Source organism: Phreatobacter sp., assembly GCF_052440005.1.
GTDB lineage: Bacteria > Pseudomonadota > Alphaproteobacteria > Rhizobiales > Phreatobacteraceae > Phreatobacter.
This window is the reverse complement of record NZ_JBQVQL010000011.1, coordinates 1-54,755: the sequence shown is the minus strand read 5'-3', so window position 1 is coordinate 54,755 and position 54,755 is coordinate 1. Positions and strand designations below refer to the sequence as shown.

Annotated in this window: 55 protein-coding genes and 1 pseudogene (1 of these 56 running past the window's edge); 24 read left to right on the top strand and 32 right to left on the bottom strand. The window is 69.6% G+C overall.

Translation table 11 applies throughout. The annotated features are described in order from the left end of the window. A protein-coding gene (locus ACT6XY_RS04720; RefSeq protein ID WP_444747175.1) for an NUDIX domain-containing protein crosses the window boundary here: on the top strand, nt 1-340 show its end. The gene continues 374 nt to the left of window position 1, outside the view; only the last 340 of its 714 coding nucleotides appear in the window; its start codon lies off the left edge, out of view; its stop codon occupies nt 338-340. Here the strand turns inward: ACT6XY_RS04720 and ACT6XY_RS04715 are convergent. The 4 genes from ACT6XY_RS04715 to ACT6XY_RS04700 all read right to left on the bottom strand — a co-directional run bounded on the left by ACT6XY_RS04715 (nt 337) and on the right by ACT6XY_RS04700 (nt 3,925). Further along, nucleotides 337-1,728 (bottom strand): protein kinase domain-containing protein, encoded by a 1,392-nt coding sequence (locus tag ACT6XY_RS04715; protein WP_444747174.1) that lies wholly within the window; start codon nt 1,726-1,728, stop codon nt 337-339. The genes ACT6XY_RS04720 and ACT6XY_RS04715 overlap by 4 nt on opposite strands. 6 nt (nt 1,729-1,734) lie before the next feature. Next, entirely contained in the window at nt 1,735-2,475 is a 741-nt protein-coding gene (locus tag ACT6XY_RS04710; protein ID WP_444747173.1) for a metallophosphoesterase family protein, read from the bottom strand. 78 nt (nt 2,476-2,553) lie between these two features. Then, nucleotides 2,554-2,898, bottom strand: coding sequence for a hypothetical protein (locus ACT6XY_RS04705; RefSeq protein ID WP_444747172.1), 345 nt, complete (start codon nt 2,896-2,898; stop codon nt 2,554-2,556). Between the two features lie 76 nt (nt 2,899-2,974). Further along, complete coding sequence (locus ACT6XY_RS04700) at nt 2,975-3,925, bottom strand: ring-cleaving dioxygenase (RefSeq protein WP_444747171.1); 951 nt, start codon at nt 3,923-3,925, stop codon at nt 2,975-2,977. 247 nt (nt 3,926-4,172) lie between these two features. Here ACT6XY_RS04700 and ACT6XY_RS04695 point away from each other — a divergent pair, with 247 nt between their 5' ends. The 3 genes from ACT6XY_RS04695 to ACT6XY_RS04685 all read left to right on the top strand — a co-directional run bounded on the left by ACT6XY_RS04695 (nt 4,173) and on the right by ACT6XY_RS04685 (nt 5,911). Continuing rightward, nucleotides 4,173-5,303, top strand: a complete 1,131-nt coding sequence (locus tag ACT6XY_RS04695; protein WP_444747170.1) for a 5-methyltetrahydropteroyltriglutamate--homocysteine S-methyltransferase — start codon at nt 4,173-4,175, stop codon at nt 5,301-5,303. Between the two features lie 75 nt (nt 5,304-5,378). After that, on the top strand, nt 5,379-5,618 hold the full coding sequence (locus ACT6XY_RS04690) for a CopG family ribbon-helix-helix protein (protein ID WP_444747169.1): 240 nt from the start codon (nt 5,379-5,381) through the stop codon (nt 5,616-5,618). Nucleotides 5,619-5,626: 8 nt separating this feature from the next. Continuing rightward, nucleotides 5,627-5,911, top strand: a complete 285-nt coding sequence (locus tag ACT6XY_RS04685) for a type II toxin-antitoxin system RelE/ParE family toxin (protein ID WP_444747168.1) — start codon at nt 5,627-5,629, stop codon at nt 5,909-5,911. A 4-nt stretch (nt 5,912-5,915) separates the two neighbouring features. Here ACT6XY_RS04685 and ACT6XY_RS04680 read toward each other — a convergent pair whose 3' ends face one another. From ACT6XY_RS04680 to ACT6XY_RS04660, 5 genes are all read right to left on the bottom strand, one after another. Next, on the bottom strand, nt 5,916-7,367 hold the full coding sequence (locus ACT6XY_RS04680) for an amidohydrolase family protein (protein WP_444747167.1): 1,452 nt from the start codon (nt 7,365-7,367) through the stop codon (nt 5,916-5,918). A gap of 94 nt (nt 7,368-7,461) precedes the next feature. Further along, a complete protein-coding gene (locus ACT6XY_RS04675; protein WP_444747166.1) occupies nt 7,462-9,057 on the bottom strand; it encodes an ABC transporter substrate-binding protein in 1,596 nt (531 codons plus the stop codon). 72 nt (nt 9,058-9,129) lie between these two features. Continuing rightward, complete coding sequence (locus ACT6XY_RS04670) at nt 9,130-10,023, bottom strand: ABC transporter permease (protein WP_444747165.1); 894 nt, start codon at nt 10,021-10,023, stop codon at nt 9,130-9,132. Next, entirely contained in the window at nt 10,020-10,961 is a 942-nt protein-coding gene (locus tag ACT6XY_RS04665; protein ID WP_444747164.1) for an ABC transporter permease, read from the bottom strand. Before ACT6XY_RS04665 ends, ACT6XY_RS04670 begins: the two co-directional genes overlap by 4 nt. 5 nt (nt 10,962-10,966) lie before the next feature. Beyond that, a complete protein-coding gene (locus ACT6XY_RS04660; protein WP_444747163.1) occupies nt 10,967-12,604 on the bottom strand; it encodes an amidohydrolase in 1,638 nt (545 codons plus the stop codon). Between the two features lie 285 nt (nt 12,605-12,889). Between ACT6XY_RS04660 and ACT6XY_RS04655 the strand changes: the two genes are divergently transcribed. Together ACT6XY_RS04655 and ACT6XY_RS04650 are read left to right on the top strand one after the other, a co-directional pair. Continuing rightward, complete coding sequence (locus ACT6XY_RS04655; RefSeq protein WP_444747162.1) at nt 12,890-14,131, top strand: serine hydrolase domain-containing protein; 1,242 nt, start codon at nt 12,890-12,892, stop codon at nt 14,129-14,131. Between the two features lie 160 nt (nt 14,132-14,291). Next, a complete protein-coding gene (locus ACT6XY_RS04650; RefSeq protein ID WP_444747161.1) occupies nt 14,292-16,511 on the top strand; it encodes a S1 family peptidase in 2,220 nt (739 codons plus the stop codon). 55 nt (nt 16,512-16,566) lie between these two features. Here the strand turns inward: ACT6XY_RS04650 and ACT6XY_RS04645 are convergent, their stop codons facing one another. Together ACT6XY_RS04645 and ACT6XY_RS04640 are read right to left on the bottom strand one after the other, a co-directional pair. Next, complete coding sequence (locus tag ACT6XY_RS04645; protein WP_444747160.1) at nt 16,567-17,493, bottom strand: phosphatase PAP2 family protein; 927 nt, start codon at nt 17,491-17,493, stop codon at nt 16,567-16,569. Nucleotides 17,494-17,501: 8 nt separating this feature from the next. Further along, complete coding sequence (locus ACT6XY_RS04640) at nt 17,502-18,200, bottom strand: CDP-alcohol phosphatidyltransferase family protein (RefSeq protein ID WP_444747159.1); 699 nt, start codon at nt 18,198-18,200, stop codon at nt 17,502-17,504. A 251-nt stretch (nt 18,201-18,451) separates the two neighbouring features. Here ACT6XY_RS04640 and ACT6XY_RS04635 point away from each other — a divergent pair, with 251 nt between their 5' ends. The 4 genes from ACT6XY_RS04635 to ACT6XY_RS04620 all read left to right on the top strand — a co-directional run bounded on the left by ACT6XY_RS04635 (nt 18,452) and on the right by ACT6XY_RS04620 (nt 21,996). Beyond that, nucleotides 18,452-19,147 carry a hypothetical protein gene (locus ACT6XY_RS04635; RefSeq protein ID WP_444747158.1) on the top strand — a complete coding sequence of 232 codons (696 nt, stop codon included), beginning with the start codon at nt 18,452-18,454 and terminating at the stop codon, nt 19,145-19,147. A 290-nt stretch (nt 19,148-19,437) separates the two neighbouring features. Next, a complete protein-coding gene (locus ACT6XY_RS04630; RefSeq protein WP_444747157.1) occupies nt 19,438-20,148 on the top strand; it encodes a carbonic anhydrase in 711 nt (236 codons plus the stop codon). A gap of 112 nt (nt 20,149-20,260) precedes the next feature. Further along, on the top strand, nt 20,261-21,001 hold the full coding sequence (locus tag ACT6XY_RS04625) for a polysaccharide deacetylase family protein (protein WP_444747156.1): 741 nt from the start codon (nt 20,261-20,263) through the stop codon (nt 20,999-21,001). Beyond that, the gene (locus ACT6XY_RS04620) at nt 20,998-21,996 is read left to right on the top strand and encodes a lysylphosphatidylglycerol synthase transmembrane domain-containing protein (RefSeq protein WP_444747155.1); all 999 of its coding nucleotides are present in this window, start codon (nt 20,998-21,000) and stop codon (nt 21,994-21,996) included. The genes ACT6XY_RS04625 and ACT6XY_RS04620 overlap by 4 nt, the downstream gene beginning before the upstream one ends. Here the strand turns inward: ACT6XY_RS04620 and ACT6XY_RS04615 are convergent. Together ACT6XY_RS04615 and ACT6XY_RS04610 are read right to left on the bottom strand one after the other, a co-directional pair. Further along, a complete protein-coding gene (locus ACT6XY_RS04615) occupies nt 21,993-23,102 on the bottom strand; it encodes a glycosyltransferase family 4 protein (protein ID WP_444747154.1) in 1,110 nt (369 codons plus the stop codon). The genes ACT6XY_RS04620 and ACT6XY_RS04615 overlap by 4 nt on opposite strands. A gap of 30 nt (nt 23,103-23,132) precedes the next feature. Further along, nucleotides 23,133-24,098: an NAD-dependent epimerase/dehydratase family protein gene (locus ACT6XY_RS04610; protein ID WP_444747153.1), complete on the bottom strand. Its 966-nt coding sequence runs from the start codon at nt 24,096-24,098 to the stop codon at nt 23,133-23,135. A gap of 88 nt (nt 24,099-24,186) precedes the next feature. Here ACT6XY_RS04610 and ACT6XY_RS04605 point away from each other — a divergent pair, with 88 nt between their 5' ends. Both ACT6XY_RS04605 and lptB read left to right on the top strand, forming a co-directional pair. Next, the gene (locus ACT6XY_RS04605) at nt 24,187-25,266 is read left to right on the top strand and encodes an inositol-3-phosphate synthase (RefSeq protein ID WP_444747152.1); all 1,080 of its coding nucleotides are present in this window, start codon (nt 24,187-24,189) and stop codon (nt 25,264-25,266) included. A gap of 52 nt (nt 25,267-25,318) precedes the next feature. Next, nucleotides 25,319-26,035 (top strand): LPS export ABC transporter ATP-binding protein, encoded by a 717-nt coding sequence (lptB, locus tag ACT6XY_RS04600; protein ID WP_444747151.1) that lies wholly within the window; start codon nt 25,319-25,321, stop codon nt 26,033-26,035. 231 nt (nt 26,036-26,266) lie between these two features. Here lptB and ACT6XY_RS04595 read toward each other — a convergent pair whose 3' ends face one another. Together ACT6XY_RS04595 and ACT6XY_RS04590 are read right to left on the bottom strand one after the other, a co-directional pair. Further along, nucleotides 26,267-26,776, bottom strand: a complete 510-nt coding sequence (locus tag ACT6XY_RS04595; RefSeq protein WP_444747150.1) for a phosphatidylglycerophosphatase A family protein — start codon at nt 26,774-26,776, stop codon at nt 26,267-26,269. Further along, complete coding sequence (locus tag ACT6XY_RS04590; protein ID WP_444747149.1) at nt 26,773-27,834, bottom strand: hypothetical protein; 1,062 nt, start codon at nt 27,832-27,834, stop codon at nt 26,773-26,775. Before ACT6XY_RS04590 ends, ACT6XY_RS04595 begins: the two co-directional genes overlap by 4 nt. A 172-nt stretch (nt 27,835-28,006) precedes the next feature. Here ACT6XY_RS04590 and ACT6XY_RS04585 point away from each other — a divergent pair, with 172 nt between their 5' ends. The 3 genes from ACT6XY_RS04585 to ACT6XY_RS04575 are packed head-to-tail and all read left to right on the top strand — an operon-like array spanning nt 28,007 to nt 31,181. Next, on the top strand, nt 28,007-29,221 hold the full coding sequence (locus ACT6XY_RS04585) for an LptF/LptG family permease (protein WP_444747148.1): 1,215 nt from the start codon (nt 28,007-28,009) through the stop codon (nt 29,219-29,221). After that, a complete protein-coding gene (locus ACT6XY_RS04580) occupies nt 29,218-30,417 on the top strand; it encodes an LptF/LptG family permease (RefSeq protein WP_444747147.1) in 1,200 nt (399 codons plus the stop codon). Before ACT6XY_RS04585 ends, ACT6XY_RS04580 begins: the two co-directional genes overlap by 4 nt. Further along, on the top strand, nt 30,414-31,181 hold the full coding sequence (locus ACT6XY_RS04575) for a glycosyltransferase family 32 protein (RefSeq protein ID WP_444747146.1): 768 nt from the start codon (nt 30,414-30,416) through the stop codon (nt 31,179-31,181). The genes ACT6XY_RS04580 and ACT6XY_RS04575 overlap by 4 nt, the downstream gene beginning before the upstream one ends. 4 nt (nt 31,182-31,185) lie before the next feature. Here the strand turns inward: ACT6XY_RS04575 and ACT6XY_RS04570 are convergent, their stop codons facing one another. Further along, on the bottom strand, nt 31,186-31,794 hold the full coding sequence (locus ACT6XY_RS04570) for a DUF4833 domain-containing protein (protein WP_444747145.1): 609 nt from the start codon (nt 31,792-31,794) through the stop codon (nt 31,186-31,188). A gap of 223 nt (nt 31,795-32,017) precedes the next feature. Here ACT6XY_RS04570 and ACT6XY_RS04565 point away from each other — a divergent pair, with 223 nt between their 5' ends. Genes ACT6XY_RS04565 through ACT6XY_RS04550 form a run of 4 tightly spaced genes read left to right on the top strand, consistent with a single transcriptional unit; the run spans nt 32,018 to nt 34,291 of the window. Next, nucleotides 32,018-32,296 carry an acyl carrier protein gene (locus tag ACT6XY_RS04565; RefSeq protein WP_106747092.1) on the top strand — a complete coding sequence of 93 codons (279 nt, stop codon included), beginning with the start codon at nt 32,018-32,020 and terminating at the stop codon, nt 32,294-32,296. 2 nt (nt 32,297-32,298) lie between these two features. Further along, a complete protein-coding gene (locus ACT6XY_RS04560) occupies nt 32,299-33,513 on the top strand; it encodes a beta-ketoacyl-[acyl-carrier-protein] synthase family protein (protein WP_444747144.1) in 1,215 nt (404 codons plus the stop codon). Beyond that, on the top strand, nt 33,510-33,881 hold the full coding sequence (locus ACT6XY_RS04555; RefSeq protein WP_444747143.1) for a hypothetical protein: 372 nt from the start codon (nt 33,510-33,512) through the stop codon (nt 33,879-33,881). The genes ACT6XY_RS04560 and ACT6XY_RS04555 overlap by 4 nt, the downstream gene beginning before the upstream one ends. Continuing rightward, a complete protein-coding gene (locus tag ACT6XY_RS04550) occupies nt 33,878-34,291 on the top strand; it encodes a MaoC family dehydratase (RefSeq protein ID WP_444747142.1) in 414 nt (137 codons plus the stop codon). The genes ACT6XY_RS04555 and ACT6XY_RS04550 overlap by 4 nt, the downstream gene beginning before the upstream one ends. Before the next feature lie 7 nt (nt 34,292-34,298). On the opposite strand, the gene ACT6XY_RS04545 is transcribed toward ACT6XY_RS04550, so the two are convergent. From ACT6XY_RS04545 to ACT6XY_RS04515, 7 genes are all read right to left on the bottom strand, one after another. After that, nucleotides 34,299-35,510 (bottom strand): aminotransferase class I/II-fold pyridoxal phosphate-dependent enzyme, encoded by a 1,212-nt coding sequence (locus tag ACT6XY_RS04545; protein ID WP_444747141.1) that lies wholly within the window; start codon nt 35,508-35,510, stop codon nt 34,299-34,301. Between the two features lie 261 nt (nt 35,511-35,771). Continuing rightward, nucleotides 35,772-36,590, bottom strand: coding sequence for an SDR family oxidoreductase (locus ACT6XY_RS04540; protein ID WP_444747140.1), 819 nt, complete (start codon nt 36,588-36,590; stop codon nt 35,772-35,774). A 78-nt stretch (nt 36,591-36,668) separates the two neighbouring features. Next, entirely contained in the window at nt 36,669-37,460 is a 792-nt protein-coding gene (locus tag ACT6XY_RS04535; RefSeq protein WP_444747139.1) for an SDR family NAD(P)-dependent oxidoreductase, read from the bottom strand. Between the two features lie 17 nt (nt 37,461-37,477). After that, nucleotides 37,478-38,761: a TRAP transporter large permease gene (locus ACT6XY_RS04530; RefSeq protein WP_444747138.1), complete on the bottom strand. Its 1,284-nt coding sequence runs from the start codon at nt 38,759-38,761 to the stop codon at nt 37,478-37,480. Nucleotides 38,762-38,773: 12 nt separating this feature from the next. Then, nucleotides 38,774-39,289 carry a TRAP transporter small permease gene (locus ACT6XY_RS04525; protein ID WP_444747137.1) on the bottom strand — a complete coding sequence of 172 codons (516 nt, stop codon included), beginning with the start codon at nt 39,287-39,289 and terminating at the stop codon, nt 38,774-38,776. Between the two features lie 75 nt (nt 39,290-39,364). Continuing rightward, the gene (locus ACT6XY_RS04520; protein ID WP_444747136.1) at nt 39,365-40,360 is read right to left on the bottom strand and encodes a TRAP transporter substrate-binding protein; all 996 of its coding nucleotides are present in this window, start codon (nt 40,358-40,360) and stop codon (nt 39,365-39,367) included. 150 nt (nt 40,361-40,510) lie between these two features. Beyond that, nucleotides 40,511-41,869, bottom strand: a complete 1,359-nt coding sequence (locus ACT6XY_RS04515) for an NAD(P)H-dependent oxidoreductase (protein WP_444747135.1) — start codon at nt 41,867-41,869, stop codon at nt 40,511-40,513. A 250-nt stretch (nt 41,870-42,119) separates the two neighbouring features. Here ACT6XY_RS04515 and ACT6XY_RS04510 point away from each other — a divergent pair, with 250 nt between their 5' ends. After that, on the top strand, nt 42,120-43,052 hold the full coding sequence (locus ACT6XY_RS04510; RefSeq protein WP_444747134.1) for a LysR substrate-binding domain-containing protein: 933 nt from the start codon (nt 42,120-42,122) through the stop codon (nt 43,050-43,052). Here ACT6XY_RS04510 and ACT6XY_RS04505 read toward each other — a convergent pair. After that, nucleotides 43,025-43,504, bottom strand: coding sequence for a DUF2938 domain-containing protein (locus tag ACT6XY_RS04505; RefSeq protein ID WP_444747133.1), 480 nt, complete (start codon nt 43,502-43,504; stop codon nt 43,025-43,027). The two genes, ACT6XY_RS04510 and ACT6XY_RS04505, sit on opposite strands and share 28 nt — an antisense overlap. Nucleotides 43,505-43,668: 164 nt before the next feature. Continuing rightward, entirely contained in the window at nt 43,669-44,151 is a 483-nt protein-coding gene (locus tag ACT6XY_RS04500) for a nuclear transport factor 2 family protein (protein WP_444747132.1), read from the bottom strand. A 434-nt stretch (nt 44,152-44,585) separates the two neighbouring features. On the opposite strand from ACT6XY_RS04500, the gene ACT6XY_RS04495 reads away from it, so the two are divergent. The 4 genes from ACT6XY_RS04495 (at nt 44,586) to ACT6XY_RS04480 (ending at nt 49,065) form a co-directional block, all read left to right on the top strand. Continuing rightward, entirely contained in the window at nt 44,586-45,923 is a 1,338-nt protein-coding gene (locus tag ACT6XY_RS04495; protein ID WP_444747131.1) for an ABC transporter substrate-binding protein, read from the top strand. Between the two features lie 136 nt (nt 45,924-46,059). Next, on the top strand, nt 46,060-47,043 hold the full coding sequence (locus ACT6XY_RS04490) for a carbohydrate ABC transporter permease (RefSeq protein WP_444747130.1): 984 nt from the start codon (nt 46,060-46,062) through the stop codon (nt 47,041-47,043). Continuing rightward, nucleotides 47,040-47,954: a carbohydrate ABC transporter permease gene (locus tag ACT6XY_RS04485; RefSeq protein WP_444747129.1), complete on the top strand. Its 915-nt coding sequence runs from the start codon at nt 47,040-47,042 to the stop codon at nt 47,952-47,954. The genes ACT6XY_RS04490 and ACT6XY_RS04485 overlap by 4 nt, the downstream gene beginning before the upstream one ends. A gap of 13 nt (nt 47,955-47,967) precedes the next feature. Beyond that, nucleotides 47,968-49,065 (top strand): ABC transporter ATP-binding protein, encoded by a 1,098-nt coding sequence (locus tag ACT6XY_RS04480; RefSeq protein WP_444747128.1) that lies wholly within the window; start codon nt 47,968-47,970, stop codon nt 49,063-49,065. Here ACT6XY_RS04480 and ACT6XY_RS04475 read toward each other — a convergent pair whose 3' ends face one another. The 7 genes and pseudogenes from ACT6XY_RS04475 to ACT6XY_RS04445 form a co-directional block, all read right to left on the bottom strand. Then, complete coding sequence (locus ACT6XY_RS04475; protein ID WP_444747127.1) at nt 49,066-49,614, bottom strand: hypothetical protein; 549 nt, start codon at nt 49,612-49,614, stop codon at nt 49,066-49,068. An 89-nt stretch (nt 49,615-49,703) separates the two neighbouring features. Then, nucleotides 49,704-50,111: a peptide-methionine (R)-S-oxide reductase MsrB gene (gene msrB, locus ACT6XY_RS04470; protein ID WP_444747193.1), complete on the bottom strand. Its 408-nt coding sequence runs from the start codon at nt 50,109-50,111 to the stop codon at nt 49,704-49,706. A gap of 68 nt (nt 50,112-50,179) precedes the next feature. Then, the gene (locus ACT6XY_RS04465) at nt 50,180-51,031 is read right to left on the bottom strand and encodes a sulfite oxidase heme-binding subunit YedZ (RefSeq protein ID WP_444747126.1); all 852 of its coding nucleotides are present in this window, start codon (nt 51,029-51,031) and stop codon (nt 50,180-50,182) included. A 335-nt stretch (nt 51,032-51,366) separates the two neighbouring features. Next, nucleotides 51,367-51,969 (bottom strand): nuclear transport factor 2 family protein, encoded by a 603-nt coding sequence (locus tag ACT6XY_RS04460; RefSeq protein WP_444747125.1) that lies wholly within the window; start codon nt 51,967-51,969, stop codon nt 51,367-51,369. Nucleotides 51,970-52,062: 93 nt separating this feature from the next. Then, entirely contained in the window at nt 52,063-53,514 is a 1,452-nt protein-coding gene (locus tag ACT6XY_RS04455; protein ID WP_444747192.1) for an aldehyde dehydrogenase, read from the bottom strand. 414 nt (nt 53,515-53,928) lie between these two features. Beyond that, nucleotides 53,929-54,357: pseudogene (locus tag ACT6XY_RS04450) on the bottom strand (ABC transporter ATP-binding protein); the annotation flags it as partial. Further along, on the bottom strand, nt 54,350-54,755 hold a 406-nt coding region (locus ACT6XY_RS04445; protein WP_444747124.1), incomplete at its 5' end, for an ATP-binding cassette domain-containing protein. The gene ACT6XY_RS04445 and the pseudogene ACT6XY_RS04450, both read right to left, overlap by 8 nt.

Below are 54,755 nucleotides of genomic sequence, written 5' to 3'. Positions count from 1 at the left end.
CGACCCCTCCGACGTGGTCGACGGCCGGGTCGACCTCGCGGGCAGCGTCTTGCGCGAACTCGCGGAGGAGACGGGGCTGACGGCGGACGAGGTCACCGTCGATCCGGATTTCTGGCTGCACGAGGACGAGAAGCGCTCCGCCTTCGTCAAGGTGGTGCGTTCGACGCTCCCGGCCGAGGATCTCAGGGCCGACATCCTCGCCCGGCTCGCGCGCCAGACGGAACCGGAACTGGCGGACATCCACATCGTCCGCAGCCGCGAGGACCTGAGGCCCGACGTGATGCCGCCGTTCCAGCTCGCCTATGCGGAATGGTGGCTCGCCGGCGGGGCGGCGATCTAGGCGGCGGCGCGCACGACGGTGACGGTGCAGGGCGCCTCGGCCGTCACCTGCGCCGAGACGCTGCCGAGATAGCGGCGCGTGCCCGACTGGCCGCGGGCGCCCATGATGACCTGGTCGACATGGTTCTCGCGGGCATGGGTGACGATTGCCTCCGCCGGATCGGTGCTTTCCAGCACGTGGAAGCTGACGGCCTCCGCGGCCAGGCCGAGAGGCGCCGCCCAGGCGCGCAGCTGGATCAGGCGGGCGACGTGGAGCGCCCTGCCCTCCCCGTCGGTCGTGTCGTCGATGCCGAGCCGCTTCAGCCTGAGGACGTTGACACAGGCGAGCCGGGCGCCGGGGAGAAGGGTCAGCATGCGCCCCGTCATGGCACGGACCGCGTCGGCGACCGCGCAGTAGTCGGCGGAAAGGTCCACCGCGACGAGGACGATCGGAGCGGTGGCCTCACCGTCGATCGCGGGCGGCGGCGGCCGCTCGGCGCCGGCCGCCCTGAACCAGCGCCCGAGCCGCTCGATCCGGCCGTCGCGCTTCATCCGCGAGGCGGCGGAAGTGAGGCGCACGTCGGCGGGATGGGCGAGGTCGAAGGCGAGTTGAGCCATGGTGGGATAGCGGCCCGCGGGGTCGACGGCGAGGCAGCGCAGGATGATCTCCTGCAGCCAGGCCGGACAGTCCGGGCGGAGGGCGCGCGGCGGCCAGGGATCCCACCACAGGCGCTTGCGCAGGCGGCGCGATCCGCGGGGGTCGCCGAAGGGCTGGCGGCCCGTCGTCATCTCGTAGAGGACGCAGCCGAGGGCGAAGATGTCCGAGCGGGGATCGTCCCGCGCGCGCAGCACCTGCTCGGGGGCCATGTAGGGCGCGGTGCCGATGGGCAGGCGGAACTCCTCGGCCAGGAGGTCGGGCAGGTGGCGATGGCGGGCGAGGCCGAAGTCGACCATGACCGCCGTACCATCCTCGCGGAACAGCACGTTGGCCGGCTTCACGTCGAGATGCAGGACGTCCTGCCGGTGCAGGTCGCAGAGGGCCCGCGCCATCGCGAGGCCGAGCCGGGCGACCTCCGCCGCCGCGAAGGGCGCGCCGGTCATGCGCTCGTAGAGCGAGCCGCCGGTGATGCGCTCCATGACGATGTGGGGCTGGTGGGCGAAGTCGCCCGCGGCGACGAAACGGGGCACGTGCGGGCCGGAGAGGCGCGGCAGGATCATCTGCTCCATCTCGAAGCCGACGATCATGGTGGGGTCGTCGCCGTCGAGGATGAGCGGGATCTTCATGACGAGCGGCGCGTCGTCGCCCTCGCGGGTCACCTCCCAGATCTGCGCCATGCCGCCGAGCTTCAGCGGTGCGACCAGGGTGAAGCCGTCGAGCACAAGGCCCTTCTCGATGCGCGGCGGCCGCATGCCTCATCACCTCCCGTGGGCGAGGCGGCTCGCCAACCGATCCGGCAGCCCCGCGGCGCGAATCTTCGCGGCGGCGGCGGGATGGTCATAAGGAACACGATGGGGTTCCAGCACGCCTTGGCCGAGATCAAGCACGGCGTAGGCCGCAGCGGCGATGCCGTCGCGGGGCTGGCCGACCGAGCCGATCACCGCGTGCCAGCGGCGATGGGCAGCGAGCGGGACGGGGGTGCCGGCGACCGGTGTGAAGCCGACGCAGGTGCGGTTCGGCTGGAGTGAGAACAGCGCCGGAACATGGGTGTGGCCGCACAGGATGAGCCGGGCGTCGGAAGCGCCGAAGCTGAGCTCCGCGTCCCGCGGCGTCATGACATAGGGCCACTGGCCGGGGTTGCGGGCGCCCGCATGGACGAACAGCAGATCGCCCTCGCGGGCCGTGAGCGGCAAGCCTGCGAGGAACCGGCGATGCGCCTCGCCGAGGACGCCCCGGGTCCAGACCATCGCCGCCAGGGCGTCGGCGTTCATGTCGACGTCGTCGCGCGCAACCGCCTCGTCGTGGTTGCCCTGGAGGACCAAGGCGCCGGACGCCGCGAGGTCCATGACGATCTCGGTGCAGGCGACGGGGTCGGCGCCGTAGCCGACGATGTCGCCGAGCACGGCGATGCGGCCGACCTGCTGGCGCGCCACATGGGCCAGCGTCGCCTCGAGCGCCTCGCGGTTGGCGTGGATGTCGGTGAGGAGCGCGATGCGCATGGGCGCCTCCCGGGTCATGCGACCCGTGGGCTCATCCTTCAACTGCGGCGCGGCGGCCGCAAGGTCGCCTTTGGGCGATCAGCCGGGATAGCCGTAGCGCCGCTTGACGGCGGTGAGGCCGGCGCTCGCCTCTCCGGCGCGGCCGGCGGAGCAGGCGCCTTCAGGCCCGCGCAGGTCGGCGATGACGCGGCCGTGCACCTCGCGGGTGACGTGACCGGTGGCGAGGTCGTTGTCCATCACCGCGCGGAAGCGGGCGAGCTCGCCGGCGCAGCCCGAACCCTCCGGCAGGCGGAAGTCGGGCCGCGTCACGTAGCTCGGCGTCGAAGAGGCCACCGGCTGCGGAACCGGCGGCTGCGAAGCCGTGGATTGGCAGGCGGCGAGGCCGAGGGCGGCAAGGGCAAGGAGCAGGCCGGCGCGGATCATGGAGTGCCCCGAAGGTCTCGAATCGATGGGGCGATCCTAGGCGGCGCTGCCGGCCCGCGACAAGCGCGACCCCGCGTCAGCCCAGCGGCTTCAGGCCCCGCTCGATGGCGGCGCGCTTCGGCTCCAGGAAGGGCGGCAGGGCGAGCTTCTCTCCGATGCTGGCGAGGGGCTCGTCGACGTCGAAGCCGGGGCCGTCGGTGGCGATCTCGAAGAGGACGCCGTTCGGCTCGCGAAAATAGAGGCTGCGGAAATAGTAGCGGTCCACCGCCCCGGAGCTCGGGATGCGCAGGCCATTCAGCCGCTCGATCCAGCCGGCATATTCCTTCTCGTCGGGGGTGCGGAAGGCGACGTGGTGGACGGAGCCGGCCCCCTGTCGCGCCTGCGGCAGATGCGGCTCGACCGCGACGTGATACTCCGCCGCCGGGCCGCCATCGCCCATGGCGTAGACATGGACGGGAGAGGCGCTGGGCAGGGTGTAGTCGCGCACCTTGCGCATGCCGAGCACGTGGGTGAGCACGAGGTCGGTGGTCTCCAGCACGGGGACGCTGGCGGTAATGGGGCCGAGGCCGCGGATCTGGTGCCCGGCCGGCACGGGGCTGGCGTCCCAGGGATGGGCATCGCCAGCGCCGCCGTCGTCGATCAGGGCGAGGCGCTGGCCCTCCGGGTCCTCGAAGTCGAGGGTGAGGCGGCCGTCACGGATCACCGGCTGGTCGTGCTTCACGCCCTGCTCGGCGAAGCGGGCGGCCCACCAGCGGATCGTCGCCTCGCCGGAGACGCGCAGCGCCGTGCGGATGATGGCGTTGGTGCCGCGGCGCTCGGGTGCCACCGGCCACTCGAAGAAGGTGATGTCGGAGCCGGGGCTGGCGACGCCGTCGCCGTAGAAGAGGTGATAGGCGGAGGTGTCGTCCTGGTTCACCGTCCGCTTGACGAGGCGCATGCCGAGGACGCGCGTGTAGAAGGCGTGATTGCCGGGGGCGTCGGCCGAGACGGCGGTGAGATGGTGGATGCCGGTGAGAGCGGGGGTCATGGCGCGGTCCTCGCATGACGCGGCGGGGGCCGCGCTTCGTTGCCGCCAGACATCGGCCGTGGCGGGCGTTCCGGCAAGAGGCGACGGCCCGAAGCAGGTGCAAGCTGGACTTGCATCCATGCCCGCCGCGCGCTTTCCGATCGCGCCCCCCGTGGCAGAGGCACGCGTTCCGCTCTATCCTCTCTCCAGAAGACCGCCGCCCCCGCGAGACGGTCCGGGCCGAGGGCCCGCCAGGGAGACGCGACCGATGACCACCATGACCACGCCTGCCCCCGTGCTGCCCGGCAAGACGGGGCCCTATCGCGCCGACCAGGTCGGATCGCTGCTGCGCTCGCAGGCCTTGAAGGGCGCGCGTGCCGACCATGCGGCCGGCAAGCTCGACGCCCTCGGCCTGAGGACGGTGGAGGATGCCGAGATCAAGAAGCTGATCGCCCGGCAGGAGGCGATCGGCCTGCAGGCGATCACCGACGGCGAGTACCGCCGCTCCTGGTGGCACTACGACTTCCTCTGGCAGCTGGACGGTGTCAGCCGGGTGGAGCTCGACCAGGGCATCCAGTTCGCCGGGGTGCAGACCAAGGCGGAGGCGCCGCGCGTCACCGGCCGGATCGACTTCTCGACCCATCCCTTCATCGAACACTTCAAGTTCCTGAAGGCGAACACGACGCGCACGGCGAAGATGACCATCCCTTCGCCCTCCATGCTGCACTATCGCGGGGGGCGGAAGCTCATCAACATGGGCCTCTATCCCGATATGGCCGACTACTACGAGGACCTCGGCCAGGCCTATCGCAAGGCCGTCCACGCCTTCTACGACGCCGGCTGCCGCTACCTGCAGCTCGACGACGTCTCCTTCGCCTATCTCTGCGACCCCGAGCAGAAGAAGATGCTGGCCGAGCGGGGCGACGATCCCGACAAGCAGGGCGGCATCTATGCCGACATGGTGACGGCTGCCATCGGCGGGCGGCCGAAGGACCTCGCCATCACCATGCATCTGTGCCGCGGCAATTTCCGCTCCACCTTCGTCGCCTCGGGCGGCTACGAGCCGATCGCCGACCTGCTGTTCAACGCCATGCCGGTGGACGCCTATTTCATGGAGTGGGACACGGAGCGGGCCGGCGGGTTCGAGCCGCTGCGCTTCCTGCCGAAGGGCAAGGCGGTGGTGCTAGGCCTCGTCACCTCGAAGACCGGCGTGCTGGAGGCGAAGGACGACATCAAGAGGCGCATCGACGAGGCGGCGAAATATGCCCCGCTCGAGCAGCTCTGCCTGTCGCCCCAGTGCGGCTTCGCCTCGACGGAGGAGGGCAACACCCTCGCCGAGGACGAGCAGTGGCGGAAGCTCGAGATGATCGTCGAGGTGGCGCGCGAGGTCTGGGGCTGAGGGGACAGGGCCGGGGCGCGTTGCCCGCCGCACCCGCGGCGGGTATCCTCCCCATCGAGCCATGGAGGCCGTGCGATGAACGCCATCACCATCCGGCTTGATGCGGACCTGACCGAGCGGCTCGACCGTCTCGCCGAGATGCTCGACCGCCCCCTCGCGGACATCGCCGCCGACGCAGTCGCCGAGTACGTCGCGGCCGAGGAAGCTGAGATCGCGAAGATCAAGGAAGGGCTTGAGCAGGCCCGCCGCGGCGAGTTCGCGACCGACGAGGAGGTCGCCGCGGTGGTCGCGAAATATGTGAAGCCAGCGACCTGAGGGATCACATGCGGCTGCGATGGACGCCGCGGGCGCTGCGGGACATCGATGAGATGGGCGCCTATATCGCCGCCGAAGACAGCCATGTTGCCGAGCGGGTCGTTGCGCGTGTCGTGGAAGCAGCGGAACGGCTCGTTGCCCTGCCACAAAGCGGTCGGCCCGGACGCGTGGCCGAGACCCGTGAACTGGTCGTCACGGGCCTCCCCTACATTTTGGTTCACATGATCGGGGAGGAGGAGATCGCCATCCTCTCGATCATGCACACGGCGCGGCTGTGGCCGCGCCGGTTCTGACCCCTCACCCCTTGGCGGACGGGAACATCAGCGGCGAGATCTTCATGTGGTCGCGCTTGGCCCAGTCGAGCGCCTTGACGCCGGCCTCGGCGCGGCGCTGGGCCGCCTCCAGCTTCTCGGAGGCGGCGTCGAGGTCCATGGTCAGGACCTTGCCGCCGTCGACCACCTTCTGCCCGTCGACGAAGACGGTGCGGATGGCGCGCTCGGCCGCCGAGTAGATCATCGAGCGGACGGGGTCGCGCAGCGGCCGCATCGAGGCGTGGGTGACGTCGACCAGCACGATGTCGGCCTTGGCGCCGACGGCGAGGCGGCCGATGTCCTTGCGTCCCAGCGCCTTGGCGCCGCCGAGGGTGGCGGCGTTGAAGACGTCGGTGGAGCGGACGTCATAGACGTCCTCGCCGACCACGCGCGACATGATGGCGACGTGGCGCATCTCCTCGATCATGTTGTGCGGATAGGTGTCGGTGCCGATGGCCATGTTGACGCCGCGGCGGACATATTCGCCGAAGGTCTGCAGGGCGATGCCGCGGCGCTGGAACACGGTCGGGCAATGGGCGACCGTCGTGCCGGTGTCGACGAGGTCCTGCAGGTCGTCGCGGCGCGGCCAGTGGGCGGACGTGTGGTGGTCCATGAAGATGCCGTGGCCGATCAGCGAGCGGTCGGAGAGCACGCCCAGCGAACCGAGCCACTCTACCGGCGTCATGCCGTGGCGGCGGGTGATCTCGTGGAACTCGACGACGGACTGGGCCGCGTGGATCTGGAAGGGCAGCTTGCGCTTCTTGGCCTCGGCGAAGCTCGCCTTGATGAGGCCGGGGGTGCAGGTGTCGATCTGGCTCGGCGAGACCATGCCGGACATGCGGCCCGACGGGTGCTTCGCCGCGGTCTCGAGCACCTTCATCGCCGCCTCCATGGCGGGGATGCCCTCGTCCTTGGCCCATTCGTACTCGACGACGTGGCCGTTCTTGGTGAACCAGCGGGCCGAGCGGTACATGGGGGAGAGGACGCCGCGCAGGCCCGAGGCGGCGAAGGTGTCGAGCCAGCCGTCCCAGGCCACCGACATGTCGACGAGGGTGGTGACGCCGGAGAGCAGCAGTTCGGAATAGGCCACCGTGGCGGAGGCGGGGATCGCCTCCATGTCCGGGGCGCCGCCGGCATCGGCGCGGAACAGCGGCATGAATTCGTACAGCGCGGACTGGTAGAGCCGGGGCGAGCCGAGCTCGTCGTTCCAGCCCTTGGCCATGGGCTCTGAGGCGGGATGGGAGTGGACGTTGACGAGACCCGGCATGACCAGGAGCCCAGAGCCGTCGATCGTCTTCTCGGCCTTGCCGGCGAAGCCCGGACCGACATGGATGATCTTGTCGTCCTCGAAGGCGACGTCGGCACCCTGCATGTAGGTGTGCTTGCGGCCGTCGAAGGCGACGACCCAGGCTGCGTTCTTGATCAGGGTGACGGGCATCGGGCGTTCTCTCGGGACGTTTATGGTTCGGCCGGCGGCTGCGAAGGAAACGGCCGGGCACCCTTGAGAGCGCCCGGCCGCAGAGGTCGTCACATCAGCGCGTGAAGCGCAGGTCGAGGCCCTTGTAGAAGCCGCAGCCGTAGATGTTGTGGGCCTTGAAGGGGGCGAGGCGCGAGGTCGCCGCCACCTTCATCGGCTCGTGGTAGAGCGGGATCCAGACGGCGGCGTCATGCACCTGCTGGAGCACCTGGCCGTAGGCGGCGGCACGCTCGGCGTCGGAGACGGCGGTCATGCCGGTCTGCAGCAGCCGGTCGGTCTCGCCGTCCTTCCAGTTCATGCGGTTCGGCGTCGGGGCGTTGGCCGAGCGGAAGTAGAGGTTCAGCGCGTCACCGGCGGTGATGTAGGGGAAGGACATGCCGAACAGGTCGAACTCCTGCGTGGCGAGCTTGCCCCAGGCCACCGTCGCGTCGAAGAGCTGGATGCGCAGGTCGACGCCGATCTTTCGCAGGTCGCCCTGCACCGTCTCCATCAGCTTCTGCCAGGTCGAGCCGGTGAAGCCGTAGGCGAGCGGGGAGAGACGGACGCCGTTCTTGGAACGAAAGCCGTCGGCGCCGCGAACCCAGCCAGCCTCGTCGAGGATGCGATTGGCCTCGGCGACGTTGGTGCGGATGAGGCGCGAATCGACGGCCTTGTTCCAGTCGGTGGCCGACTGATGGATGTAGGAATAGGCCGGCTCGGTCTCACCGAAGTTGATGTCGCGCGAGATCGCCTCCTGGTCGACGGCCATGACCATGGCGCGGCGAACGGCGGCGTCGTCCACGCCGGCCTTGTCCACCTTGAACCCGATGAAATAGGTCCAGAAGGCGGCCGGATTGTCGACGATGCGCAGGTTCCGGTTGGCGCGGATCTGCGCCATGCCCGAATAGGGCACGTACTGGGTGGCCTGGCTCTGGCCGGTCAGCACGGCGGCGAGGCGGGTGTTCTCCTCGGGCACGATGCGCCAGACGATCTCCTGGATATGCGCCGGGCCGCGGTTCTCGTAGATCGGCGGGCCCCAGCGATAGGCGTCGTGGCGGCGCAGGCGCATGTCGTTGCGCGGACGCCAGTCGACCCAGCAGTAGGGACCGGTGCCGTTGAAGCCGCGGACGCCGAAATCGGCGCCGAGGGCGTCGACATTGGCCTTGTCGATGACGACGGCGAAGCTCTGGGTGAGCTGGTAGAGGAGCTCGGAGAAGGGCGCGGTGAGGCGGTACTCGACCGTCGTCGCGTCCTTGGCGACGATGTCCTCGACCGGGCCGGCGCGCCAGCGCACGGGCGAGCGGGTGGCCGGGTCGATCCAGCGCTTCAGCGAATAGACCACGTCGTCGGCGGTCATCGCCTTGCCGTCGCAGAACTTGACGTCCGAGCGCAGCTTGAAGGTGTAGACCTTGCCGTCCGGCGAGACGGTCCAGCTCTCGGCGAGGCCCGGCTTGATGGAGGTCATGTCGTGGTCGAGCGACACCAGGGTGTCGGCGAGCATGAACAGGACCTCGGAGGCCGCGCGGGCGGTCGAGCGATGGGGATCGTAGCGGTCGGAATCGACCTCGCGCACGATGGTGAGCGTGTTCTGCGCCTGGGCCAGGGCCGGGCTCGCCATGGCCAGGCCGCCGGCGATCGCGCCGGCGAGCAATGCAAGTCGCTTCATACTCATGTCCCTACTCCTCTGAAGACGTGGGTTCTCTCCCGGCCCGCGTTGATCCGGGCCGTTGGTTGGGGGTGCCGCTCAGGTGTGCCTGAGCCGCGGGTCGAGCATGTCGCGCAGCGCGTCGCCGAGGACGTTGGCGCAGAGCACGAGCGCGACGATGACGAGGCTCGGCATGACCGCGATGTGCGGGGCGAGGAACAGCTCGTTGCGGCCCGCCGAGGCCATGGTGCCGAGCTCGGCGACCGGAGGCTGGGCGCCGAGGCCGAGGAAGGACAGGGCCGAGCCCAGCAGGATCACCTGGCCGAAGCGCAGGGTCATGTAGACGAAGACCGAGGAGATGCAGTTCAGCGCGAGGTAGCGCACCAGCAGGGTCCGGTCGTTGAGGCCGATGGAGCGGCCCGCCTCGATGAAGTCCTGGCCCATGACCACCAGCGCCGAGGCGCGGGTGACGCGCACGACGGTCGGAATGGTGGCGACCGCGAGCGAGATGACGACGGCCGTCATGCCCGGACCGACGACCGCGGCGAAGGACAGGCCGAGCAGGATGGCGGGGAAGGACAGGAGAATGTCCGACAGGTGCATGATGACCCCGTCGAGCCGCCGGTAGAAGGCGGCCAAGAGGCCGAGCAGCAGGCCGATCGAGCCGCCGATGACGGTGGCAATGATGCCCATCATCAGCGTGGCGCGCAGGCCGTAGAGCAGGCGCGAGAGCATGCAGCGGCCGAGGCCGTCGGTGCCGAGCAGAAACTCCCAGCGGCCGCGCGCCTCCCAGACGGGGGGCAGCATGCGCAGGCGGGTGTTGGTCAGGAACGGATCGTTCGGCGCCAGCCACGGGGCGAGGATCGCCGCGAGGACGAGCAACACGAGGAGGATGGCGGCGGTGATGGCGAGCTTGTCGCGGAACAGGCGGCGCATGTTGCCCCAGCGGCGCGGGGCGGCCGTGGCGGGTTCGGTGGCGGTCACGGCGGTCATCGCTTGCCCACCCGGGGATCCAGGATGCCGTAGAGAACGTCGACGAGAAGATTGATCACGATGAAGGAGACCGCGAGGATCAGGATGGAGCCCTGGGCGAGAGGCAAGTCGCGCGCCAGGATGGCGCCGACGGCGAGCCGGCCGACGCCGGGCCAGGAGAAGATGGTCTCGGTGACGACGGCGCCGCCGAGCAGGTAGCCGGCCTGCAGGCCGATCAGGGTGACCACCGGGATCAGCGCGTTGCGCAGCACGTGGCGGATGATGACCGTGTGCTCGGCGAGGCCCTTGGCGCGGGCGGTGCGCACGTAGTCGGCGTTCATCACCTCGAGGGCGGCGGTGCGCGTCATGCGCGCCACCGGACCGATGAAGATGAGGCCGAGGGTCAGCGAGGGGAGCGCTGCATGGGCGAGGCCGTCGAGCGTCCAGAGCGGGCCGGCGCGCCCGAGGAAGGGCAGCAGCTCCCAGTGGTAGCCGACATACATGATCAGCATCAGGCCGATGAAGAAGACCGGCATGGAGACGCCGAAGACCGAGATGGCGATGATGATGCGGTCGAGGGCGCGGCCGCGGTTGACGGCGGCGACGGTGCCCAGCGCGATGCCGATCGGCACGGAGAACAGGAGCGAGCCGATCATCAGCTCGAAGGTCGGGCCGATGGCCTCACCGAGCTCGCTGATGACGGGCGTGTTGTTGATCATCGAGTAGCCGAGATCGCCCTGCATCACGCGGGTGATGTAGATGAAGAACTGGATGACGCGGGAGCGGTCGAGGCCGAGGTCCCGGCGGATCTGCTCGACGACCTCGGGGGTCGCCTGGGGACCGGCGATGACCTGGGCGACGTCGCCGGGCACGAGCTGCAGCAGCATGAAGCCGAGCAGCAGCACGCCGAAGAGCACCGGTATCGACAAGACGGCACGGTGTAAGAGGTGCACTCCCATGCTCGTCAGCCCTTCCACTCGCCCGTCGCGTCATGGACGCAGGCGCCGCCGAGGATGGTGAGATCGCAGCGCGTGTCGGAGAGGATCGCCTCTGGCGAGGCGGTGAGCAAGTCGCGCGAGAAGACTGCGACATCTGCGACCATGCCCGGCCGCAGCGTGCCCCGATGGTCCTCGCACTTGTTCACGTAGGCGCCGAACGCGGTATAGGCCTGGATGGCGCGCTCGATGGAGATCGCCTCTCCGGCGCCGATCACCGTGCCCTTGTGGGTCTTGCGGGTAACCATGGTGAAGAAGTTCGGCCAGACGTTGGCGTCGCAGACCGGCGCGTCGGTGGAGGCCGCCGGGCGGAAGCCCATGTCGATCCAGGTCTTCATCGGATAGCTGGTCGCCGGGCGGTCGTCCGGCATGACCTGCTGATAGAGCTCGCCGAAATCGTAGATGAAGACCGGCTGCGGCACCGGCTCGATGCCGGCGGCGCGCATGCGCTTCATCTGGTCCATGGTGTTGAAGCCGCAATGCTCGATGCGATGGCGGCGGTCCGCGTCCGGGTATTTCGCCAGCGCCTTCTCCATGGCGACGAGCGTCTGCTCGACGGCGCCGTCGCCGATGGCATGGACGGCGAGCTGGTAGCCCTTGGCGTGGACCTCCATCGTCGCCTCTTCCATCTCCTTGTCGGTGAGGCAGTAGATGCCGTGGGTCTCCTCCTCGCCGGCATAGGGCGTGGTCATGGCCGCGGTCTTGCCGCCGGCCGAGCCGTCGGTGAAGATCTTGACCGGGCCGACGCGCAGCATGTCGTCGCCGGAGCCGGTGACGAGGCCCTCCTCGTAGCAGCGGCCGAGGATGCCGCCGGGAATGTCGAGAAGGCATTGGGTGACGCGGATCGGCTGGCGGCCGGTGCGCACGGCGTTGCGGTAGGAGATGATCTCCCGGTAGCCGGACCGCATGCCCACCGCGGCATCCATGGTCGAGGTAATGCCGAAGGTGTTCATGTACCGGGCGCCGCGCTCGATGGCGGCGACGTGGTCCTCGTCGGTATAGGCGGGGAGGACCGCCTGAACGGCCTGGCGGCCGTTCTCGGCCATCAGGCCGGTGAGGTCGCCGTTGACCTGCTCGATCGCGCCGCCCGCCGGCACCGGCGACTTCGTCGTCACGCCGGCGATCTTCAGCGCCATGGAATTGGCGACGGCGAGATGGCCGCAGGTGCGCACGAGATAGACCGGATTGTCGGGAGCGGCGAGGTCGAGCTCGGTGCGGTGCGGATGGCGACGGATGTCGAGCTTCGAATCGTCATAGCCGCGGGCGAGGATCCACTCGCCGGGTTTCTTGCTTGCAGCGGCCTCGCGGATGAGGCCGAGGAGTGCGTCGAGCGTGTCGGCATTCTGCGGCCGGGCGTCGATCTCGGCCATGGAGATTCCCATGGGGAGAAGGTGGGCGTGGGCCTCGAACAGGCCGGGCGTCGCCAGGCGGCCGCGCAGCTCGACAATCTTCGTCCCGGGGCCGATCAGCGGCTCCATGTCGGCGGATGAGCCAACCGCCAGCACCTTGCCGGACCAGAGGGCGATTGCCTCCGCCACCGGCTCGCCATAGGCCACGAAAACACGGCCACCACGCAATACGACATCCGCCCTGGGCAGGATCGGCATCAAAACCCCCGACTAAAAACTGCCCAGCATCGTGGCATGCCTGTTTTTGCATCGGCAAGCCACGCTGGTGCCGGGCACCTCACCATTGCGCGGGGTGGATTTGTTGCCCACCGCCGCTATGGTCGGTGGCTTTCATTTCGCCCGCGGCCGCAAAAAGAGCAGCAATCTTCTTCGGCTTCAACCTGTTTTGGCACGAATGTATCGTATTGCGATACGAATCGCGGCCTCGTCCACCGTTCAGACCCGGCGCGCCGCGGTGCGGCCGCCTTCGTGCAGGAGCCCTCCATGACCGACGCGAAGACCGACATGCCCGACCCCGCCGCAAGCGATCCGGTCGCCCTCGGGTGGATGACCGGCTTCCCGCCGCCGGCCGACAAGGCCGTCACCTATGCCGACGGCTCGTTCCGGTCCTTCCCGCAGCTGCGCTGGTCGTGGAGCAACGTCAGGCAGATCGTGCCGACGGTGAACGTGTGGCGCGGCCCGGGCCCCGCCTCATCCCTGCCGCGGGCCGAGGTGGACCTCGACGCGGTGGCGGTGACGACCATGGGCGGCCAGACCATCAGCTTCGCCGAGGCCCTCGCCCAGACCTATGCCGACGGGGTTGTGGTGCTGCACCGGGGCAAGCTCGTCTACGAGCGCTATTTCGGCGCGCTGAGGGCCCACCAGCCGCATATCGGCATGTCGGTGACCAAGTCCTTCACCGGCACGCTCGCCGGCATGCTCGTCGCCGACGGCCTGATCGACCCGGCGGCGCCGGTGACGCACTACGTCCCGGAACTCGCCGCCAGCGCCTTCGGGGATGCGAGCGTCGCCAAGGTCATGGATATGACCACCGGCCTCGCCTACTCGGAAATCTACACGGACCCGAAGTCCGACGTCTGGGCGCTCCGGCGGGCCAACGGCATGGCCCCGCCGCTGCCCGGCGTGCCGCAATTGTCGCTGCTGGAATATCTCACGACCGTCGCCAAGCAGGGTGAGCACGGCCGGGTCTTCGCCTACAAGACGGTCAACACCGACGTCCTCGCCTGGATCCTGCGCCGGGCCAGCGGCCTGTCGCTGAGCGAACTCCTGTCGACCCGCATCTGGCAGCCGATGGGCGCCGAGGAGGACGCCTATTACCACGTCGACCGTCTCGGCATCGAAAGCGGCGGCGGCGGCCTCAACACCACGACCCGCGACCTCGCGCGCTTCGGCGAGGTGATGCGCAACCGCGGGACCTTCAACGGCCGGCAGATCTTCCCGGCGAGCGTCGCCGACGACATCGCCCGCGGCGGCGATCCCGCGAAATTCGCGCCGGCGGGCTATGCCACCCTCCCCGGCTGGTCATACCGGAACCAGTGGTGGGTCAGCCACAATGCCCACGGCGCCTACATGGCCCGCGGCGTCTACGGCCAGGCGCTGTACATCGACCCGAAGGCGGAGATGGTGATCGCCCGCTACGCCTCCCATCCGGCGGCCGGCAACGTCGCCAACGACCCCATCTCGCTGCCGGCCTGGATGGCCGTGGCCCGTCACCTCATGGGCTGAGGCGGCGCTCCCGGGAGCTGCAACGTTTCAGCGGTATTGCGGCGCGGAGGGGCTGCCACGACAAAGCCACGTCCGCGCGAAAACTTGCGGAAACCGCCCCCGGCTATAGGCTGACCATCGCCTGCCTCCGCGGGCTGCGAGACCTGAGGAAAAGCCGTCGATGTCGCTGCTCACCCGCCACCCAGCGCCGCTCGCGCTCGCCGCCGCCTGCCTGATGCTGCTGCAGGCCCCCGATGCCGAGGCGCAACGGCGGCGCCAGCAGGCCCCGGCTTCGACCGAGGTGACGATCCAGAACCGCGCCACCGCCACCCTCCAGTACCTGTTCGTCACGCCGGTGGGCGAAGTGTCCTGGGGCGAGGACCGGCTCGGCAACGACACGGTGGCGCGCAACCGCTCCCACACCTTCACCATTGAGGGCGACCAGTGCCGCCACGACCTCAGGGCGATCTACGAGAACGGCCGCGAGGAGACGCGGTTCGGGCTCGACCTCTGCGCCCGCCCCGAGGTGGCGCTGAACGGGCGGACGCAGACGTCCAACACCGACCTGCAGCGCCAGGGCCCGGTGGCGCTCTATGTCGTGCGCAACCGGTCGGGCTCGACCCTGCAGGTGCTCAAGCTGGTGGCGCCGGGCGGCAACGAGAGCGAGGACGTGCTCGGCGCGACGGTGCTGGAAAACGGCCAGAGCTTCACCGGCCGCTTCCGGCGCGCCGCCGGCTGCACCTATGACGTGGTGGCGACCTTCGACGGCGCCGGCGACCGCACCCTGTCCGGCCGCAACCTCTGCACCGGCCGCGAGGTGGTCTTCGGTGCCGAGGCGGAGGGGCAGCCGCAGGCCCGCCGCGAGGGCGGCCAGGAGAGGCCCGCGGAACCGGCCGGCGAGCCGCTGGCCTTCGTGGTGCAGAACCGCGGCGCGATCGCCATCCAGTATCTCTACGTGCGTCCGCGCGGCACCAGCGCCTGGGGCGAGGACCGCCTCGGCAGCGAGACCATCGCCGCGCGCGGCACCTTCCAGATCAGCATGCCGCGGCGCGGCTGCGAGTACGACGTGAAGGTGCGCTTCGACAACGACCGCGAGGAGGTCCGCAACGCCGTCAACCTGTGCGAATCGCCGGAATTCGTCGTCAACGGCCCTGCCCTCGCCACCGGCCGCGGCGACCGCAAGCAGCGGCCGACCACCCGTGCCGCCCAGCCCTCCATCTCGCAGATCGTCGTCATCAACGAGGGCGACCGGCCGATCGAATCGCTGTTCATCTCCTCGTCCAAGGTCTCGTCCTGGGGCGACGACATGCTGAACCCGGAGGTCCGCATCCCGCCGGGCGCCCGCTTCACCGCCCGCGTCGAGCGTGACGACCAGTGCAACTACGACCTGCGCATCGTCTACCAGGGCGGACGCGAGGAGCGGCGCATGCGGCAGAACCTCTGCCAGCGCCAGGAGATCGCCTTCGGCGGCGCCAACGCCTTCCGCGTCGACGGCGGCGGACCGGAGAACGGCCGGCGGGTCGTCTTCACCAACAACGGCCGCGGCGACGTGCGCGAGGTCTACCTGACGCCGGTAGCGGACACCCATTGGGGCGACGACCGCCTCGGTTCGGAACTGATGCCGCGCCGCTTCCGCCTCGAACTCCGCCTGCCGACCGAGGGCGGCTGCCGCTGGGACCTGAAGGTGGTCTACGAGGGTGGCCAGTCCATGGAGAAGCGGGACCAGGACCTCTGCGCGACGCCCGAGATGGCGATCGGCCGCGCCGGCCGTCCCGGCCAGGTCGCCTCCACCGGCACCGGCTTCTACATCAACGAGACCGGCCACATCCTGACCAACCACCACGTCATCGACGGCTGCGCCACGGTGGCGATTGCCCGGCCCGGCGGCCAGCGCGTGCCGCTGCGCCTGATCGGTGCCGACGAGGGCGCAGACCTCGCCGTGCTGGTGCAGGAGAATGCCACCTCGTCCCCGCTGCGGCTGCGCAACGGCGGCGGCGTCAATGTCCGGGGCGGCGAGAAGGTCGTGCTGGTGGGCTATCCCGCCCGCTCGCAGCTCGGCGGCGTCAACGTCACCGAGGGCATCGTCTCAGGCCTGCGCGGCGCGCTCGGCGACCAGAGCCGGTTCCAGTACACGGCACCGACCCAGCCCGGCAATTCCGGCGGCCCGGTGCTCGACGCCGCCGGCCTGGTGGTCGGCGTGGTGGTCTCGCAGATCGACAAGATCTCCGGCGAGCGCACCGCGCAGAACATCAACTTCGGCATCAAGCTCGATCTCGTGCGCACCTTCCTCGCCGCCAACAACGTGACGCCGGCCGAGGGAGAATCGAGCGCGACGCTGCCCACAAGCGACATCCTGCAGAACTCCGACCAGTCGGTGGTGCCGCTGGACTGCCTCGAGTAAGCCGGAACCATCGCGTGGTGGACGACGGCCCGGGGCGACCCGGGTCGTTGGCGTTTCAGGCGCCCGGCCGCTCCGCCCGCGGGGGCCAGGGCCAGGGCAGGCCGAGGACGCGCGCGGCGATCCAGACGGCGGCGAGGGCCACGAAGGCGCCAGCGATCCCGTCGAGGATCCAGTGGTGGTCGAGATAGACGCTGCCGATGAACATCGCCGTCGCGTAGAAAAGGTGCAGCGGCCAGGTGCGCCAGGTGGCACGGCCGATGGCGGCGAAGAGGCCGATCAACGGGAAGGCGACGTGCATGGAGGGCATGGCGCCGAAGGCGTTGGCGGCGCGGGCGTAAAACTGCCGGAAATAGGTCATGCCGAAAAGGTCGTCGACGCGCAGGAGGCCCGCGGCGTTGGCGGCGGCCTTCACGTCGACGAGGCAGCCGTTCATCCGCACATACCAGGGCGGCGCCGCCGGCACGATCAGCCACATGGCGAAGCCGATGGCGTGGGCTATGGCGAAGGCCCAGAGATAGAGCGCCATGCGCTCCCGGTCGCGGACGAAGAGGTAGAGCGCATAGACCGGGACGACGTAGAGAAAGGCGGCGTAGGGGACGGCGAAGAAGACGTCCCAGAAGGGCGCGGTGTGCTGCTGCAGCCAGTCGCCGGGGGTCACGTCCGGCGCCACCGCGAAGAGCTTCAGCTCGAGGGCGCGCAGGTCGCAGGCATGGACCCGCTCCGGGGTGACGAAGATCGGCACGACGAAGCGCATGGCGTCGGAGGCGATGGCGACGAGGACACCGGGATAGAGCGCCGCGGTGATGCGCTGGGTCGTGCGGTTGAAGAGGCCGAGGCCAAGGACGAGGCCGGCGATGAGGATGTGCTCGGGCCGCAGCTGCCCGGCAGGGATCATGGCGAGGGCGTAGAGGGTCGGCGCCAGCGGCGCCAGCCACCAGCGGCCCCACAGGTCCGTCAGGCGCGTCCGGGCGGTGTCGATCATGGGAGGTCTCAGGCGGCGTTGTCGCGGCCGGCCGGTGCGTCCGCCACGGCGCGCACCTCCGGCACCCGGGCGTCGATGACGTTGCGCGCGACGCGCAGCGCGTCAGCGGCGGCGAGGAGGCTGAGGACGCCGACGAGACCGATGCCGCCGAGCGTGATGGCCGGCGAAAACACGCCGAGGAGCAGGGAGACCGCGATCAGCACCATGCGGTCGCCACGACGCATCCACAGCGGCGGCAGCTGCACCTTGAGGCCCTCGCAGCGCGCCCGCACGTAGGAGACGGTGTAGGCGGCGAGGAGGGTGAAGGCGGGGACCACCGCCATCCAGCCGGATGTGGCGTAAAAGACGGTGAGACCGAGCAGCGGGGCGGCGTCGGTGAGGCGGTCGACGGTGGAATCGAGCAGCGCGCCGTAGCGGCTCACCGTGCCGGTGGAGCGGGCGAGCGGGCCGTCCAGCATGTCGAAGACGCCGGAGAGCAGGAGGAGGAGCGTCGCCCAGCCGAAGGCGCCGTAGGCGGCGAGCACGCCCGACACCAGCGCCGGCAGCAGCGACAGCAGCGTCAGCGTGTTGGGCGTGACGCCGGTTCGCGCCAGCACCGAGGCCACCTTCGCCAGCGTTCCGGCGAAGGACGCACTGCGGGCGACGTCCTGCAGGGAGGCGCCCCGTTCAAGGCTCGCGAGAAGCCGCGAGACCCAGCTTTCCGACATCAACCCGGCTCCCCGTTTGCCGCGTGCGGTGCTATGAGCCCGTCCTCATCCCCTGACATATCCGAGGTCGAGATGCGCCCAAGTTTCCGGACCGCCACGGCCTGCCGGCCATGATGATCCGCAACGCGCTGATGCGCTTCCGGCGCATGACGCCGGCTAGGCTCTATCAGGATCATGCCCGGGCACGCAAATTGATGCAGGGCTCGCCGCCCGCGCGGCCACCCTCCCCGCCGCGGCCGGAGCGGCTCGTCGTGACGCTGACGACCGTTCCCGAGCGCATGGACAGGCTCACCCCGGTGTTCCGCAGCCTCCTCGACCAGACCGTGGCGGCGGACCGCATCATTCTCGCCCGCCCCGCGGTGTCGCGGCGCTCCGGCAAGCCCTATCCGCGGCTCGACCCGCCCTTTCCGGGGGTCGACGTGCTCGACACCACCGACGAGGGGCCGGCCACGAAGCTGCTGCCGGCGCTGCTCGCCGAGCCGGATGCGGCGATCATCGTCGTCGACGACGACGTCATCTATCCCGTCGACTTCCTCGAGCAGATGCTCGCCTGGCATCGTCGCCTGCCGGGCGCCGCCATCGGCTGGCGCGGCTGGCGCATCGTCCCGGGCGCCCATCCCAAGCGCTTCCCGCACGTCTTCGCCACCGCCCTCGCCGCACCGGAACCGGTGGACATCCTCCTGGGCACCTGGGGTTACCTCGTGCCGCCCGGCGCGCTGGACGCGGCGGTTCACGACTTCTCGGGCCACGCGCCCGGCATCCGCTTCGTCGACGACGTCTGGTTCGCCGGCCACCTGGCGAAGCGCGGCGTCCCGCGCCTCGTCATTCCCGGCCGCGGCCTGCCGATCGAGACGGAGGCCTCGAACCTCGCCGCCCTCACCTTCGGGCCGAACAGCTCCGGAACCAACGACCTCGATGCCATCGCGGCCTTCCGGGACTGGTGGTAGCCCCATAACGGCAAGGTCTGGCGGGTCTTCCCGCTCAAGGCCACTGCCCTTTCTGCGGTCCTGCGAAATATATCTCCGACCTGCGAGGATATTTTCCGCGAATTGTCCCGATGATCTGCACGAATGCGTTGAAACCGCGTTCACGCTTCCAAGCATTCGGGTGACTTTCAGTGATCCACCGGCTGGAAAATACGGACGACCTGCTCAACCATGGCGGGCGTCAAGTGCAGGACATCCCCCCCGGACATCACCGGCGACCCGTCCCGCGCGCCCAGCCGGAGACCGCCCCCATGTGCGACTCGTGTGCCTTCCCCGCCTCCTCGTCCCGCCGCACCTTCCTGAAGGCCGGTGCCGGCCTCGCCCTTGCCGGGGGCCTCGCCCTGCCCCGTCCCGCCCTGGCCCAGCCCGCCGCATCCTTGAGCGGCGAGGAGGCGCTCAAGCGGCTGATGGACGGCAATGCCCGCTACGTCGCCAATGCGCCGGACCAGCGCGACTTCTCGGCCCGGCGGGCGGCGCTGTCGCGCTCGCAGCACCCCTTCGCCTCGATCGTCAGCTGCGCCGATTCGCGCGTCGCCCCCGAACTCGCCTTCGACCAGGGGGCAGGCGATCTCTTCGTCGTCCGCGTCGCCGGCAATTTCGTCAACCAGGACGGGCTGGCCAGCCTCGAGTTCGGCGCGGCGGTGCTGCGCTCGCAGCTCATCCTCGTGCTCGGCCACACGAGCTGCGGCGCCATCGCCGCCGCCATCGACGTGGTGCGCAACAACACGCAGCTGCCGGGGCACCTGCCGCAGCTCATCGACGCGATCAAGCCGGCGGTGCACGCCGCCGACGCCGGGAAACCGGCGGACATGCTGGCGGCCACCATCGCGGCCAATGTCCGCCTCAACGTCGAGAAGCTGAAGACCTCGACGCCGGTCCTCGCCGGACTGGTGGCGGAGAAGAAGCTGACGGTGGCGGGCGGCGTCTACGACCTCGCCACCGGCAAGGTGACGCTCCTCTGAAGGCGGGCTCCGCGCCCCGGAACAGCGGCGGCCGGCCGTCGTAGGCCCGGACGGCCGCCGTGCAGGCGAGGGCCTCTCCCCCTCGCCTGCGAAATGCTCTAAGAGCGCGGCCATGGCCGCTCTCGTCCCGCCGCTGCGCGTCGCGCTCACCGTCGACATGGAACCGGACTGCCCGCCGTTCCTGTGGACGTGGCGGGGAGTGACGGAGGGTGCGCCGCGCCTCCTCGACCTCTTCGCCCGCGAGGCGGTGCCGGTCACCTGGTTTACCACGGGCGAGACGGCCAGGCTCCACCCTTCCGCCGTCAAGGCGGTGGTCGACGGCGGCCACGAGCTCGCCTGCCATGGCGTCACACACCAGCGCTTCGACTGGATGTCGAAGGACAGCGCCCGCTGGGAAATCCAGGATTCGACGCGGCGGCTGCGCGAGTTCGGCGAGATCACCTCGTTCCGCGCCCCCTACCTGCGCTTCCCCGGCCATTATCTCGACCTGCTGCAGGACGAGGGTTTCGCCCTCGATTCCTCGCAGGCGCGCTACAAGAAGGACGTGCCGGGCGAGGAGAACGCACCAGGCCTCGTGCGCATTCCCGCCTCGATCACCTCGAGCGCGCTGCGCATCCCCAAGCTGCTCAGGGAGTATTTCCTCGGCCGGCTGCCGGACCCCGTCGTGCTCTTCGTGCACCCCTGGGAGTTCGTCGACTTCCGCTCGTCCAACCTGCGCTACGACTGCCGGTTCCGCACGGGCCAGCCGGCGCTGGACGCGCTCGCCTCGGTGATCGGCTATTTCAAGGGTCGCGGCGCCACCTTCATGACCATGCGGGACATGGGCGCGCAGGCGAACGGAACCGCGGCATGAGCGTGCCCGCCGCCACGGACGCCGCCGCACCGCCCTCGCGCCGCCTGTGGTGGGTCCTCGGCTGGTGCGTGCTGGCCCTCTTCACCGGCATCGCCGCCTATGCCCTCCCCTGGGCCGACGTCATCGCCGCCCTGGCTGGCGCGAAATGGCACTGGGCGCTGCTGGCGGTCTTCGTGTCCCTGGCGGGCTGGCCGTTCTGGATCCTGCAGTGGCAGCTGTTGGCGCCGAAGGCCCACCGGCCCAGCTTCGCCCGCATGGCGCAGGTGACGGCGCTGAGCGGGGCCGCCAACACCTCGTTGCCGATGACGGGCGTCGTCGCCTCCGTCGGCTTTCTGATCGTGCGCGGGCGCCTGCCGGCCTCCGCCGCCGCATCGCTCTACACGGTCGACCAGCTGGTCACCGGCATCGGCAAGGTGGCGACGCTGGCCCTCGCCGCGCTGCTGGTGCCGGTGCCGGACTGGCTGCGCTCCGGCCTTCTCGCCCTGTCGGGCATCATGGCGGTGTTCACGCTCGCCCTGCTCGTCGCCGCCCATGGCGGCAACCGGCTGCGCCGCCTCGGCATCGGCCTCACGCCGCGCCCGGCGCGGCTGGTCGGCCACGTCGCCGATTTCGTCGACAATCTCGAGCCGCTGCGCAAGCCGGTGCTGGGCACGGCCGTGGTGCTGCTGACCTTCGCCAAGACCGCCGCGGAGGTTCTGATGGTGATGACGGTGCAGGTGGCGGTGGGGATCGAGCCGTCGGTCGCCGCGGCGGTGCTGGTGGTGGCGGCCCTCGACCTCGCCACCATGGCACCGGTCTCGCCCGGCCATCTCGGCGTCTTCGAGGCGACCGTCATCCTCTGCTACCAGTATCTGGGCGTGCCGCTGCCGCTGGCGACCGCTGCGGCGCTGATCCATCACGGCGTGCTCTTCGTCGCCTCGCTGGTGAGCCTCGGCTATCTCGGCTGGGCGCTGCCGCAGGACGACAAGGGCCAGCGCCGGCTCGACCAGCCCTAGCCGACGGCGGCCTGCGCCGCCTGATATTCCGCCTCGTACAGCGGCGCCACGTCGCGCCAGTCGACGCCGGCCGGCGGCACGGCCGCCGCCGCGACGAGCCGCCCGCGCAGCGCGGGGTCCTCGACCAGCCGGCGGATCGCGCCTGCCAGTTCGCCATCGTCCTCTGCCAGGATGGCGTCCTCGCCGTCGCGCAGGAAATCGCGGGCGCCGGACTGCGCCATGGTCACGACCGGGAGGCCGGCGGCGCGGGCCTCGAGGGCGGCGATGCCGAAGGCCTCCAGGCGCGACGCCAGCAGGAAGACATCGGCGCGATGGAGACGGTCGCGGATTGCCTCGCGCGTCTCGCGGCCCGCGAGGACGATCCGGTCCTCCATGCCGGCGCGCCGGATGATGGCGGCGATGGCGGCCATCTCGTCGCCGTCTCCGACCACCGTCAGCCGCGCCGCCTCCGGCGGCAGGTGCGCCACCGCCGCGGCGAAGGCCTTGACCAGCCAGCGCGCCCGCTTGCGCTTCTGCAGCCGCGTCACCGAGACGAATTCGACCGGGCCACGCTGACGCGGGGCGAGACCCTCGGGCCGGCGCCACTGGGCAAGGTCGATGCCGTTGGGGATGGCGGTGACCGCCGTCTCGCCCAGCAGCGGACGCAGCGCCGCCCCTGCGACCGTCGAGACCGCGGTGAAGCGGACGGCGGAGCGGCCGTAGCCATGCAGCGCGTTCAGCGCCATGAGCGGCAGGTCGTAATATTTCAGCACCGAATGGAAGGTGGCGACCGCCGGGATGCGCCGGCGGATGCAGTGCTGGACGGCGTGATGGGCGATGGGCGCGACATTGCCGCAATGGACGTGAACCACCTCGTCGCGGCGGGCGTCGATGGCGGCCCGGAGCGCCGCGAAGACCGCAGGCGTGAAGGCGATGCCGAAGCCGGGCAGCCGCGGGCCCGGCAGGCGCTCGACCGGGATGCCGTCCACCTCCGCCGCGCCGGGGACCCCGCAGATCACCCGGACCTCGTGGCCGCGCTCGCGCAGCGCCAGGGCAAGATCGCGCATCTGCAGCTCGATGCCGCCGAGGCGCGGCACGAACCAGTCGCTCACGAGTGCGATCTTCAAGGGGCGGCTCTCATCAAGGGGCGGCGGCGGTCACGCATAGCCGCGTTGGACGAACCATGTCCACGCCTCGCGCATGGCCTCGATGGCCTGGCGGGGCCGGTAGCCGATCTCCGCCACCGCCCGGGCGGAGGAAAAGTGGTGGGGCGCGCAGGCGACGTCCACTGCCGCGCCGTTGAGGGCCGGCTCGCGGCCGCTGATCCGTCCCCAGAGGTCACCGGCCCGGCCCGCGGCGCGCACCAGTGCCTCCGGCGCCTCGACGACGCGGGGCGGGCGGCCCGCCGCCTGCCGCATCAGGCGGAAGGCCTCGGCATAGCTCAGCGCCTCGCCCGACAGGACGTAGCGCAGCGAGGGCGGCGCGCTCCCGGCGAGGGCCAGGATCGCCTCGGCGACGGCGCCGGCATGGCAGAAGTCGTTGCCCCCCGGCGGGGCGATGGCGAGGGGTCCGCGCACGGCGGCGAGCAGCATGCGACCGGAAGAGGGTTTCCAGTCCCAGGGGCCGAGGAGGAAGCCGGGATGGACGATGGTCGCGGCGAGGCCCCGTTCCATCTCGGCGAGCACGGCGGCCTCGGCGAGGCGTTTGGTGGCGGCATAAGTGGTATCACGTGGATGGGGTGCGGCGGGCGTTTCGTCGCCCGGCGCGTCGCGTGTTCCCCAGGCCAGCGTGTCGACGGTGGAAATGTGGATAAGACGTGCACCGACTGCACGGCAGGCGCTCGCGAGCCGGGCCGTCGCCAGCACGTTGTCGCGGTGCGAGGCGTCGGCCCCGGTGCTGCCGATCTCGACCCTTGCCGCGCAATGCACGACGATTCCTGCGTTTTCGAGGTACTTCTCGAGGGGATCGACCGCCAGATCGGCGAAGACGACCGGGAGGTCGAGCCCCTCCAGCGTCCTCGCGCCCGCCCTGCCGCGCAGCCAGGCGGTGGGCGCGAGGCCGCCCGCCGCGGCGGCCCGCAACACGCTGTTACCGAGCAGTCCGGCCGCGCCTGTCACGATCATGACGGAAGCACTTCAAATGGGGGAACAATGCAGTATAAGGAGCCGCGCGCAGCCGGTGGTCTTCGGCCCGAGCGCCTGGAGATGTTTCGTGTCACGGTCTGCCATTCGTGTTGCCATCGTCGGTGTGGGCAATTGCGCCGCCTCGTTCGTTCAGGGTCTGCACTACTACAAGGACGCCAAGCCCGGTGAGTCGATCCCGGGGCTGATGAATGTCGAGGTCGGCCCCTACCATATCCGCGACGTGGAGATCGTGGCGGCCTTCGACATCGACAGCCGCAAGGTCGGCCAGGACGTGGCTGACGCCATCCTCGCCAAGCCGAACAACACCATCCAGTTCGCCAAGGTGCCGCCCACCGGCGTGACGGTGCAGCGCGGCCCGACCCTCGACGGCGTCGGCAAGCATCTGGTCGGCGTGGTGACCGAATCGAAGGAGGCACCGTCCGACGTGACGGCGGTGCTGAAGGCGGCCCGCGCCGAGGTCATCATCTGCTACCTGCCGGTCGGCTCGCAGAAGGCCTGCGAGTTCTACGCCGAGCGCGCGCTGGAGGCCGGCTGCGGCTTCATCAACTGCGTGCCGGTGTTCATCGCCTCCAATCCCGAATGGGCGAAGCGCTTCGCCGACAAGGGCCTGCCGATCGTCGGCGACGACATCAAGAGCCAGGTCGGCGCGACCATCGTCCACCGCGTGCTCGCCCGCCTCTACGAGGACCGCGGCGTCAAGATCGAGCGCACCTACCAGCTCAATTTCGGCGGCAACACCGACTTCCTCAACATGCTGGAGCGCGAGCGCCTGTCGTCGAAGAAGAAGTCGAAGACCCAGGCCGTCTCCAGCCAGATCGACGTGCCGATCGACGCCGACAACATCCACATCGGCCCGAGCGACTTCGTGCCCTTCCTCGACGACCGGAAGATGGCCTACATCCGCATCGAGGGCACCGGTTTCGGCGGCGTGCCGCTGAACATGGAGCTGAAGCTCGAGGTCTGGGACTCGCCCAATTCCGCGGGCGTGGTGATCGACGCCGTGCGCTGCTGCCGCATCGCGCTCGACCGCAAGCAGGGCGGGCCGATCGGCGGGCCGTCGAGCTACTTCATGAAGTCGCCGCCCAAGCAGTACACCGATCCGGAGGCGCGCGACCTCACCATCGCCTTCATCGAGGGCGAGCGCTGAGTCCCGCTGCGGCGACCGCCCGGCGGCGCGTCCGTGCCCTGGGGCCGGCGCCATGCTGATCGCCCGCCGCCTGACCAAGGCCCATGACGGACGCCCCACGGTCAGGGGCGTCGATCTCGCCCTGCGCCGGGGAGAAGTCGTCGGCCTGCTCGGCCCCAACGGCGCCGGCAAGACCACCACCTTCTCGATGATCGCGGGCATGCAGGTGCCCGACAGCGGCGTCGTCATGCTCGACGACAAGAACATCACGCGGCTGCCGCTTTTCATGCGCGCGCGGATGGGCCTCGGCTACCTGCCGCAGGAGGCCTCGATCTTCCGCGGCTCGTCGGTGGAGGACAACATCCTCATCGTGCTGGAATCGCTGATCGGCGAGCGCCAGGCGCTGCGCGCCCGGCTCGACGGCCTCCTCGCGGAGTTCGGCATCACCCATGTCCGCCGCTCCAAGGCCGGCGCCCTGTCGGGCGGCGAGCGGCGGCGGCTGGAAATCGCCCGGACCCTGGCGAGCGATCCCTCCTTCATCCTGCTCGACGAGCCCTTCGCGGGCGTCGACCCCATCGCCGTGACGGAGGTGCGCATCCTCGTGCGCAAGCTCTCGGCGCGGGGAATCGGCGTGCTGGTGACCGACCACAACGTGCGCGAGACGCTGAGCCTGGTCGACCGCGCCTATATCCTCGACGGTGGCCTCATCCTCGCCTCAGGCTCGGTCGAGCACATCGTCGCCGACCCCCGGGTGAAGGCCGTCTATCTCGGCGCCGACTTCGTGCTCTGAGCGCTGTCGCATTCCGGCAACGGCCGGCGCGCTCCCCGATCCCGCCGCGTCACCGACACGCGGCCGCAACGAAGCGGCCGTTCTTGCGACACGGTTCATTCATCATGTTGCTTTACGTTTCACACCGTTCGAGCGGGGTTACGCGTATGCAGATTTTCGATGGACTGGGTATCGCCATCGCTCTGGCCTGCGGCCTGCTCACCATGCGGGTGATCGCCGGCGTCTGAGCCGTCAGAGCCAGCCGAGCCGCGAGAGCCCGAACACCAAGGCGAGCGCGAAGACCCCCGCCACCGCATCGTCCAGCATGATGCCGAAGCCTTCGGCGACATTCTCGTCGATATGGCCGATGGGCCAGGGCTTGAGGATGTCGAACAGGCGGAACGCGACGAATCCGACGATCACCGCCCGCAGTCCCGGCGGTGAGAAGGCCACGACGGCGGCCATGGCCCAGGTCTCGTCGAAGACGATGGCGGGATGGTCGTGGAGCCCGGAGCGAACGGCGGTGACGCCGCAGGCCCAGACGCCGATGGCGAAGGCGGCGGCGATGACGGCGATAGCCACCGCGGCGGGTGCGGCCTGCAGGGCCAATCCGAGCGGGATGCCGACGAGGGCGCCGAGGGTGCCGGGACCGTAGGGAAAGAGGCCTGCGCCGCCCACGAGGGCCAGCAGGGACGCGGGGTGGCTCACCATGAAGGCGGCGTCCACCGGGGCGAGGACGCCCGAACCGTCTGCCGTGCTCATGGCCCCTCACCCTCCGTCACCGGGTCCGCATAGACCCGGTAGCGCTTGGACACCGTCCCGCCCGCGCCTTCGATGATACGGCGCATACGCACATTGTCGTCAAGAATCCAGCTCATCTCGATCTCCGCCGGCTGTGGATTGGCGGCGATGAGGCGCGCGATGGCGACGATGGGCAGCCTTGCGCCGAGAATGGTGTCCCGCAGATCGGTCCGGACGCCGAGCAGGGTGACGCGCTTGGAGGCGAAGCGATGGGTCAGGATGCGCCAGGCGAGCCGCGCCCAGTTGAAGGGCATGAGGCGGCCCCCGAAACCGCGGAACAGCTCGTAGCCGTTGGGCATGATGAAGGCGAAGGCGGCGGGACGGCCCTCGTGCTCGAGGAAGACGGCGTGATCGGCGCGAAGGATCGGCCGGATCACCCGGAGCAGCGTCGTCAGTTCGGCCGCCGCGAGCGGGATGAAACCCCAGTTGTCGCGCCAGGAGGCGTTGAAGAGGTCGGTCATGATGGCGGCCTCGCCGGAGAGGTCGCGGAGCCTGAGCTTGCGGACGGTGATGCGGCTGCCCTCGGGGAGCTCGGCGAAGCGCACGCCGCGCCAGCGCGCTCCCTGCTCGATGGGCACGGAATAGGCGAGGAGGTCCTTCACCGGCACGAGGCCGGCTGCCTCCACATGGGCGCCGAGATAGGGCGGGTGCCAGGGCATGAGCACCATGTCCCCCCGGTCCTGGCCTTCCACCTGGACGCCGACCTCCTCGTTGATGGAATAGGTGAAGGGGCCCTCGATGCGGTGCCGCCCGCGTTCCGCATGCCAGGCGCGGGCAGCCGCGACGAGGCCGGCGACCACGGCGGGATCGTCCACAGCGTCGAGGCAGCCGAAATGGCCGATGTCGGTGCGTCCGGCCGGGGTCAACCGGTCGAACTGCGCCGAGATGCGCCCGAGAGGCCGGCCCTGGTCGTCGCTGGCGATGAAGAAGGCCGCCTCGCCGTGGGTGAAGAACGGGGCGACGCGCGGGTCGAGGAGAAGGGTCCGTTCCAGATCCAGCGGCGGCTGAAATCCGGGCATGCCCGAATAGAGTTGTCGCGGGATGCGGACGAAGCGTCTAAAATCGCGCCGTGACCGTGCTTCAGCAATCTGCAACCGAATTCGTCCCCGATGGGCGCGGGAGGCCGCTGCCGTTCAGCCTGCGGGCTCTCTACACCGCGGCGACGGCCGAAGCCAGCGCAGGGCGTCGCCCGTGGTGAGAAGCCTCTTCGCCCTGAAAAGGCGGCTCGTCTCCCAACTCGATCTCGGCGGACGGGCGCGGCGCTTCCCCAGCCAGCAGGCCCACCGCATCATGCGCGACGTCACCGTGCAGGTGGCGCTGGTGCTGCTGCTCATCGAGAGCATCTTCGTCGCCGAGCAGCTCATCTCCGGACTGCTGGAGGAGGTGCTGAAGATCCGTGCGCCGCTGGCCAAGACCGTCGCCATGATGGCGACGATGCTGCCGCAGGTGTTCGAACTGGCGCTGCCCACCGCGATCCTCATCGCCGTCTATCGCGTGGCGCTGGGCCTGCGCGAGGACCGCGAGTTCCTGATGCTGTCGAGCCTCGGCATCCCGCCCCACGGCCTCATCCGGCTCGTCATCCGCATCGGCATCTGGGCGCAGATCGCGGCCCTCGCCGTCGGCGGCTTCGTCGATCCCCTGTCGCGCTATGCCTTCCGGCTGGTGATGTTCTCCGCGCAGTACCACGCCCTCACCGGTGGCACGGTGACCGCCAACCGGCTGTTCGAGACGCGGATCGGCACGGTCGCGGTGATGCCGCGCTCGGACGGGGTGCCGACGCCGCGGCTCTTCGTCCGCCAGCCGACCGAGGCCGGCGGCGAGCGGGTGGTGGTCGCCAACGGCACCCGCCTGATCGGCCCGGATATCGACGGGCGCGTGGCGCTTCACCTCTACGATTTCGCCGTGGACGACTTCCCCGCGCCGGCGGCGGGGGCGACCGCCGCACAGCAGCGTCCCGTGGCGCCGACCTCCTCGCTGCGCGGCACGGCCACCCAGCAGAGCCTCGTCTTCAACGACGTCGTGCCCTTCGATCCGCGGGGGCGGAACATCGCGGAGCTGACCCTGCCGGAGCTCTTCACCGGCGCCTTCGCGCGCACCGGCGAGAGGCTGGAGCTCGCCAAGCGCATAGGCCGCAGCCTGCTCTGCCTCATCGCGCCGCTCATCGCGCTGCTGGCGCTGTCGTTCACGACGCGGGCCAACCAGGCCTTCGTGCTGCCGCTCGCCTGCGCCGGGCTGATGACGATGGAGATCGCCGGCACCTCGGTGCTGACGGGAATCCTCGCGGCCGGCCTCTGGCCGGTGCTGGGGCTCGTCGCCACAGGCGGCCTCGCCATCGGCGTGGGGCTCATCGCCGCCGTGGCGCTGCGCTCGTCCGCCATCGCCCGACCGGGGCTCAGCCGCTCGTGACCGATGCTCCAGCTCCCCTGGCCGGCCGGCGCTTCGGCCTCGTGCCCTTCGGCACCTTCACCCGCACGCTGACGCTCGCCCATGCGAGCCATGTCGGGACGGTGGCGGCCGCCCTGCTGATCGTCGCCCTGACACTCGACCTCGCCTCGCGGGCAGAGCGGATCGTGGCCGCGGCCGGCGGGGGCGCTGCGAGCGTCGCTCTGCTGATGGGCTGGTACCTGCTGCTGCGCATCTGCGACGTCATCGGCAACCTGCTGCCGCTCGCCTGCTTCATGGGGCTGTTCTGGTCGGAGATCACCCTGACGCAGTCGCGGGAGCGCATCGTCGTCTGGAACGGCGGGCGCTCGCCGCTGCAGTCGCTGATGCCGCTCCTTCTCCTCGGAGCGGCGTTCGGGGCGCTGCAGGTCGCAGCACTGACCTTTCTGCGCCCGGCCGCCGTCGCCGTGCAGATCGAAAGCCGCCTCGGCAGCTATGGCGAGCGCTTCGACCGGCGGCTGAAGCCGGATGAGCGGCGCTGGATCGTGCTCGCCAACCACATGGTCCAGGCGCGGGTCGACTTCCGCAACCGGACGCTGGTCGACGTGCAGCTGTTCGAACTGTCGGAAGGCGGGCGGCTGACGGGCCGCGTGTCGGCCGCCAGCGCCTCGCCGGGCGATGCCGCGGGGGTCTGGCTCTTCCGGGACGGCAGCCGCTGGATCGCGCCCACCGGCGAGGCTGCGGGGGTCGGCGAGGTCCGGCGTTTCGCCGAGGAGCGCATCGCCCTGCCGCTGGAGCCGCTCTGGCTCGCCAATCTCGGCATCGACGCGCGCTATCTGCCGCAAGGGACGCTGGCGGCGCTGGCGAGCCTGCCGGGGGTTCAGGAGCCCTCCTACCGGGCCTGGTGGCACGTCAGGATCGCACAGGCGGTGCTGCCGCTCGGCATGATGCTGATGGCCTCGGCGCTGTCCATGACGCTGCTCGCCCAGCGCACCCTGTTCAAGCCGATGATCCTGATCGGCCTCGCCGGCTATTTCCTCTATGTGACCAACAACGTCGTCGTCTGGCTCGGCGAATACGGGCAGTTGCCTCCCCTGTTCGCGGCGTGGTTCATGCCGCTGGCGATGATCGTCACCGGACTCGGCCTGATGGCGCGCATCGAGCGGGCCGGGCGAGGCGGCCCCTCGCCCACCGTGCTGTCGCGTCCGGAGCCTTCGTGATCCCCCTCGTCCTCCACCAGACCTGGAAGTCGGCCGAGCTGCCCGCCGATCTCGCCGCCTTCCAGCAGAGCTTCGTGCGCCACAATCCGGCGATCACCCTGCGCTTCTACGACGACGCGGCCATGGACCGCTTCGTCGCGGAGCGGTTCCCGGCCTATGGGGCGACGTACGAGGGGATCCGCTTCCCGGTGCAGAAGGCCGACCTGTTCCGCGTGCTCGTGGTCCTCGCCGAGGGCGGCATCTATGCCGACATGGACATGGAGTGCCTGGCGCCGCTCGGACCGGTGCTCGCGCGGGACCGGGCGGTCTTCGGCATCGAGGCGCAGGTGACGGGCATCCGCCAGCGCGAGCTCGGCTACGACCAGCCCTTCCAGATCGCCAACTGCATCTTCGCGGCGCCGGCCGGCCATCCCTTCCTCGCCGCCTTCGCCGGGGAGATGGTCCGCCGCCTGTCGGAACGGCCGGTGACGGAGCGCCGCGACATCGAGGATGCGACCGGACCGAAGGCGCTGACCCGGTTCTTCTACGCCGCCCGTCCCGCGAACGTCGACGTGCTGCACCAGATCGGCTGGGTGCCGCCGGACCTCTATGCCGACCTGCCGCTGCTCGGCCGGCGCATCCTCTGCCGCCACCATTTCCTCGGCAGCTGGAAGACGGGGGAGCGCCCGCCCCTCCTGCGCCGCCTGATCGAGCGCAACCGCCTGCCGAACCCGTTCCCACGCGGGTTCTGGCACGATTTCGGTTGGGGTGCCGGCGGGCGCTGAGGCCTCACATGTCGAGGCGGACGCGCTCGCGCACCGCCTCGCCGCTGGCGACGTCGATGCCGTGGATGTCGATGTGGTGGATCTTCGGGATGAAGCGACGGTCCTCGGCCTGGGCATAGGCATAGACGATGCGGAAGGTGCGCTGGCCGGAGGTCATCAGCGCCCGCGGCTTGCCGTCCGCGCCGAGGTCGATCGTCGCGTCGCGCTCGCGGTAGCCGGCGATGCGGGCCGAATAGCGCGACGGCGCCAGCGGCTGGGCGCTGACACCGAAGGCGAAGACGCGCTCGAAGAAGGAGAGTTCGCGCCGCCGGCCGTTGTCGTCGTCGTAGCGGCGCCAGAAGACCTCCACGGGCGCCTGCGGGTCGAGGGCGCCGTCCGGCCTCTGGCGGGCGGCATAGACCAGAACATTCTTGTTGATGGCGTGCTGGACATAGAAGAGCATGCCGCTGTCCGAGGGGACCGGCAGGTCGGGACGGGCGACGGCAAGCGAGCGCGACACCGTCAGTTCCGACCGGCGGATGCTCACCGGCGGCAAGCGATCCTGGGCGAGGGACGAGCTCGCCGGCACCAGGAGGCCGGCTGCGGCGATCAGACCTCGGCGGGACAACGTCATGGGAACCCTCGTCAACGCATTGTTTCGCGGCCGAACGCGACCTGGGGCCACCTCGGGTGCAACTGGGTGCTAGATAGGACGGAAATAAGAGGTTAGGAAGGCACGGAGCGTCGCACGGGACGCGGGCGCACGAGCGAGGCACCCCTTGGCTTGCGCGCGCGCAGCGCCTAGCGTGACGGTGTCAGAACCGAACGACGTCGAGAAGAAACAAGAAGGCCACGGAATGACCGATACCGCATCCGCTTTCGGGGACGACCAGCTGACGCGCGACCTCGTCGAGGTCATCGCGAAGGAAGGCATGGTCGATCTGAACGGCGTTGGGCCGGACACGACGCTCGAATCGCTGAACATCGCCAGCGTCGACTACATGATGATCCTCGCCGCCATCGAGGAGAAGTTCCAGGTCTACGTTCCGATGGACGAAAGCCTGGCTCAGGTGAAGGACGTCGGCGGTCTCATCGCCGTGCTCAAGGAGCATATCCAGAAAGCGCAGCAGGCCTGATCGTGACGTCCCGCTCCGTCGTCGTCACCGGTCTCGGTGCGCTCACCACTGCCGGCAAGGGGGTCGAGGCCCTCTGGAGCGCGGCGGCGGCGGGCGTGTCGGGCGTCAAGCAGATCGTGCTGGACTACGAGTTCGGCAACAACCTGCGCATCGCCGCCCAGGTCCAGGACTTCGACCTCGAGCGCTTCTTCCCGCACCTGAAGACCTCGTTCTTCGATCAGGTCACGCTGATGGCGCTGATCGCCGCCGATGAAGCGGTGAAGGATGCGGGCCTCGCCGAGGCCCTGCCGCTCGGCCCGCGCACCTCGGTGATCGTCGGCACGGGCATCGCCAGCCTCGGCACCATCGAGGCTGCCTCGCGCAACATGGCGCTGACGCAGAAGCGGCCCGACCCGCTGACGGTGCCGCGGGCGATGATCAGCGCCTCGGCCTCCAATGTCGGCCTCGTCTTTGGCTGCACGGGCACCACGTTCGCGGTGTCGAGCGCCTGCGCCTCCTCCGCCCAGGCGCTCGGCATCGCCTTCCACATGGTCCGCGCCGGCCTCACGGACCGCGCCATCGTCGTCGGCGCCGAGGCCATCATCACGCCGGGCGGCATGAAGGCCTGGGAAATGCTGCGCGTGCTGTCGCCGCAGCTCTGCCGGCCCTTTTCGCGCGGGCGCAACGGCCTCCTGCTCGGCGAGGGCTCGGCGGCCCTGGTCATCGAGGCCGAGGAGGTCGCCGCGGCGCGCGGCGCCCGCATCCGCGGCCGCATCCTCGGCTACGGCACCACCAGCGACGCCAAGGACATGCTGAAGCCGGACGTCGGCGGGGCCGCCGAGGCCATGGCCCTGGCGCTGGCCGATGCCGGTCTCGCTCCCGAGGCGGTCGGCTACGTCAATGCCCACGGCACGGCGACCATCCTCAACGATTCCACCGAGAGCGAGGCCCTCGGCCGCGTCTTCGGCGAGCGGCTCGGCGCCCTGCCGGTCAGCTCCACCAAGCCGATCCATGGCCACACGCTGGGCGCCGCCGGTGCCATCGAGGCGGTCGTCACCATCCGGGCGCTGGAGGAGGGCTTCGTGCCTCCCACCATCAATTTCCTGGAAGCGGACCCGGCCTGCCCGATCGATTGCGTCGCCAATGTCGGGCGCAAGCACGCCTTCGACGTCGCCCTGACCAATTCCTTCGCCTTCGGCGGCATCAACGCCTCGCTGGCCATCGGCCGGGCGGCGTGAGCCTCGTCGGCGCGACCCGCCAGGCCGCCCTCGACGTCGTCGCAACGGCCGACGACGTGGCGGCCTTCGCGGAAAGCCTCGGGCTCGCCGCCAGCGGACGCACACCGACCACCTATCCGATCCGCTGGCTGACCCGGCCCGAAGTGGTCGATATCGTGCGCGCGCTCGCAGCCGACAGGCCGGGCTCTCTTCCCGTCCATGAGTTGCAGACGGTGGAGGCGATCGCCGACCTCCCCCTCGACCGACCGCTGTCGCTGACGCTCGAGGTCCGGCGGACGGACGAGATCCATCTCTCCCTCGACGCCATGGTCAGCGATGCCGCGGCGCCCGTGGCGCGCCTTCACGCCGTGCTGAGGCTGGTACCGTGACGGCCGCTGACCATCCCCTGCCCTTCGGCACCGTGTTTCCCGACCGGCACTTTCCCGCCGTCGACATGGCCATGGTGCGGCGCTACGCGGCGGCGTCCGGCGACGACAATCCGATCCACGTGGACGAGGCGGCAGCGCGCGCCGTCGGTCTGCCCGGCGCCATCGTGCAGGGCATGCTCCTGATGGGGCTGGCTGACACGGCGCTCGCCGGATGGCTGCCGCAGGGCACCTGCGCCAAGCTCTCCAGCCGCTTCGCGATGCCGGTGGCGGTGGGCACGGCGGTGACGATATCGGCGCGGGTGGTGCGGGCGGATCATGCGGAGGGGCGCGCCCGCGCGACCCTGCGCATCTTCGTCAAGGTTCCCGACGGCAAGGCGGCGGCGCTGGCGGAGGCCGTCGTCCTGCTGTGAGGCGGGATCAGGCGGTCTGCGCCATCTGCGACAGGTCGCCCAGAATGGCGAGGAACTGGTCGATGTCGGCGTCGGTGTGGGCGGCCGAGACCGAGTAGCGCAGCAGCACCTCGCCGCTCGGGGTCGCCGGCGGCACGAGGATGTTGACGTAGATGCCGCGCTCCAGCAGCTCGCGCCAGAAGCCGAGACCCTGGACGAGGCCGCGCATCTTGATGGCGCCCACGGGACCCGGGGCCGCGCACATGGAATAGCCGAGGGCCTCCACGCCGGCGCAGAAGCGCTCGGCCTTGCGCCAGAGGTCGGCGCGCCGCTCCGGCTCACCGGCGATGATGCCGATGGCGGTGCGCGCCGAGGCGACGACCGCCGGCGGCAGCGAGGCCGTGTAGAGGTAGGACCGGGCGAGGAAGCGCAGCGCCTTCAGCGCCGGGTGGCTGGTGACGCAATAGCCGCCAATGACGCCGACCGACTTGGAGAAGGTGCCGACGACGGCATCGACCAGATGTTCGGCGCCCTGGGCCTCGGTGACGCCGCGGCCGGTGGCGCCGTAGAGGCCGAGGCCGTGCGCTTCGTCCACCAGCACCAGCGCGCCGTGCTTCTTGGCGACGGTGGCGAGATCCTTCACCGCGCCGAGGTCGCCCCAAACCGAATAGAGGCCTTCGAGCACGACGAGGGTGCGCGAGGGCGGCACGGTCGCTTCCGTCAGCATGCGGTCGAGATCGGCCGGGTCGTTGTGGCGGAACGACTTGAAGGTGGCGCCGCTGGCCCGGCAGGCATCGATGATGCTGGCGTGGCAGAAGGCATCGTAGAGAATGAGGTCGCCCTCGGCGGCAAGCCCGCCGATGGAGCCGAGATTGGCCATGAAGCCGGTCGAGAAGACGATGGCGTCCGGCCGGCCGTAATAGGCGGCGATGGTGCGCTCGAGCTCGGCGTGGCCGGCCTGGTTGCCGCTGGCGACGCGGGAGGCGGTGGAGCCGGTGCCCCAGGTCCTGAGGGCGGTCTCGGCGGCGGCGATGCAGCGCGGGTCGAAATTGAGGCCGAGATAGCTGTTGGTGCCGAACAGCGTGGTGGGCCTGCCCTCGATCACGGCCCGGACCGGACTGTCGAAACGGTCGATCTGGATCTTCAGGGGATGGGTCGCATCGCCCACGGACCGTTCGAGAATATCGCCGAGCGATGCGACGCGGCGCAGGATCCCGGTGAGTTGGGCGGTCGCGGCCACCGTTTGCGATCCGCCTTCGGGATGCACCGTACTATCGGACATGGAACAGCTTTGCTTTCAAGGGTCACCGAACCGTCAAAGAGGCGGTTCAGTCGCTATAGTTGGCTTGGCGGTCGCGAGCAAGCCTCGGGCCAAGAAGGGACCCGCCTTTCAGCCTCCCGGGCGCAACGATCAGAAACAATAAATTCGCCTGTCCCTTCAAAATTTTAGGCGGATGCCGGGAGCCGCGCTGCGGCGCCGCCGATCACGCATCCCGACAGATCATCTCCCGAGACCAAAATAACGTGACATCCCCCACTGGAAAATGCCGCCGGGGACCACGCCGCGCGACGCCACCATGACCCGCTGCGCGAAGGGACCGACCACGTGGCGGGGCCCCCGCCGCCGGTCCTCGACGATCGCCGCGACGAGGGCGGCGACGCCCGCGGCGGGCGCGCCGGCCCGCTCGTCCCGCTCGTACATGGCGACGACGCGGGCGCAGGCCGCGGCATAGGGCGAGGCGGGATCGCGCGAGCCGGCCGTCCTGACGCGATTGTCCACCACCGGCGTCGCAGTGTCGCCGGGCGCGACCAGCGCCACGGTGACGCCGAAGGCGGCGACCTCCTGGGCCAGTGCCTCGGTCAGGCCTTCGAGAGCGAACTTGCTGGCGGAGTAAATCCCCTGGAAGGGCATGCCCACCCGCCCGGCGAGGGAGCCCATGTTGACGATGGTGCCCGATCCCTGGGCACGCATGCCCGGAAGAACGGCGCGCGCGAGCCGCATGGCGCCGAAGACGTTGGTCTCGAAGCTGAGCTGCGCCTCGGCCAGCGAGGTGTCCTCCACGGCGCCGGACATGACGAGCCCGGCATTGTTCACCACCGCGTCGATGCGGCCGTGGGAAGCGAGCACGCCGGCGACGCAGGCGGCGACGGAGGCCTCGTCCGTGACGTCGAGCACCGCCCAGGTCCAGGCTGCGTCGCCGGGGCTCTCGCGGCGGCTGGTGCCGACGACGCGGTGGCCGCGGGCTGAGAGGTGCTCGGCCGTGGCGCGGCCGATGCCGGAGGAGGCCCCGGTGACCAGAACGACTTTCGACCCTGCCATGGCGGCTCCCCTCGCGGATGCTGAGGGCTCCTTACCCCGCCGCGGCGGCGTGCGCACCCCCTCGCCGGCGGGAGCGGCTCAGGCGCAGCGGGCGGTGAAGCCGCCGTCCACCGGCAGGCAGACCGCGTTGATGTAGCTCGCCTCGTCGCTGGCCAGGAAGACGGCGGCGTTGGCGACGTCCCAGCCCGTGCCCATGCGACCCATCGGCGTCGCCTCGTGGCGCGCCTTCACCATCTCGTCCGGCGAGGCGTACTGGACCGAAATCTGCTGGTAGATCAGCGGCGTGTCCATCAGGCCCGGCAGGATGGCGTTGCAGCGGATGCCGTCGCGGGCATATTGCAGCGCCACGCCCACCGTGAACTGGTTCACCGCGCCCTTGGCCGCGTAGTAGCTCGTGTAGGGGTATCCGACATAACGGATGCCGGCCGAGGACGAGATGTTGGTGATGACGCCCCGGCCGCGGGCCTGCATCGCCGGGATCACCACCTTGCAGGCGAGGAACATGCCGGTGACGTTGAGGTCCATCTCGCGCCGCCACTCGTCCTCGGAGAGGTCCGGCGGGCCGCCCATCTTCGCGTGGCCGACATTGTTGTGAAGGATGTCGACGGGGCCGAAGAGCGCGGTGGTGCGGGCCACCACGTCCTCCACCTCCAGGAGCTTCGTCACGTCGCAGGCGAGCGCCTCGGCCGTGCCGCCTTCGCCGCGGATGATGCCGACCGTCTCCTCCGCCGCCGAGCGGTTGATGTCGACGCAGACGACCTTGGCGCCTGCCCGCGCATAGGCTACCGCCGAGGCCTTGCCGTTGCCCCAGCCGGGGCCGACGGAGCCGGCGCCGAAGACGAGGGCGACGCGGTCTGCGAGTCTGGTCATGGTCGTGCTCCGGTCGGTCAGCCCAACACCAGCCTGGGCAGCCACAGGACGGTGGCGGGAAAGACGGTGATGAGGACGAGGATAATCAGGCCGACGGCGAGGAAAGGCAGGACCTCCCTGACCACCGCCTCGATCCGCACATTGGCGAAGTTGCCGCAGATGTAGAGGAGGATGCCGACGGGCGGGGTCAGCAGGCCCAGCATCAGGTTGAAGACCATGACCAGGCCGAAATGGACGAGGTCGATCCCCGCTGCCTCGACGATGGGGATCAGCACCGGGATCAGGATGATCATGGCGGCAATGGCCTCCATGAAGCAGCCGACGATCAGCAGCAGGATGTTGATGAGGATCAGGATCACCAGCGGATCGGAGGAGATGCCGGAGATCCAGGCGGCGATGCTCTTCGGCAGACCGCTGACCGCCATCAGCCAGCCGAAGCCCGAGGCAAAGGCGATGATGATCATGACCACGGCGGTGTCGAGCGCCGTCTGGACGAAGATCGGGCCGATATTGCGCCAGGTCAGTTCGCGGTGGATCACCATGCCGACGAAGGCGGCATAGAGCACGGCGATGGCGGCGCTCTCGGTGACCGTGACGACGCCACCGGTGATGCCGACGAGGATCAGCACCGGCATGAACAGGGCCCAGCCGGCCTGTCCGGCGGCCGATACGAGCTGGCGCAACGGCACGGCCTCGTGCCTCGGGTAGTTCCGCTTCTTGGCGATGAAATAGACGACGATGCCGAGGCCGACCCCAAGCGCGATGCCGGGCACCACGCCGCCGAGGAACAGGGCGGCGACCGACACGCCCTTGCCGACCGACAGGCCGTAGATGACGAGCGGAATGGACGGCGGGATGATCGGGCCCATGACGGAGGCCGCAGCCGTGACCGAGGCGGCGAAGCCCGGGTCATATCCCTGCTTCTTCATGCCCGGGATGAGCACCTTGCCGAGGGCCGAAGCGTCGGCGACCGCCGAGCCCGAAACGCCGGAAAACACCATGCAGGACATCACGGTGGTCAGGCCGAGGCCACCGGTGAACCGGCCGACGCAGGCATTGGCGAACTTGACGATCCGCTCGGTGATGCCGCCGACATTCATCAGGTTGCCGGCGAGGATGAAGAAGGGGATCGCCAGCAGCGAATAGGAATCGGCGCCGATCAGGGCACGCTGGGCGAAGAGAGAAAAGGGCAGGGTCCCGTGCCAGGCGATGGCGAGGATCGTCGCCAGACCCATGGCGAAGGCGATCGGCAGGCCGATCGTCAAGAGCACGAGGAAACCGATCATCAGCACGCTGGCCATGGCGACGCTCCGTCAGAGGTGGACGTCGCCCTGGGGGACGCGCTTGGAGGGGTCGACGATCTTCTCGACCCAGTAGAGCAGGATCAGCGCCGCTGAGACGGGCGCGGCGGCATAGAAACTGGCCGGCGTGATCTCCAGCGCGCCGAAGGTCTGCGCGAGGTTGTCGATGGAGAGCTTGCCGCCGAACCAGAGGAGCATGGCGGCGAAGACGAAGATCAGCGCCTGGTTGATCCAGTAGATCACCCGCTGCAGGGGGCCGGGGAGCATCATCACCATCATGTCGATGACGATGTGGATCATGCGGCGGTAGAGCACCGCCGCGCCGAGGAAGGTGACCCAGACGAAGAGGATGCGGCTGACCTGCTCGGTCCAGGAGAGCGGCGCACCGAGCACGTAGCGGTACCAGACGGCGACGACGGTGATCGCGACGATGGCGGCGATGCAGGCCCCCGCCGCCACGGCGCTCATGCGCTCGGTGGCGTCGCAGACGGCGCGCAGGGGGCCGGCCCGTTCGGGTGGCGGCGACATGGCATTTCCCGGTTGAGTGAGGCGCGGAGGCGGGCGGTGCCGTGGCATCCGCCCGCCCGAAGGATCAGGGCCCGATCAGGCGATGGCGCCGATCTGCTGCACCCACTGCTTCACATGGGCGAACTCGTCCTCCATGCCGCGGAGCGTGGCGCGGAAGGCGTCCTTGTCGACCGGATTGATGGCGATGTTCTTCGCCTTGACGAGGTCGAGGATGCGGGCGTCGTCCGCGATCACCTTGGGCCGCAGCTCGTTCTCCATGTCGCGGGCGGCCTGGTTCACCGCCTTGCGATGGGCCTCCGAGAGACCGGCATAGACCTGCTCGGACAGGACGATCTGGTTGTCCTGCATCATGTGCTCGGTCAGCGCGAGGTTCTTGTTCACGTCGAAGATGCCGCCATTGTAGGTCAGCGCCATCGGGTTCTCCTGCCCCTCGATGATGCCGGACTTCAGGGCCTGGAAGACTTCCGGCCAGGGCAGCGGCGTCGGCGAGGCGCCGAAGCGCTCGAAGGTCCGGCGCCACAGCGTCGTCTCCGGCACGCGGATCTTGAAGCCCCTGAGGTCGGCGGGCGTGCGCACGACACGGTTGGAGGAGAGGAGCCGCGGCATGCGCGGGATCGATCCCACCGGGCGCAGCTTGGCGACCTTGGCGACGTCGTCGCCATAGGCGCCGATGACCGAGGTCATCACCCGGTCCTTGTGGGCGACGTCCTTGAACAGATAGGGGAAGGTCCAGACGTCGGCCGGGCGATACCAGCCGGCGAGAATGGAGGCGCCGGGCGAGGCGACCTGCACGGCGCCCTGGAGAAGCCCCTCGACGTGCTCGCGCTCGCCGCCGAGCGAGCCGGCATGGTGGGTGGTGGTGGTGATCTGGCCCTGGGTCAGCTCGCCGAGGCGCTTGGCGAAAAAGTCCAGCGACTGGGCGATGAAGTCGGTCGGCGGCGTGGCGCTGGCGCCGATCCAGTTGAGCTTCTGGGCGCGCAGCACGGCCGGCATGGCGACGAGGGCGGTGCCGGCGGCGAGGCCGCCGAGCACGGCGCGGCGGGATGCACGGATGCGGTCGAAGGTGGTCATGGATTCCTCCTTGTTCGGGTGCGGCCCGCTTGCCGGGCTCTGCTGGTCGTTTCCTCGGGATGCCGGCTTGGCCGGTCTTGGTCTGGCGCCGGTTGTCCGGTCATGCGTATGTCTCGATGTCGGCGCCCGGCAGACCGGGCGCCGCATTGGTCAGGCCACCTTGGCGTTCGGCTTGGCGAAGGCCGCCTCCATCTCGCGCCGGACCTTCACGGCGAGGCTGTCGGCGTCATAGGCGACGTCCGACCACTTCAGCCGCTGGCCGGCCTTGATGGCATTCTTGAGCTTGACGTTGTGGGCGAGGCCGAGGGGCAGGTAGCCCTGCTCCAGCGAGGCCTCGGCCGGAGTCTGCTTGCCCCAGACGCAGAAGCCGCCCTCGCCGTCCAGCATCTCGCCGGGAGCGAGGTCGCGCTTGGCGGTGGCGACCACGTCGGAGTTGAAGCAGATCGCCGCGCCGGTCGGCTCCTTGCGCAGGGCCGCGGAGGCGACGGAGTAGCCGAGCTCCAGGCCGATCATGTGGATCGGCCGGTAGAGGCAGGAATACTTGCCGGACGAGTCCTGCAGCATGGAGTACTCGCGGAAGCACTCCTGGCTGTAGGCGCTGTCGCTCTCGAAGACGACATAGGTGCCCATCACCAGCGAATGCGGGACGTCGGTGCCGTCGCGATAGACCGAGGAGGTGACCTCGGTGACGCCGGCCTTTTCGAGGACGCCGCCGGCCGAGCGCGGCTTGCAGATCTCGGCATGCTCGAAGCGCGTCGCCGGCGGGAAGGACAGGCCCTCCGCCTGGGCATGGAGGCCGGTGGCGTTGCACACCGCCGTCATCTCGATGCCGGACTTGGTGCCGTCGACGAAGGAGTTGAACATCTTCGGGTTGATGGAGTTCCGGTCGCGGATCTTCATGTACTTGTCGAGGATGTCCCACACCGTGTCGGGCGTCGACTGGTGGTAGGTCGGGTGGTAGCGCGTGCCCTTGCCGGCGGCGACGACGCGGAAGCCGCAGGCCCGGGCCCAGTCGACGTGGTCGGCGATGAGGGCGGGCTGGTCGCCCCAGGCGAGCGAATAGACGACACCGGCGGCCTTCGCCTTGCGGGCGAGGATGGGGCCGGCCACCGCGTCGGCCTCCACGTTGACCATGACGATGTGCTTGCCGTTGTCGATCGCCTTGATGGCGAAGCGGATGCCGGCACCGGGATCGCCGGTCGCCTCGATGATGACCTCGATGGCGGGATGGGTCACCAGCAGGTCGGCATTGTCGAGGATGGCGGTGCGGCCGGTCTTCAGCGCGTCGTCGATGGAGGCGGCGGAATACTGCTCCGCAGGCCAGGAGCCCAGCTTGAGCTGGGCGCGGGCGCGATCCGGATTGAGGTCGGCGACGCCGACCAGGTGCATGCCCTCGGTCAGGCGGCACTGGCTGGCGAACATGGTGCCGAACTTGCCGGCGCCGATGAGACCGACGGTGACGGGCCTGCCGGCCGCCTTCCGTTCGAGAAGCATCCGATGGAGATTCATGCCGTCGTCCTCTGACAGTTCCGAAGTCGGCGCGGGCGCCCAGACCGTCACGAGCAGGCACAGGATGCGGGACAAGCTGCGGCGCGCCCCGTGGCGCGCGCTGAACGCCGCATCGCGTGCGGCACCCGGATGGCTTCCTCCCCGCGACCCTGTTGACCGGGCCGTCGACGTGTCTTGAGGAAACGCTAACGCGGATGTGAATTTCACGGAAACGAAATAAACTGCTGAAATCGATGAGGAGGATTCACCGATGATCCGGGGCATGCCGCCGCTGAAATGCCTGCAGACCTTTGCGGCGGTGATGGACACCGGCACCTTCGCCCGGGCGGCCGAGCAGCTGAACGTGACGCCCTCCGCGGTCAGCCACCAGATCCGCATGCTGGAGGACATTCTCGGCAAGCCGCTCTTCGTCCGCCGCAACAGAACGGTGCAGCCGACGGAGGATGCCGTGGCCTATGCCAATGCGCTGGGCGAAAGCTTCACCCGCATCGCGGTGGCCACCAGCCGCTTCTCGTCGGAAGGGGCGGTCCTGCGCCTGATGCTGCATTCGGCGCCGAGCCTGGCGACACTCTGGCTGGTGCCGCGTCTGGCCGCGTTCCGTTCGCGCCACCCGGACATCGACCTGACGCTGTTCGCCGGGCATGAGCCGGCCAAGCTCGGCGACGACGGCTTCATGATCGACATCCAGTACAACCGGCCGGTGCCGGAGGCCTGCGAGGGACTGGTGCTGTGCGAGGAGACGGTGATGCCGCTCGCCAGCCCCGCCTTCGTCGCCCAGCACCGGCTGACGCGGGTCGAGGACATCAGCGCGATGCCGCTCATCCACTCGGTGCGCAGCGTGGTGCAATGGGACCAGTGGATCGCCCGCCATGCGCCGCACGTCATGCTGGCGCGGCGCGGCATGACCTTCGATCGCGCCTATCTCGGGCTGATGGCGGCCCGCGACGGGCTCGGCCTCATGCTGGAATCGACGCTCCAGGCCGGCGGCATGCTGGCTGCCGGCGAACTCGTCGCACCGTTCGGGCCCCTCGGCGTCACCGCCGTCGCCCATCGCCTCGTCTACCGGCGCGAGGATCGCGCGCGCCCGCAGATCGAGGCCTTCGTCGCCTGGATCACCGAGGAGATGGCGGCGGACAGGGCCCGCGGCGAGGCGCCTCAGCGGGTCGCGAGGGCGGCGAGGTAGAGGCCGAGACCGAAGACCGTGTGGCCGAGGATGTTGAGCATCCGGATCTGCATGGCGTTGTCGCGCTTAGACGCGGCGATGCCCGCGCCCATGCCCGGCTGCAGGATGAACCAGCCGCAGCCGATGGTGACGTATCCGACGATGAGGGCGGGAACGAGGGTCGGGACGCGCGCCCAGCCGAGGCCCCAGATGGCGAGCAGGGCGACGGCGAAGGCGATGCCGACGGCGTAGTGGAAGATCCAGCCGATGGCGCGTTCGTTCGGTACCGGGGCGGCGCGGCCGATGTCGTCGTGGACGAACCTGCCCTGCGGCAGATGACCGACCCAGCGTCCGACCATGCCCCAGTTGGGCGGAGGGACGGCGAAGGCGCGGTGGAGGAAGAGCGCCCAGAGGTCGAGGAGGGCGGTGGCGGCGACGCCGAGCACGATGGATCGCCAGATGAATTCGACCATGGAAGACACTCCCCCGATCCGCGCTCTCACGGCGCGGCGAGGGGGCAATCTGGACGATCGCGGGACCGGCGAGAAGCGGGGTCGACGCGGATGGCAGGGTTGCGCGGCGGGATGTGGCCCGGCACGCGGAGGACCTTGAGCCCCCATCTCCGCGCGCCACCGCCTCACGCCAGGTGGCGCTTCATCTCATCGCGCGCCTTCAGCGCCGCGCCCTGCCGGCCGAGGATCTTCACGATGCGCTCGGGGGCGAAGCCGAGATCGACGAAGGCGGGACCGGTGTCGGCCACCTCGCGGTAATCGGCGATCCGGCCGCCCTCGAGCCGGATGATGGCGACGCCCTCGAACAGGACCCTTCCGCCCTTCGCCTCCGGCAGCAGTGAGCGGTAGGAGAAGGTGTAACGGGCGTAGACCAGGCGGCCGTCGCCGAGGGGATCGTGAAAGTCCCAGCGGAAATCCTCGGCCGTGCGATAGAAAACGTCGTCGATCATGGAAGCGATGGCGTCGGTGCCGCGGAAGGCTCCGTAGAAGACGTCGTGATAGACGCCGTCGGGTGTGAAGAGGGCGGCAAAGGCACGCCCGTCCCGCCGGCCAACGGCAACGCGAAAGGCCTCGAGAAGGGCTGCGGGTTCGGCGTGCGGGGCAGTCATCGGGCTCCTCCGGCGCGGCCGGCGTCGGGGCTCGGCCGGCGTCGTCCGATAGCATCAGAAGACATCCGCGCTGTCGACCCGGCGCTCCGGGGCGTGTCGCCGCCCCGCGACACCCGGGAGAACCCGCATGCATTTGCTGCATCGCACAGGCAATTGTGACGACCAAGCCACTGTTTCCATTGATTCCGCAATGCACACGGCGGGCCAATTGTATGATACAGGACCATGATTGTTGTGCACCTGCGAAGCGATTTCTTCGCTTGGCACAGTATCCGCGTCTTTGACTAAATCGATTTTTGTTGTTTACTGCCGCGAACGCCCAAGCCGGCATGCGGGCGGCACGGCCCTGGCCTGCCGCACACGCCGAACGAGGCCGGCACGGCGTCCAACTCTGCGCGGCCCCCTGGCCGCGTCAGCCTTCGGGAGGATCAACCATGCGCAGACAGACAATGAGCCGTCGCCGGTTCCTGGCAGCGACGGCGATCACCACCACGGCGCTCGCCACGCCTTTCGTGCGCCACGCCCATGCCGCCGGCAAGCTCTCCATCGGCCTGTGGGACCACTGGGCTCCCGGGGCCAACCGGGCCTCCACCGAGGTGGCGCAGGCCTGGGCCGCCAAGGAGAAGGTCGAGCTGACGATCGACTACATCCCCTCGCAGGGTAACAAGAACCTGCTCACCATCGCCGCCGAGGCACAGGCCAAGTCCGGCCACGACATGCTGGCCATGCCGACCTGGTGGCCGCAGGCCCATGCCGACCAGCTCGAGCCCTGCAACGACATCATGACCCAGCTCATCAGCCAGAACGGCGAGGTGAACGAGACGGTGCGGTATCTGAACAGGGCGGGCGACAAGTGGCTCGGCGTGCCCTCCACCATCGGCTCTCAGATCAAGGGCCCGTGCTCGCGCATCGACCTCCTGAAGCAGCACGCCGGCATCGACATCCAGGCGATGTATCCCGCAGGCGCGGCACCCAAGGCCGACGGCTGGAACATGGAGGCCTATCTCAAGGCGGCGGAAGCCTGCCACAAGGCGGGCGTGCCCTTCGGCGTCGGGCTCGGCGACACGACGGATTCCGTCGACACGGCGGGTGCCTTCTTCCTGTCCTTCGGGGCGGCGCTGGTCAATGCCAAGGGCGAGCTGACGGTCAAGTCGGACCCGGTGCGCCAGGCGCTGGAGTTCTGCGTCAAGGCGGCGAAGTTCTATCCGGCCGACGCGCCGGCCTGGGACGACGGCTCCAACAACCGCTGGCTGGTCTCCGGCCGCGGCGCCATGATCATGAACCCGCCGAGCGCCTGGGCCGTGGCCAAGCGTGACGCGCCGCAGATCGCCGCGCAGTGCTGGACCCACGGCATGCCGGCGGGGCCGAAGGGCCGCTACGCGCCGTTCCTGCCCTATTTCTGGAACATCTGGTCGTTCTCGCAGAACAAGCCGGCCGCCAAGAGCCTGCTCGTGGCCCTGTCGCAGCCCGACGCGGTGGCGAAGTTCGTGGCGGCCTCGGCCGGCTACGACATCCCGTCCTTCGAGAAGCTGACGACCCTGCCGACCTGGGCCGAGGAAGGGCCGCCGAAGGGGACGCTCTACCACTACCCGAACCCGCACAACCACCAGACGCTCTCGATCGCCGCCTCGCCGGCGCCGCCGAAGATCGCCCAGCAGATCTACAGCCAGGCGACGCTGACGAAGATGATCGTCCGGCACCTGCAGGGCGAGCCCATGGAGCGCACGCTCGCCTGGGCCGAGAGCGAGGTGGAAGGCTTCCTGCGCGGCTGAGCCGCGACGGGTCTCAAAGCCCCGGGGGCGCCGGCCGGCGCCTCCCTGACACGACGACGGCGGCGCGCCCGGCGCGCCGCCGCACGGCAGCGTCACCCCATTTTTCCGCACCATCCTCGCGAGGCGGCGACACCTGATGGCCGATGCAGTCCTTTCCTCCGATCCTCCACGACGGCGCGTGATCGCGCGGCCGAACGCGGTCCGCCGCTTCTTCCAGCGCAAGTCGACGGTCGCGTTCCTGATGGCGCTGCCGCTGATCCTCTTGATCTTCGGCCTCGTCATCTACCCGGCCTTCTACGCCATCTACCTGTCGACGCTCAGGAAATCGATGACGAGCGTGGCCTGGATGCGCAACTGCTCCTGGCTGCCGGACGTGATCTGCACGCACATGCCCTTCGGCAACATGCAGTTCCTGTTCACGCGCGAGACCTTCTGGAAGGTCGTCTACCAGTCCTGCCTCTTCGCCATCACGGCGGTCATCTTCAAGGCGCTGATGGGCTTCATCCTCGCCCATTTCGTCCACAACATCCCCGCCAAGGGCCAGCGCAAGTGGCGCGGCATGCTGCTGATCCCCTGGGTCATCCCGCCGGCCATGTCGACGCTCGCCTGGCTCTGGCTCTTCGACCCGTCCTACAGCGCCTTCAACTACGTGCTGACCGGTGCCGGCTTCGACCGCATTCCCTGGACCGGTGACGCCAGTTGGGCGCGGTTCTCCGTCATCCTCGTCAACATCTGGGTGGGCGCGCCCTTCTTCATGATCATGTATCTGGCGGCGCTGAAATCGGTGCCCGACCAGCTCTACGAGGCGGCCGCCATCGACGGCGCCAACTGGTGGCAGCGCATCTGGTACGTGACGCTGCCGATGATGCGGAACATCATCGCCATCACGGCGCTGTTCTCGACCATCGTCACCTTCGCCAATTTCGACATCGTCCGCGTGCTCACCGCCGGCGGTCCGCTCGACCAGACCCATCTCTTCGCGACCTGGGCCTTCAAGCTCGGCATCGAGGGCGGCGACATCCCGCTCGGCGCATCGGTGTCGCTGTTCATGGTGCCGATCCTGGCGGTCGCGGCGATCTTCATCCTGCGCGACATCAACCAGCGGGGGAACGAGGCATGACCACGGCGACCGTCACCGACAAGGGCGCACCCTCGCGCAACAAGGCCTACGGCTCGATGAGCCGCGACCGGACCTGGGCGCTGCGCTGGTCCTACTTCTTCCTCGTGATCTTCGCGGCCTTCTTCCTCCTGCCGCCGATCTACATGTTCATCACCTCGCTGAAGACCAGCGCGGAAATCTCGGCGGCGACGAACCCCTGGTGGGTCTACAATCCGACGCTCGCCAACTACGTCGAGCTGCTGACCAAGCCGGAATATCTCGTCTTCTTCCGCAACTCGGTGGTGGTCTCGGCCTTCGTCGTCACCATCACCATGCTGATCTCGATCCCCGCCGCCTTCGCCCTGTCGCGCATGCGGTTCTGGGGCTCGGCGACGCTCGCTACGGGCGTCTTCCTCACCTACCTCGTGCCGGACACGCTGCTCTTCATCCCGCTGTTCAAGATGTTCGCCGTGTTTCACGAGTGGACCGGCATCCAGATGCTGAACCGCTGGTGGGTGCTGCTCGTCGTCTACCCGACGCTGACCGTGCCCTTCTGCACCTGGATCATGATCGGCTACTTCGCCTCCATCCCGAAGGAGCTGGACGAGGCGGCGATCATCGACGGGGCCTCCTGGTTCCAGACGCTGACGCGCATCTTCATCCCTGTCGCCCTGCCCGGCATCATCGCCGCCACCATCTTCGCCTTCACGGTGAGCTGGGCGCAGTTCCTCTATCCCCTGGCCTTCACCACCTCCGTCGATCAGCTCGTGCTGCCCGTCGGGATCATCACCACGCTGATCCGCGGTGACGTTTTCGCCTGGGGCCAGATCATGACGGGGGCGCTGCTCGGCGCGCTGCCGCCGCTGATCATCTACGCCTTCCTCATGGACTATTACATCGCAGGCCTGACCGCCGGCGCGACCAAGGGCTGACGGGAGACAGGACATGGCAGGAGTAACCCTCAGGAACGTCGTCAAGCGCTACGGCGACGTGGAGGCCGTGCGCGGCATCAACCTGGACATCGCCGACGAGGAATTCGTGGTGCTGGTCGGCCCTTCCGGCTGCGGCAAGTCGACGACGCTGCGGATGATCGCCGGGCTCGAGGACATTTCGGACGGCGATATCGCCATCGACGGCGACGTGGTCAACGACGTGCCGCCGAAGGACCGCGACATCGCCATGGTGTTCCAGAACTACGCGCTCTATCCGCACATGACGGTCGCCGAGAACATGAGCTTCGGCCTGCGGCTGAAGCGTTACCCGAAGGCGGAGATCAAGACGCGGGTGGACGAGGCGGCGCGCATCCTCGACATCAAGGAACTGCTGGAGCGCAAGCCGAAGGCGCTCTCCGGCGGCCAGCGCCAGCGCGTCGCCATGGGGCGCGCCATCGTGCGCAACCCCAAGGTCTTCCTCTTCGACGAGCCGCTGTCGAACCTCGACGCGAAGCTGCGCGTGCAGATGCGCACCGAGATCAAGAAGGTGCACCTGAAGGTGCGCACCACCACCGTCTACGTCACCCACGACCAGGTGGAGGCGATGACGCTCGCCGACCGCGTGGTGGTGATGAACCACGGGCGGATCGAGCAGATCGGGCCGCCGAACGAGCTCTACCACCATCCGAAGACGCGGTTCGTTGCCGGCTTCATCGGCTCGCCGGCGATGAACTTCATTCCCGTGCAACTGCGGGCGCGGGAGGGCGGGCTCGACCTTGCCATCACCGACAGCATCGTGCTGCCGGTGCCCCCGGCCAGGGTGGAGCGCTACAAGGGTTTCGCCGGGCAGGCCGGGCTGGTGCTGGGTCTCAGGCCCGAGCACATCACCGAAACCTCCGCCACGATGGAGCCGGGCGTCGCGCCGTTCAACATCACGCTCGACGTCATCGAGCCGATGGGCAACGAGACGCTGGTCTATTTCACCCTCGCCGGAGAGGCCATGTGCGGGCGCGTCAGCCCGAATGCCGGGGCGGCCGACGGCCAGCCGATGCGGCTCGCCGCCAATCTCAACCACATGCACCTGATGGATGCGGCGGGTATGGTGCTGTGATCAGTAGAACTGGTCGATCGCCATGGCGCAGAGGATCGAGACCGCGAGCGCGAAGTCGATGAGGCGGCGCCGCGGCGAATAGCGCATCAGCATGCCTGACAGGGCGACGCAGAAGGCGAGCAGGCCGCTCAGGGTCGACAGGACCATGAGGCGCAGGTCGAGCAGGAGCGCGATGGCGAGGAAGCTCGCCACCGCGACGAGGCCGGATATGACGATGGCGAAGAGGCCATAGGCCCCGGATATGTCGACGAAGCGCAGGAAGGCGCGGCGCCAGGCCGGGATGTTGCGGGCGGGGACGCTGACGTCGTAGAGCGCGCCGAGCGCCCGGCCACTGGCGAGGAAGGCGAGCGCCGCCGCGCCGGGCATCAGCGCCAGAAGGGCGAAGCGGCGGTCCGAGGCGATCTTGTCGATGCCGACGACCCGCTCCACGAAGCCGAAGGCCGTGAGCAGCACCGAGCCGATGGTGAGCGCGCTGGCGACGATGACCCGTGCGACGTCGATCAGCGCCTTGTCGCGGTCGAAGGGCGGCGGGGCGGCATGCGCGGACATGGACGGTGGCCTCGGCTCGGGCAGGTTGCGGCGGGAGCCCACGGGGCCCCGTCGCAGCCTCGCCGTTCCGGCTTAAGGTCCGGTTTCCGTCAGGCCGGCCGGAAGTTCAGCGCCACGCCGTTGATGCAGTAGCGCAGGCCGGTGGGCGGCGGGCCGTCCGGGAACACGTGGCCGAGATGGCCGCCGCAATTGGCGCAGTGCACCTCGGTGCGCACCATGCCCCAGGAGCGGTCGACGGTCTCCTCCACCGAGCCGGGCAGCGGCTGGTCGAAGCTCGGCCAGCCCGTGCCGCTCTCGAACTTCTTGTGCGAGACGAAGAGCTCCTGCCCGCAGCCGGCGCAGGAGAAGGTGCCGGCGCGCTTCTCGTGGTTGAGCGCGCAGCTTCCCGGCCGCTCCGTGCCGTGGCCGCGCAGCACCTGGTACTGCTCGGCGGTGAGGATGCGGCGCCATTCCTCGTCCGTCTTGGTCACGGGGAAGGTCTTGGTGGCAACGTCCATCGTATGGTCTCCCTTCGGTGCGAACCGGCCGGCGAGTTGCTGCAGCAGTCCCATGGCGGCGTCCTCCCTCAGCGTGCGGCGACGGCGGCGCGCCGGGCCCGCGGTGCCTCGCGCCGGCCGCGAACGAGGCCGACCAGCGCGAGGGCGAGGCCGGCGAGCACCACCCAGAGGGCGGGCCTCAGTCCGAAGGCGACGTCGAGATTGGCGTAGAGGATCCGCGAGGCCATGACGCCGGTCATGGTGGCGTACCACAGCGCCTCGAGCAGCGCGGTGGCGACGCCGGATATGATGGCGAGGCCGGCCAGTTGCAACGGGCGGACCGCGACGCCCCAGGCCCGCATCAGCCGGAACCCCATCAGCCAGACGAAGAAGCCGAGCATCAGCACCGGCTGCGACACGTCGATCTTGGTCTGCAGGAAAAAGTGCCAGATGGCGATGAAGGCGATGGGATAGGTGAGGAGATGCAGCCGGTTCCAGGCGGGGCTGCCGAGCCGGCGGATCATGGCGTCGGTGGATGTGGCGGCGAGGACGACGAGCCCCAGCACGCCGACGAAGCCGATGGTGAGGTAGAAGCGCAGGATGATCTCGCTCGCCACCTTCTGCAGGTCGAAGGCCTGCTCGACCACGTAGAAGAGGAGATGGGCGACGGCATAGACCGCGGCGGCGACGCCGACCATGCGGCGCACGAGGATCAGCTTCGGCCAGTCGGCGATGAAGCGCAGCGGCGTGACGAGGAGCGAGACGAGCAGCAGCCGCACCGCCCAGTCGCCGGACTGGTGGATGGCCGAGGTGATGGGCTTGGAGCCGAGCGTGCCCGTGGCCGCCTGGGCGGCGATATACAGCCCGGGGGCGAGAACCCCCAGGAAGACGGTCAGCTTGAGGACGGAGAGGCGTCCCGCCCGGTCGTTCCACGGCAGCATGCGGCATCCTTCGACGGTGATGTCATGCCATACGCGACGGGACTGCAAGAGGTTACAGGCGACGGCCTCACGTTGAAGTGAGGGTGAGGGGTTCGAGGCAGTGGGGTGCGGTGATCCACGCCGCGACCGCAGGCGGGCTCGTCGGGAAACCATGCCCCACCCGCACCCTCCCCTTCTCGCTGATGCTCGAAGGAGAGGGGACTACGACCGACCGTTTCACCACCAACCCTGGCGCCAGGCGCGACGGCCGGCGACGCAGCGGGACCTGGTAGTCCCCCTCTCCCCGCCTGCGGGGAGAAGGTAAGGGTGGGGGACTAAGCGACCCTCGACTGCCCTCAGTCCGCCGGACCGCCCTCCAGCCAGGCCTTGCCGCGGCGGTAGAGGGCCTCGACCTCGGGACCCCGCAGGCCCGGCATGTCGCGCTTCACCGTGTAGCCGATCTTGGTCTGGATATAGGCGAGGTGCCGGTAGCCCTCCGGGAACTGCGCCAGCAGGTCCGGGTCCAGCGACAGCTTCGCATCGGGGAGCACCGGATCGAGCCTGTCCTTCTCGTAGATCGGCTGGCGCAGGACGACGCCCCAGCGCCCCTGGCGCTTCTCGATGAAGTCGTAGAAGCGGCCGGTGCAGACGACGTCGCAGAGGACGCCGTCGACGGGCCCGCGCTGCGAGATGGTCATCTTGGTCTGGGCGATGGCGCGGTCGCCCGTCCGGTCGACGGTGGTGCCGCCGAGGAAGTGCAGGATGGAGACACCCTTGGCCCAGCCCTCGCGGCTGGCGCGGATGAAGTCAGCCGCCGGCCCCTGGTACCAGGTCGCCATCATCCGCCCGTCGTCGTGCCAGCAGGTGAGGAAGCGGTCCCAGTCGCCGGCGTCGCGCCACAGCGCCCAGTTCTCCACGAGGTCGCGGATGGCGAGGCGTTCGATGATGTCTTCGGTCATGGGCATTTCCGGTCGAATGGTGGCAGAGATCTATTCGGCTTCCATTTCGTCACGCCCGGGCTTGTCCCGGGCATGACGTGCTGAAAGGCCCCCTCAGAACGGGTAGTGGCGCGGGCCGGTCTGGATGGTGATCCAGCGCAGCTCGGTGAAGGCGTCGATGCCGGCCTTGCCGCCGAAGCGGCCGTAGCCCGAGGCCTTGGTCCCGCCGAAGGGCATCTGCGGCTCGTCGTGCACGGTCGGCGCGTTGATGTGGCAGATGCCGCTGTCGATGCGCTTGGCGACCCCGAGGGCACGGCCGATGTCGCGGGAGAAGACCGCGGCGGAGAGGCCGTATTCGGTGTCGTTGGCGACGCGGATCGCCTCCTCGTCGCCGCTGACGCGCACCACCGTCACCACCGGGCCGAAGCTCTCCTCGCCGTAGATGCGCATGGCGGGCGTCACCTTGTCGAGAATGGTGGCGGGCATGACGGTGCCCTCCAGCGAGCCGCCGGCGGCGAGAGACGCGCCCTTGGCCGAGGCATCGTCGATGAGCGTCTTCACCCGCTTCGCCGCCTCGGCGGAGACCATCGAGCCGAGCACGACGTTGCCGGAGCGCGGATCGCCGAAGGGCAGCGACTTCGCCTTGGCGGCGAACTTCTCGACGAAGGCGTCGGCGACCTTGGCGTCGACCACGATGCGCTCGGTCGACATGCAGATCTGGCCCTGGTTCATGAAGGCGCCGAAGGCGGCGGCGTTCACCGCCTCGTCGAGGTCGGCGTCCTCGAGGATGACGAGGGGCGCCTTGCCGCCGAGTTCGAGGAGCGCGGGCTTGAGGTAGCGCGCCGCCGTCTCGGCGATGATGCGGCCGACATGGGTGGAGCCGGTGAAGTTGACCCGCTTCACCGCACGGTGGGCGATGAGGGTCTCCACCACCTTGGCGGCATCGGCCGGGGCGTTGGTGACGACATTGACGACGCCGGCCGGGAGACCCGCGTCGCGCATCACCTGGCCGATGAGCTGGTGCGTCGCCGGGCACTGTTCGGAGGCCTTGAAGACCACCGTGTTGCCGCAGGCGAGAGGCATGGCGATGGCGCGCACGCCGAGGATGACGGGAGCGTTCCACGGCGCGATGCCGAGGATGACGCCGACCGGCTGGCGGATGGCGAGGGCCAGGTTGTGCGGCTTGTCGGTGGGGATGACGTCGCCGGTGATCTGGGTGGTCATGGCGCCGGCCTCGCGCAGCATGCCGGCGGCGAGGCCCACGTTGAACAACGCCCAGCCCTTGGTGGAGCCGGTCTCGGTCATCATGGCGCTCGCGAAGTCCTCGGCGCGCTTCTGCATCAGGTCGGCGGCGGCGTTGAGCTTGGCGCGCCGCTCGTTGGGGCCGAGCGCCGACCAGGCCGGGAAGGCCGCGGCGGCTGCATCGACCGCGGCGACGGCGTCGGAGACGGTGGCGGCGGCGGCGCGGGTCGCCACTTCGCCGGTCATCGGGTCGAGGCGGTCGAAGGTGCGGCCGTCGGCGGCGCCCATCTCGCGGGCATCGATCATCAGGTTGACGTGTTTCATGGAACTCTCCGGAGACGCGGGGGCGGCACGAACGGCCGGGGCAGGAACGGGAGCCTCGCCCGTCGCGGGCAAGGGCGGGGGCGAGAAGATCGGCGGCGGAGCGACGTCGGTGCCATCATCGTTGGCGGCGACGGCAGCGCCGCCGAGATAGGCGGCGGCGACCTGCGGGTCGTTGGCGAGATCGCCGGCCAGCCCCTCGCCGACGATGCGGCCGTTGGCGATGAGATAGGCGCGGTCGGCGAGCTTCAGGCACTTGCGGGCGTTCTGCTCGACGATGAGGATTGCCATGCCGCGCGCCTTGATGGCGGCGAGCCCCTTGAAGAGCTCGCCGGTCATCACCGGCGACAGGCCGAGCGAGGGCTCGTCGAGCATGAGGAGGTTCGGCCGGCTCATCAGCGCCCGGCCGATGGCGACCATCTGCTGCTCGCCGCCCGACATGGTGCGCACCTGCTGCGACAGGCGCTCGGCCAGGCGGGGGAAGAGCGCCAGCACGTCGTCGAGGGTCGCCGCCTCGTGGGCGCGGGCGCGCTTCGGGAAAGCACCGAGCATGAGGTTCTCGCGCACGGTGAGATCGCCGAAGATGCCGCGCCCTTCCGGCACCAGGGCGATGCCCTGCTCGACGATGCGGTGCGGGTCGGCGGCGCGGATGGAGAGGCCCTCGAAGGTGATGGAGGTCCCCTGCCCCGCCGGCATCAGCCCGGCGAGCGTCTTCAGCAGCGTCGTCTTGCCGGCGCCGTTTGCGCCCAGGATGGCGACCGTCTCGCCGCGGCCGACATGGAGCGCGACGTCGTCGACGGCCCGGTGGGGCCCATAGGAGGCGGAGAGGCGGGCGACCTCAAGCATCGTCGTCGTCTCCGAGATAGGCCTTGATGACGCCGGGATCGGCCAGGGCCTCGGCTGGCGTGCCCTCGGCGATCTTGGTGCCGGCATTCATCACGATGCAGCGGGTGCAGAGCGCCCGGATGGCGTCCATCACGTGCTCGACCATGACGATGGTCAGGCCGTCGCGGGCGAGCGAGGCGATGAGGGCGATGCCCTCCTTCAGTTCCGTCGGGTTGAGGCCGGCGAGCCACTCGTCGAGCAGCAGGAGCTGGGGATGGGCGGCCAGCGCCCGGGCAAGCTCCAGCCGCTTCTGGTCGATATAGGTCAGGCTCGCGGCGCGTTCGTCTGCGCGGGCGGCGAGGCCGACGCGGGCAAGCAGCGGCAGGGCCCGCTCGGCCGCCTCGGCCGGGCCGCAGGGC

Excerpts from the sequence above, each read along its gene's own strand:
- ACT6XY_RS04715 (WP_444747174.1), bottom strand. The coding sequence starts at position 1,728 with ATGCGGCCGCCGCGCATCGAGAAGGGCCTTGTGCTCGACGGCTTCACC.
- ACT6XY_RS04710 (WP_444747173.1), bottom strand. The coding sequence starts at position 2,475 with ATGCGCATCGCGCTCCTCACCGACATCCACGCCAACCGCGAGGCGCTC.
- ACT6XY_RS04705 (WP_444747172.1), bottom strand. The coding sequence starts at position 2,898 with ATGATCCGCGCCGGCCTGCTCCTTGCCCTTGCCGCCCTCGGCCTCGCC.
- ACT6XY_RS04700 (WP_444747171.1), bottom strand. The coding sequence starts at position 3,925 with ATGACCCCCGCTCTCACCGGCATCCACCATCTCACCGCCGTCTCGGCC.
- ACT6XY_RS04695 (WP_444747170.1), top strand. The coding sequence starts at position 4,173 with ATGACCACCATGACCACGCCTGCCCCCGTGCTGCCCGGCAAGACGGGG.
- ACT6XY_RS04690 (WP_444747169.1), top strand. The coding sequence starts at position 5,379 with ATGAACGCCATCACCATCCGGCTTGATGCGGACCTGACCGAGCGGCTC.
- ACT6XY_RS04685 (WP_444747168.1), top strand. The coding sequence starts at position 5,627 with ATGCGGCTGCGATGGACGCCGCGGGCGCTGCGGGACATCGATGAGATG.
- ACT6XY_RS04680 (WP_444747167.1), bottom strand. The coding sequence starts at position 7,367 with ATGCCCGTCACCCTGATCAAGAACGCAGCCTGGGTCGTCGCCTTCGAC.
- ACT6XY_RS04675 (WP_444747166.1), bottom strand. The coding sequence starts at position 9,057 with ATGAGTATGAAGCGACTTGCATTGCTCGCCGGCGCGATCGCCGGCGGC.
- ACT6XY_RS04670 (WP_444747165.1), bottom strand. The coding sequence starts at position 10,023 with ATGACCGCCGTGACCGCCACCGAACCCGCCACGGCCGCCCCGCGCCGC.
- ACT6XY_RS04665 (WP_444747164.1), bottom strand. The coding sequence starts at position 10,961 with ATGGGAGTGCACCTCTTACACCGTGCCGTCTTGTCGATACCGGTGCTC.
- ACT6XY_RS04660 (WP_444747163.1), bottom strand. The coding sequence starts at position 12,604 with ATGCCGATCCTGCCCAGGGCGGATGTCGTATTGCGTGGTGGCCGTGTT.
- ACT6XY_RS04655 (WP_444747162.1), top strand. The coding sequence starts at position 12,890 with ATGACCGACGCGAAGACCGACATGCCCGACCCCGCCGCAAGCGATCCG.
- ACT6XY_RS04650 (WP_444747161.1), top strand. The coding sequence starts at position 14,292 with ATGTCGCTGCTCACCCGCCACCCAGCGCCGCTCGCGCTCGCCGCCGCC.
- ACT6XY_RS04645 (WP_444747160.1), bottom strand. The coding sequence starts at position 17,493 with ATGATCGACACCGCCCGGACGCGCCTGACGGACCTGTGGGGCCGCTGG.
- ACT6XY_RS04640 (WP_444747159.1), bottom strand. The coding sequence starts at position 18,200 with ATGTCGGAAAGCTGGGTCTCGCGGCTTCTCGCGAGCCTTGAACGGGGC.
- ACT6XY_RS04630 (WP_444747157.1), top strand. The coding sequence starts at position 19,438 with ATGTGCGACTCGTGTGCCTTCCCCGCCTCCTCGTCCCGCCGCACCTTC.
- ACT6XY_RS04625 (WP_444747156.1), top strand. The coding sequence starts at position 20,261 with ATGGCCGCTCTCGTCCCGCCGCTGCGCGTCGCGCTCACCGTCGACATG.
- ACT6XY_RS04620 (WP_444747155.1), top strand. The coding sequence starts at position 20,998 with ATGAGCGTGCCCGCCGCCACGGACGCCGCCGCACCGCCCTCGCGCCGC.
- ACT6XY_RS04610 (WP_444747153.1), bottom strand. The coding sequence starts at position 24,098 with ATGATCGTGACAGGCGCGGCCGGACTGCTCGGTAACAGCGTGTTGCGG.
- lptB (WP_444747151.1), top strand. The coding sequence starts at position 25,319 with ATGCTGATCGCCCGCCGCCTGACCAAGGCCCATGACGGACGCCCCACG.
- ACT6XY_RS04595 (WP_444747150.1), bottom strand. The coding sequence starts at position 26,776 with ATGAGCACGGCAGACGGTTCGGGCGTCCTCGCCCCGGTGGACGCCGCC.
- ACT6XY_RS04590 (WP_444747149.1), bottom strand. The coding sequence starts at position 27,834 with ATGCCCGGATTTCAGCCGCCGCTGGATCTGGAACGGACCCTTCTCCTC.
- ACT6XY_RS04570 (WP_444747145.1), bottom strand. The coding sequence starts at position 31,794 with ATGACGTTGTCCCGCCGAGGTCTGATCGCCGCAGCCGGCCTCCTGGTG.
- ACT6XY_RS04565 (WP_106747092.1), top strand. The coding sequence starts at position 32,018 with ATGACCGATACCGCATCCGCTTTCGGGGACGACCAGCTGACGCGCGAC.
- ACT6XY_RS04540 (WP_444747140.1), bottom strand. The coding sequence starts at position 36,590 with ATGGCAGGGTCGAAAGTCGTTCTGGTCACCGGGGCCTCCTCCGGCATC.
- ACT6XY_RS04535 (WP_444747139.1), bottom strand. The coding sequence starts at position 37,460 with ATGACCAGACTCGCAGACCGCGTCGCCCTCGTCTTCGGCGCCGGCTCC.
- ACT6XY_RS04530 (WP_444747138.1), bottom strand. The coding sequence starts at position 38,761 with ATGGCCAGCGTGCTGATGATCGGTTTCCTCGTGCTCTTGACGATCGGC.
- ACT6XY_RS04525 (WP_444747137.1), bottom strand. The coding sequence starts at position 39,289 with ATGTCGCCGCCACCCGAACGGGCCGGCCCCCTGCGCGCCGTCTGCGAC.
- ACT6XY_RS04520 (WP_444747136.1), bottom strand. The coding sequence starts at position 40,360 with ATGACCACCTTCGACCGCATCCGTGCATCCCGCCGCGCCGTGCTCGGC.
- ACT6XY_RS04515 (WP_444747135.1), bottom strand. The coding sequence starts at position 41,869 with ATGAATCTCCATCGGATGCTTCTCGAACGGAAGGCGGCCGGCAGGCCC.
- ACT6XY_RS04510 (WP_444747134.1), top strand. The coding sequence starts at position 42,120 with ATGATCCGGGGCATGCCGCCGCTGAAATGCCTGCAGACCTTTGCGGCG.
- ACT6XY_RS04505 (WP_444747133.1), bottom strand. The coding sequence starts at position 43,504 with ATGGTCGAATTCATCTGGCGATCCATCGTGCTCGGCGTCGCCGCCACC.
- ACT6XY_RS04500 (WP_444747132.1), bottom strand. The coding sequence starts at position 44,151 with ATGACTGCCCCGCACGCCGAACCCGCAGCCCTTCTCGAGGCCTTTCGC.
- ACT6XY_RS04495 (WP_444747131.1), top strand. The coding sequence starts at position 44,586 with ATGCGCAGACAGACAATGAGCCGTCGCCGGTTCCTGGCAGCGACGGCG.
- ACT6XY_RS04490 (WP_444747130.1), top strand. The coding sequence starts at position 46,060 with ATGGCCGATGCAGTCCTTTCCTCCGATCCTCCACGACGGCGCGTGATC.
- ACT6XY_RS04485 (WP_444747129.1), top strand. The coding sequence starts at position 47,040 with ATGACCACGGCGACCGTCACCGACAAGGGCGCACCCTCGCGCAACAAG.
- ACT6XY_RS04480 (WP_444747128.1), top strand. The coding sequence starts at position 47,968 with ATGGCAGGAGTAACCCTCAGGAACGTCGTCAAGCGCTACGGCGACGTG.
- ACT6XY_RS04475 (WP_444747127.1), bottom strand. The coding sequence starts at position 49,614 with ATGTCCGCGCATGCCGCCCCGCCGCCCTTCGACCGCGACAAGGCGCTG.
- msrB (WP_444747193.1), bottom strand. The coding sequence starts at position 50,111 with ATGGACGTTGCCACCAAGACCTTCCCCGTGACCAAGACGGACGAGGAA.
- ACT6XY_RS04465 (WP_444747126.1), bottom strand. The coding sequence starts at position 51,031 with ATGCTGCCGTGGAACGACCGGGCGGGACGCCTCTCCGTCCTCAAGCTG.
- ACT6XY_RS04460 (WP_444747125.1), bottom strand. The coding sequence starts at position 51,969 with ATGACCGAAGACATCATCGAACGCCTCGCCATCCGCGACCTCGTGGAG.
- ACT6XY_RS04455 (WP_444747192.1), bottom strand. The coding sequence starts at position 53,514 with ATGAAACACGTCAACCTGATGATCGATGCCCGCGAGATGGGCGCCGCC.